This is a genomic window from Natrinema hispanicum, from assembly GCF_900111485.1.
GTDB classification, from domain to species: Archaea; Halobacteriota; Halobacteria; order Halobacteriales; family Natrialbaceae; genus Natrinema; species Natrinema hispanicum_A.
In genome coordinates this window covers 1-53,940 of the sequence record NZ_FOIC01000005.1, presented here as the reverse complement: position 1 = coordinate 53,940, position 53,940 = coordinate 1, and the positions used below count along the sequence as shown (strand labels likewise).

Genomic DNA, 53,940 nt, shown 5'->3' with positions numbered 1-53,940 from the left:
CCTCGATGATATCGTCGACCAGATCGGAAGGGATCAGCAACGACTGGAAGACGCCGTCGGGATAGCCAGCCTGCCGAAACACGTCTTCGATTGCCTGTGCACAGCCGGGGACGTTCGAGGCGTGCTTGAGCAGTCCGACGTTGCCCGACGTGAGGTGCGGTGCCGCGAAGCGAAACACCTGCCAGAACGGGAAGTTCCACGGCATCACCGCCAGAATCGGGCCAAGCGGATCGTAGACAGTCTTGACATCCGACCCTGGCGGGCTCGCATGGGAATTGGCCTCGAGATAGGCGCTTCCGTGTTCCGCGTAGTGGTCACAGACCCACGCACACTTCTCGACCTCGGCGATCGCCTGCGAGATCGGTTTGCCCATCTCGCGAGTCATCGTCTCCGCGTACTCGCGTTTGTTCTCACGGAGAACGTCGCCGGCTGCCGCGAGCAGTTCTTCCCGCTTGCGGATCGGCTCATCTTGCCACGTCTCGAACGCCGCCGACGCCCGTTCGATAGCCGCCTCGACGTCGGATTCGGAATGTGCGTCGATCGTGTCCTCTCGCTCGCCAGTGGCAGGATTGATAACGTCCATCATGCGGAGTGTATCTGTCGACACCGATTAGTGTTTCCCGCGTTCTCGCCGGCAGCCTCGAGCCCGCTCGTTCGACACTTCCCGGCAGGTCGCGTTATCGGCTGATGCGATCCGAGAGACCCAGCGTCTACGGCGGCGTATCGAGGCACACGGCCGTCGATATCCGCCGCATCGAACGTGTTCGGCCCGACAGACAAGTGGGCGCGTCGTCACAGTGCACCCATGCCAGAGATCACGTCGATAGACGCACTCGAGTCGACGCCACACGCCGAGGTGTTCGACGTCGACGAGCCACGAACGGTTCGCCTCCAGCTCGAGGCGGACGACCGCATGCCGAAACACCGCCATCCGGAGTCGAACGTCGTCCTCTACGTCTTGGAGGGGACACTCGAACTGACGCTCGGGAACCAGAGTTACGACCTCGAGCAGGGCGCTGTCGTCCGGTTCGACGGGGACCAGCCAATCTCGCCGCACGCGCTCACGGCAAGTGCGGCGCTGCTCGTTTTCTCGCCGAAAACGGAGTCTTAACCGACGGTCGTCGCGACGCCTTTCGTCTGCCGATAATCGCTGTCGAGGATCGCCTCGAGTTGCGAGATAATGGCCTCGCGGTCGTCGCCATACCACTCGACTGGATCTTTGATCGGGACGACCAGAAAGCCGCGGCCGCGGATGTCGGTGGCGTGAAGGTCGTCCATCTCGAGGTCGAGTCGATGTCGCTGGGTCGTATACTCACGGAGGACGTGGTCGGTTGCGCGAGCACCGACGGGCAGGAGGATGTGTGCGTTGATCGCACGCAGTTCGGCGTCGAAAAAGCGCTCGAGGGTCGTATAGTCCTCGTCGGTCGGTACGTCCCCGTCGGGCAGGCTACACATGTGGATATAGCTCAGAAAGCAGTTCTCGAGGACGGGTTCGTCGCGTGGACCGCTGGCGAAGCCAACTGCCCGAAGGACGTCCTGAATCGCGTGTCCGCTCTCGGTTTCGGTAAACGGGATGCCAGTGGATTCGCCGCCGTGGACGCCGGGATAGTCACCGATCACGTGAAAATCGGCGTTAGCGTCACCGTAGCCGAAGACCGCCGGTCGATCGTCGGGATCGGAGCGGTCAAAGGGTGGCTCGAGTCCGAACGGGTTGCTCGTCCTGTCGGTCACGTTTTGCACACCGGATGAAGGCGGCGGGCAGACAAAACGACAGCGGTCGGATCAGGCCGTGTTGCGCGACGATCGACAGAGAGTGGTCGCCGAGCGTGACTGGCGATGCAGACGGCGGTGGGTTTATGTTTTGGTCGTTCGTTTTCTGTCGCAGATGTATCAGACGGGCCATTACGGTGGTGCACTCACGGCGTATGCGCCGCTGGGGACCATCGTTGCCCTGATGGGGTACGGCGAAATCGCCCTCGTCGGCGGTCTCGTCTGTGTGGCGCTGTCGACGCTGCCCGACTACGATCATCGGCTCCCGCTGATCGACCACCGTGGGCCGACCCACACGATCCTGTTCGCGTTGGCCGTCGGAGTCGGCCTCGCCACACTCGCTGCCGTCTTCATCGACGCATCCTCCACACTCGTCGACATCGGCATCGATACGTTCGCGTTTCTCGTCGGCGTGGTTTCGATCGGTTCCCATCTCCTCGCGGACGCGCTCACGCCGATGGGGATTCGACCGTTCTGGCCGGTCTCACGTCGCCGCTACTCCCTCGAGGTGACGACGGCAGACAACCCGGTCGCCAACTACGGATTGTTTGGGCTGGGGATCGCAGCCGCCCTCGCCGGCCTCTCGATCACCCTTGTCGTCGGGTGACGGCCATCCCAGCGACGAACGTCACGAGGAGTGCGGCTGCGGCGACGAGATAGGGCATCTCGAGTGCGGGGTTGACCGCCTGCCGGCCGAAAAAGAGGACCGAGACGACGAGCGGCGGCCCCACGAGGAGTGGAGTCACGCTCCGTCCGGTGAACCGACGGCGACCGACCATCGCGGCGACGATTGCTGCACCGAGCAGTGTGAGCGTCACGGCGTACTGAATCAGTTGCATGGTCGGCGAGTACGTCTTAATGCCGGCATCGACGACGGGACTGAGGATCACGTGGGCCGGTAGCGCGACGATTCCAAGCGCGAGCGCGCCGGTGACGTGGGTCGTCGTCAGTCGCGATATCCACACGAGGACTGTCGCGACGAGGAACAGCGTGAAGATGGTGACAGCCGTCCAGAAGTGCAGCGACAGGATGTCCATCGTGTACTGCGTGACGGTTTCGCGGCCGAGTGCAACCTGGACCGGCGTCAACACCATCCCGAGGACGACCAGCCCGGTGACGCGTCGGTCGACATCGGGGAGTCGCCAGGCTGCAAGCGCCGAGCCGATGATGGCGAAGCCGGCGAACATCGCGACGAAGCGGTGGAACCACTCGTAGAAACTCGGAAGGTTCGCCGGAAACAGGTTGTACGGGCCGGCATCACACTGGGGCCAGTTCGCCTGACAGGCCAGGCCGGAGCCCGTTGCTTTCGCCGCAACACCCAGCAGGATCGTCGCCGCGACCAGCGTGAGCGTCGCGGTCAACAGGTGCGGGTAACTGAACCGATCGATCAGCGACCGAACTCTCGAGTCGGGCGTATGATTGTCGTACGACACGGGCGTTCACGCAGGAGTTAGAACGGACCATACTTAGGTTGCCCGAGTCGTTCGGTCTCGGCGGGAACCTGCTCCGATCGACAGGCCGTGTCACGCAGTTAGCTGGCTGCTATCGGCTCCGGGCCGTTGATGCTGAACGTGTTGATGGAGATATATTTAATATATGTTTTCTATACCGCGTTAAATTCACCTATCCAGTCATTTTCAATTCCCATTTTCGAATATTCAACTACAAACGCTATGTGTAGCCTCTCTCGAATTCAACTCGAGATGCGACCTACCAAACTCACTCGGCGAGGGTTCGTCGGAGGAATCGGTTTACTTGCTGGCACCGCAGCAACCGGGACAGTTGTCGCACGACGACGGCGGAAGGGTCAAAACGATGATTCGTCGGGCTCCCTCGAGACGTTGTCGGACGCGGAACGAGCGGGGGTTCGCTACATGCGTGAGGAAGAAAAGCTCGCTCGCGACGTCTATCTCACGTTCTACGAGAAGTGGGGCCTGACGATATTCGATGGGATCGCGAATTCAGAACAGCGGCACACGGACGCGATCAAGAACCTGATCGACAAGTACGGCCTCGACGATCCATACCGCGATGCGATCGGGTCGTTCACGAACGACGAACTCCAGTCGCTCTACGATTCACTGGTGGCACGTGGTCTCGAATCGCCCACGGAGGCGCTGATGGTTGGCGGACTCATCGAAGAGACCGACATCATTGACATCCAGGAATTCATCGACCAGACCGACAACGACGACATCATCACCGTCTACTCCAACCTGATGGAGAGTTCGAAGAACCACCTGTCCGCGTTTGTCGACGTGCTTGCAAAGCGCGGCATCGACTACGAACCGCAGGTCCTCTCTCAGGAGACCTACGAACGAATCGTCGCGTAAGGCAGAGAGTGCGAGCGTTACGACTCGAGTGAGATCCACTCACCGCGGTTGTCACTTTTCTCGATCGCGTCGAGGATCCGCTGGGCGGCGAGGCCATCCGCGAAGTTGGGTTCGTACTCACTTTCGTCGGCGACGGCACACAAGAACTCGTAGTTCTCGTGAACGAACAGATGCTCCCAGCCGATCACGTGTCCTGGCGGCCACCAGTGATCGATGTAGGGGTCGTCTTCGTCGGTAACGAGAATCGTCTCGTAGCCGCGATCACCGTCGCGGAGCACCTCAAGTTCGTTCAGCCGCTCGAGGGAAAATCGCAGACTGCCATCGGAGCCATGAATTTCGATCGTGTGATCGTTTTTGTGTCCCGTCGCGAAGCGGGAGGCCTCGATGGTCCCCATTGCACCGTTTTCGAGCTCGAGTTGCGCCGAGTAGGCGTCGTCGACGGTCACGGGTCTGATCTCGTCGGTTCCGGCCCCCTCTACCGGTCGTTCGTCGACGAACGTCGTCAGGTGGCCGCTGACGCGGTCGATCTCGCCGACGAGAAACCGCAGGAGATCGATGGTATGGGCCCCGAGGTCGCCCAGTGCGCCCGACCCGGCCATCTCCGCGTCGTTGCGCCACGACCACGGGGCCTCGGGATCGACCATCCAGTCCTGCAGATAGCGGCCCCGGACGTGGTGGATCTCGCCGAGGTCGCCTGCCTCGAGTAACCGCTTTGCATACTGGATCGCGGGGACGAACCGGTAATTGAACGCACAGCCGGCGGGAACGTCGTCACCAGCCTCGCGCGCTGCCGCGGCCATCGCCTCGGCGTCTTCGAGCGTCGGCGCGAGCGGTTTCTCGCAGAAAACGGGTGTGCCGACCTCGAGAGCGGCGACCGACGGCTCGCGATGGACGTGGTTCGGCCCGAGATTGTAGAAGACGTCGACGTCGTCGACGACGTCGCGCCAGTCGGTCGCGGTCGCGTCGAAGCCAAGCCGGTCGGCGGCGTCGGCCAGCGCCGATTCGTGGCGGCCGATCAGGACGCTGCGGTCGATCGCGGGCGCGTCCGGGAAGAACATCGGCAGCCGCGCCATCGCGTTCGCGTGTGCTTTGCCCATGAACCCATAGCCGAGCACGCCGACCTCGAGAGGCATGGGCGGGCGTTCACCGGCCCGGTAGTTAGCGCTTTGTGGTGCGGCAGCCGGGGTGGTTACGCCGCGTCGGTTTCGAAGCCACCGTGATGGACGATTTCCTCGAGTGGCTTGCGGTCGCTCGGCTGTTCGCGCGCTTGGAGCTCGTCAGGGAGCGTTTCGGGCGGTGCGCGCTCGCCGATCGCGACCATCGCTTCGACATCGAATCCGTCGGGAACGTCGAGTTCGGCGGCCGCACGCTCGTAGTCAAAGCCAGCCATCCCGTGGATGGCCAGGTCGCGGCGTGCGCCCTCGAGCGCGAGGTTCTGCCAGGCCGAACCGGTGTCAAAGGAGTGGACGGGTGCCGGTTCGCCGTTGTGGTCGAACGTCGTTTTCGAGACGATGACCGCGAGCACGGCGGCGTCGCTTGCCCACGACCGATTCCCTTCGGAGAGGAGGTCGACGAAGGTGTCCCACTCGTCGTCCTCGCGACTTGCATAGATGAACCGCCAGTGCTGGTTGTTGAACGCGGAGGGTGCCCAGCGGGCGGCCTCGAACAGCGGGAGATACTCGGCTTCGTCGAGCGGTTCGCCGGTCATCGCGCGTGGCGACCACCGGTTGACGAACAGCGGGTCGATCTCGTGGTCGGGGTCGCGGTGTTCGGCAACGTCGTCGCGCAGGTCGTGTCGAGTCGCAGTGGATTCTGCCATCGATCGCTGGTAGGGACCTGCGATATGTATACGTTATCGGACAAACGGGATACCAGGTAACACTCGTGTCGTGGTCATGTCTGGTGAATATACACTGCTGTCTGTAATGATTTGCGTGTGATAGACACCCGTGACAGTGGCGATCACTAGGTACTGCGAACCCGGTTGCGCTGCCGTAATCCGGCGCGAAAAAACGTTGAGAGAGGAGATCGTACGTCGATCGACCGATCAGTCGTCGGCCGGCGTCGGCGTCTCGCGCTCGATGTCGATGTTCCCCGCGTCAAGGTCCGCCTCGACGTTCCGGGCTGCCTGCACCATGTTCTCCATCTTGCCGTAGGCGACCTCACGAGGCAGCAGCTTCAGGCCACAGTCCGGCGAGACGACCAGCTGTTCCGGCGGGACGATCTCGAGGCCTTTCTTGATGTTCTCCTCGATCTGCTCGACCGATTCGACCTCGGCGACGTGGACGTCGGTGACGCCGAGTGCGAGATCAGCGGTGAACTCGGGATCTTTGAACACGTCGAGTTGCTCGTAGTCGCCGTTTGCGAGTTCGAGGTCGAACTCGTCGACAGGGAACTCGAGGATCTCGGGGTAGATACGAGAGTAGTCGCCGTAACAGACGTGGAGGCCGATGCGGACCTCCTCGGGAATGTCGGCAACGATGCGCTCTAAGGCTTCGCCGACGATGGCGTGGTCGTCAGGCGTGGTCGCGAGCGCGGGCTCGTCGATCTGGATGTAGCGGGCACCGGCGTCGACGAGTTTCTCGATTTCCTCGTTGACGAGGTCGGCGAGGGCGTAGGCGAGTTCCGCGTCGTCCTCGTAGGCCTCGTTGAACGCCCAGCTCGCGAGCGTGTATGGTCCAGTGATCGGGACCTTCACGGGGCGGTCGGTGGCGCTGGCGGTGAATCTGTACTCGTCGACGAGCCAGCTTTCGTCGTACTCGACTTCGCTGACGACGCTTGGCTTATCGAAGTAGTTGTGTCCCCACACCTTGACGGGGCCGTTGAACTCGTAGCCGTCGATTCGGTGGGCGAAGAACTCGACCATCTCGTTGCGCCGCATCTCGCCGTCGACGACGGTATCGAGGCCGGCACGCTCGTGTTCGTTCGTGATGACGCGGGCGGCGTCGTCTTTCGCTTCCTGCCAGTTGTCCTCGTCGAAGTCGGCCTCGTCGTCCTCGTAGAGCTCTTTCGCGCGGTTGAGCCACTTGGGTTTGGGGTAGGAGCCGACGACGCTCGTCAGCAGAAAGTGGTCGTTCTCGTGGTCCTCGGGTCGGAATTGATCTTTGTTCTCGCTCATGCTGCGGTCACCTCCGCGAGGTCCGCGGCTTCCGCAAGGACCTCGAGTTTCTCGACGTACTTTGCATACGGCAGGTAGAACGTCTCGGTGTTCGTCGTCAGATAGACCGTCTCGAAGTCGGTCGTTGGCAGCTGTCCCTCGACCCACTCGACGCGGTCACGGATCGCTTCGGGGTCTTCGACGAGGGTGTTCTGGCCGTCAGCGAGGCCGAGCGCGACGTCGTCGGTCGTGCCGTACTCCTGAATGTTGTAGAGGTTGTCGTCCTGATTCGAGACGAAGTCGAAGCCGACGGCGTCGATGTCGGCGTCGAGCAAGTGGGCGTAGACCTTCTCCTCGAGTGCACCCCAGTAGGGCTGGACGACGACATCGGCGTCGACGGCGCTTGCGACCTGATCGATCGCCTCGCTCGCGCGTTCGTCTTCGCCGTCGTCGGGTACGTTCTCGACCAGCGAAGGCTCGAGCAGGAACAGCGTCTCGACATCGGGGAAGGCGTCGGCCTCGTCGGCGAGGAAGTCGGCGATCGCAGCGAGGAAGTCGGAATCGTCGCCGTAGTGTTCGTCAGTCGCAAGGTCGGCGAGTGAGTACGGGCCGGGGAGGACGGCCTGAAGGGCGTCACCGTCGGTCAGATCGGCGGCCGCCTCGAGTTCCGAGGCGACGTCACCGGTGGCCGCGAGGTCGTCGGTGACGACGGGCTCGCGATAGAAGTTGTTGTTGTCGTAGTAACGGACGATCCCGCGCGTCTCGACGGCGTCAGCGACCGCAAGCGGATGGGCGAGCATGTCGTCCCAGCGCAGTTGGCCTTCGACGATGCGGTCGAGGCCGGCGTCTTGCTGGACGCCGATCACTTCGTCGCGGGCCTCTTCGTAGACCGCGGTGATGTCCTCGCCCTCGTCGCCGCTGATGAGGTCGTGTTTCTGGTGGCCTTTGAGATGCGAGAGGTCGTCTTTCGCCCAGTCCGGGAGCGGATACAGCCCCGGCGTGGTCGAAACGTACTCAGTCATCGTACACTCGGCTAGGGTATACCGACGCTTAATATTTTCCATCCGATGTAATGCATTACAGTAATTTTTGCAGCTTTCGCCGCTTTGCGGTCGGTCAATCGGAGAATTCGATCCCTCATCGAGAAACCCCGAACGCGGCTGCATGACACACAAGTGCGGGCCGTTACTCGAGGGCCAGCAACGCGTACGTTTCATCGTCGACGTGCGCGACGACGTAGAGGGTGCCGTCGTCTAGAATCGGGCCAGGGCCGACCCTCCCCGCGAACTCCTGTTCGAACCGGACAGCAGGCCCGCTGCCCAAGCTGTTGCCAGGCGTTGGATCGAACGCCCACAGACGGTCGCCACCGACGAAAACCGTGTCGCGACCGGCTGCCGGGGCCGTGTGTTGCCAGTCGCCGATCGCGGACTTCCAGCGTCGATCGCCGGATTCCGAATCGATGGCATGAAGCCCGCCACCGTTCGCGACGAGGACGAGCCCATCCACCACACCGATCCCGCGTTCGACCCCGCCGGTATCGGCGGTCCAGTTGATCCCCGGGCTCGAGAGCCCGTCATCCATCAGGGCGTACGTCGTTCCGTCCCGGCACGTGACATAGACCGAATCCGAATCGGCGCTGGGCGGAGCCGTCGGTGCTGCAGGCAGTTGCCACCGCCGTCCACCGATCCCCTCCCCATCGAGCAAGTAGACTTCCCCGGCCTCGGTAGCGATGACGTACCAATATCCCTTGAAGACGGCAACGTGATCGAGTACCTGACCGAAGACATCGCGTCGCCACTGGAGAGACCCGTCGGCCGGGTCGAGCGCGACAACCTGCTCTCCGACCCCGAAGACCAGTCGGCGGCCGGCGTAGGTCCCCGGCGTCGTCACCGAACCAGGGGCCTCGAACTCGCGGTCCCACACTGGTTTCCCAGTGTCAGCCTCGAGTGCATGGAGCGTCCCGGCGGTAGCTACATAGGCGATCCCATCCCAGAGCAGCGGCGGCGTCCGAACGTCCTCGAACGACCACAGTTCCGTCCCGTCGGTCGCGTCGAAGACGCGAAGGGTGCGGTGGTCAACGTAGTAGACGTGTCCATCAGCGACGACGGGTTCCTGAGAGGAAAGTTGCGTCACCTCGACTCGCCAGCGTTCGGTGACGCCGTCGACGGGAGCCTTTCCATCCGCGATCTCGCGGGTGTTGGCGGCGTTACAGCCGAACGTCGACCAGTCGCCGTTCGCGCCAGCGACGTGGCCGTCAGGATCGGGTTCCTCAGCGACGCCGGCGGGCGGCGGGTCGTCGGGCTCCGAGAACCGAGAAGGCATCGAACAACCCGCAAGCGCGACGCTCGTCGCACCGACGGTCGTCAACAGTGTCCGTCTCGTGGAGGGCATCATCCCAGTAGCGGTCAGCCATCCAATAAGTGTTTTCGGATGAAATAGCGGCTCACGGAAGCAACTCGAGCACAGTCAGCGTCTCGAAGGGAAACGACTCGTCGGCGACGGCGACAGCGCTAAAGCCTTCTTCGCCGGCTCGCTCGACGACCGCATCGACACCCGTCAGGCTACTCACGAGTAGGTAGACGACGCCATCGGGCGCGAGCACACGGCCGACTGTCTCGAGGAACGGGTCGATGACGGCCCGGCCGTCCTCACCGCCCGACAGTGCGTGTTCCATCCAGTCGTCCCACTCGTTTTCGGGATCGGTCGGCAGATACGGCGGATTGAACGCGACTGCGTCGAACACGCCATCCCGAAACGGGGCGACCAGATCCGCCCGCACCGTTTCGACGTTCGCAGCCCGGGCCTGGCGAACCGCATGCGGGTTCAGATCCGACGCGATTACGCGTGCCGCCGTTTCGTCGGCGATCCGGCCCGCGACGTAGCCCGAGCCGGTGCCGACCTCGAGCACGAGTTCGTCTCCTGTAAGGCGATCGGTGGCGGTATCAGCCAGTAGCTGCGAGTCTTCGGCAGGCTGGTAGACGTCCGGTTCCTGGTCGCGTCGGTCCTCGAGTCCCATGCTATTGTTCCTCCGGTGTTGTCGTTGTCATGCGGTGGTCACTGGATTCGTCGCCTGATATCGCCCCACGTTCATCGGTGACACGAAAGCCGCCGGCCTCGGGCCGCCCGGTAAGTTCACGCTGTGGGTACGGGATTTTGATATCTTCGTCTTCGAACGTCTCCTTGATAGCACTGATCGCAGCGGTCCGGGCGTTCCAGTAGCGTCTGGCGCTTGGGGTATCGATCCAGAACCGAACCCCGAGTACGACCGCAGAGTCGCCAAAGGACTTGCCGACGACCCGTGGAGCCGGTGCCGTCATCGCTTCATCGACCTCGTCGATCGCCGCTTTTGCGAGGGCAGCGGCCCGGTCGACATCGGTCCCGTAGTCGACGCCGACCTCGACCTCGAGTCGCAGCCGGCCGCGCTTCGAGCGGTTGGTCACCGTCCCCGAAGCGATGACGTCGTTGGGGATCATGATGTACTCGCCGTCGAACGACCGGACCTGGGTGTTGACGATCGAGATGTCGGTGACGACGCCCTCGTCACCCTCGACTTCGATCCAGTCGCCGATCTCGAACGGCCGAGCGAACATCAGGACGAAGCCCGCGAGTACGGTCCCGAGCGTCTGCCGAGCCGCCATCCCGAGGACGATCCCGAGGAACCCAGCCCCGACGAGCAGGCTGCCGAGATCCTCGATCCAGATACCGAGCACAACGACCAGCGAGACCGCCCAGATGAGTACCTGCGAGAGCCGGTGGGTCACCTTCCGCTGGTGGGCCGTCACGGCCGCAGAGGAGTTGAAGATCCCCTCAACCACCCGGCTGACAAAGCGGGTGGCGATGACCGTCACGACCAGCAGGAGAAACGAGACGATGGCGCGCGCGACATCGTCACTGTCGAGCCCGAGATTCGTCGAGAGCCGTTGAACCTCCTCCGTGCGCCCCCAGACACCCGTCACGACGGCGAGACTTACCAGACAGGCTGCGATGAGCACCGACATCGATACGACGTCGGCGTACAGCGGCCGCGTCCGCTCACAGATCCACGTGTGAAGCCGCCGATAGGAGAAGAGCACGGCGATCACGAGCGCGACCGCCACGATGGAGACCGCGAGTTTGAGCTCGGTCGTCGAAGCCGCCTCCGACAGCCAATCGAGCCCGGTCAGTAGTCCGGCCATGCGTTCATCTCTCCGATCTGTCGTCCGCGCAGCTTTGAGTATCCGTTGGTTGGGCCCGTCCGGCTCGAGCCGTCACTCAATCAGTCGTCGTCTGGCTCGCCGACCTCCCACGCGAGCTGAGCCAGCGCGGCGAACTCGGCTGGGGCCATCGCGCCGGCCCGCTTTTGCAGGACATCGTCGTCGGCTGTATCGACGACTGTCTCCGGTTCTGCGAGCCCGGAGATGTGTGCCGTGTTCCGGATCGCGTTCCGGATCGTCTTCCGGCGCTGGGTGAACAGCGCTTTGACGAACCGCAGGAAGAAGTCCTCGTCGTCGACCTCGTAGTCGGGCTCGCGCGGGACTGCACGAATTACCGCACTCTGGACCGCCGGCGGCGGCGAAAACGCCTCTTTCGGGATCGACTCGACGAGTTCGATATCCGCATAATGCTGGCTCGAGACCGAGAGCCGACCGTATTCGCTCGTCCCTGACTCGGCGACCATCCGCTCGGCGAACTCCTGTTGGAACATCAAGACGAGCGGCTTCCCTTCGGGGAACAACCGGAAGGCGATCTCGCTCGAGACGCCGTAGGGCAGGTTCGACACCGAGGCCGTAAAGTCGGGCAGGTCGACTGCGAGGGCGTCGCCCTCGATCACAGTCAGGTCGCCGGCCGCGATTTCGTCGGCGAACTCCTCGCGCAGGAACGCAGCGAGGTCGGGGTCCCGTTCGACGACAGTGACCTCGTCACCGACCGCGAGCAGCCGGTCGGTCAGCGCGCCCGTCCCGCCGCCGATCTCGAGGACGTGGCTCGTGTCGGCGTCGATCTCCTCGAGATAGGTCGGCAGTCTGTCGAGGACGCGATCGTCGACGAGAAAGTGCTGGTCGCGATCCGGATCGCCGCGGATACCCGCCCGGGCGATCAGTCCGTCTGGATCTCTCATTGCCAGCGCTTCGGCTGGCGTCGGTGTAAACGCACCGTCTCGGGCGCGGATGGCGGGTTGCGTTAGGCCGAGCCCATAATCAGAAGCGTGTTACTGGTTCTGTTCCTGCTCGCGCCGACCCACGAAGGTCTGGTACTTGAGGTCGTCGTCGCGCAGTTCCTCGAGAATGCGATCGACGAGGATCTGATCGGGATCGTGGAGCCCGGAGACGCGCTCGGACAGCTCCTCGAAGCTCTCGAAGGGCTTTCGCTTGCGCTCATCGAGGATGCTATTACGGAGTTTCTTCCCGATCCCCGGCAGCAAGTTCAGCTGGTGGAGCCGCAACGTGATCGGCTGGGCATCGTTGTAGAAGTCGACGAAGCGCTCCTCGTGTTCCTCGACGAGATCGGCGACGACGTACTCGAGTTCCGACTGGGCTCCCGAGGAGAGGTCGTTGTACTCGACGCGGTGGGCCTCGGTGACGACCTCGCGTTCGGCGGGCGGCTCAACGACAACCTCGCTGCCGATCGTGAGCCGTTCCTCTTCGTCGAACGCGACCTGATAGAGCTGGAAGTCCTCGATGCCGACAGCGTACCCTGCCGGTGACTTCGCGTACTGCGGTCGACCGTCGTCAGACAGCCCGTGTGCGAGGTAATCCAACACGACCGCGCGCCGAACGTCCGTCTCGTCGCCATCGGCTTCGCTCATTGTCGTTTGCTACGGCGAGGGCGTACTTAAAGAGTCGGCTCGCTTTCAAGAGGCGGCACGGGGAACGGCCGTGGTGTTGATGCGATTGCACTCGCGTCTCCTCGGCCGGTGGCGATCGGCTCCCGCCTTCATGCGCGACACGATCGGATCTCTCCTGCTGTCTGTCTCACTCGATGACGGCAAACCACAGCACGATCCCGACGATCAGCGCCGAGATGTCCAGTGCGACGCTGACGAACTCGAGGCTCGCGAGCAGGCCGAGATTCCGCTCGAGCGAGTCGTTGCCCGTGGCGACGACGGCGTCGGGTTCCGTCTCAGGCGGGGCCACGATCGATCACCCCGCTATCGCCGTGTCTCTCTCGTCCGAGGGCCCCACCGTTGCCAGCCGTTAGACGAGGTGTCCAGCGCGAGTGGGATCGAGGCGGTCGCTGGTGCGATCGCTGAACGGTCACGTTCGGCGATGATTATCGAGCCGGTATCACGCTTGTGGTACTGGCTGCTGGCAGTCAGTGGCCACATGCCAGCTTGGTCGGCGACGAGCCGGGCCGATCGCGCACGCTCGAGGACAACCACGAGCTGTGCTCACGGACGACGTGATACACAGCGGTTGGGGGTCCGGATCGCCGCGGCAATTTCGAGAGAATTAGTATCCGAACGCCGCGCTCAGACGTACTGTGCGACGACATTGAGAATGTCGTCGAGCTCGTCCCCCGACAGCGAGTAGCGCTGCTGTGCGTACACCGACCGGAGTTCGTCCCGGTCCTGTGGCAGGAGGTTGGCGATCTTGTAGGCCGTCGGTTCGTCGACCTTCTCGAGGTCCTGAAGGTCCTCGACGAGCGCCTGGGCCTCATCGGGCTCGAGGACGGCGAACCGATTGGCGTGTTCGATCGCTCGCGCGAGTTCATAGCGCAGCTCGCGATCCTCGTCCATCGCGCGTTCGGCTTCGATGTCGGCGAGCAGCTCCTTCGTCTCCGAGACCGTCAGGAACTCCTCGTCGACGATCTCTTTGAAGATCGTCATCCCTGTTCAGATCCGGCTCTTTTCCTGGTTCTGTGCGCGCATGTGGGCCGCGGTGACGAGCAGCGTCTTGTCCTTGCCGCCGTCGTTGATCTGGACTTTGAATGCGCTGCCCTGTTTCCCGACGACTTCGCCGGTCAGACCGTCGAAGCGTGGGTGGAAGCGACCGTCCGGAACGCTTGGGTCGATCTTCAGGTGGACTTTCTCACCCTCCTCGTACTCCTGAATCGCACGCTGTGGCGGCGACGTGCCACGGTCTCGAGGATCGTTTGCGAGCTTTCGCCGGGTTCCCTGACGAGGGCCATTAGATTTCGGCATAGTCGTACGACCGCTTTGTCCGGTGATGGTTATAAAACACACGTATTCGGGTTGCTCGAGTGCTGGCGGTTTCGTCGTCTGGCCGGACTGTGGAAGCCGGGGCAACGGATTAAGTGACGAGACGACGACCAAGTCCCTATGAGCGTGTCCAGTGAAACTCGAGTCGATGGTACGGCATTCGGAATGGCGATGGGGACGCTCTGGGCTGGTGCCGTCGTCTTCCTTGGGCTGACGGCACGGCTAGGGTGGGGTGAGAAGTGGCGTGACCTGCTTGCAGACGTGTATATCGGGTACAATTCGACGAGCCGAGGGCTAGCAGTCGGTGCTGGCTGGGCGTTCGCCGACGGGTTCGTCGGCGCGTATCTCCTCGCCTGGCTCTACAATCGCTTCCGTCGGGGCGGAACGGAAGACGAATACGAAAGACGATGACGCACCGAATTCGGCTCAGTCGCGTTCCTGGCGTCGTTCGCGGTCACGAACTACACAAATCTCCGACTCGCCGATGAGACCGGATCGAACCCCCTCGTTCCCGCGGTCGGTCTGCTCGGGACGACCGTCGCGATCCCGATCGTCCTCTATCATCTCTATCGCACTGACATCGAGATCCTGCTCTGGATCGTCGGCATCTTCGTCTCGCTGTTCGTACTCGAGTTTCTCTACGTAACGCGGCGTCCGGACGGCCTCGAGGTCGGCGATAACGCCTGATCGGCCACAGCCAGTGACAGCGGTGGTGTCGCGACGGTCGCAATCCGTTCACGATAGGCGAAAGCTGAGACACGGAGCAGCCCCGCGAGCGCTGGGGAACCCAGGACACCTATCGTACTGGCAGCGAATGCTCGTCGTATGCAAGATGAAGACGGCGCTGGTGTGCATACGCTGCCGATCACGGTCGAATACGGTGGGAGAGAACTGACGATCACACCCGTGATCGTCGAGACAGATCGCGGCCTCGTGTTGTGCGACGTGGGTCCACAGGGCACCATCGGCGGCCTCGAGACCCACCTGCGAAGCCTGGGCTACGGCCTCGAGGATATCTGGCTGGTGGTTCTCACCCACCACGACGGGGACCACGCTGGTGGGCTGGCAGAATTAAACGAACGCGTCGACGCCGTCGTTGCGGCCCACCGCGACGAAGCGCCGTACATCTCGGGCGAGTGCGATCCGATCAAGGGCGACGGTGACCGCTACCCGTCGGTGCCCGTCGACATCGAACTGGCCGGCGGCGTTCGGATTCCGACAAGTGCTGGGCCGATGGAGGTCGTCGCCACGCCGGGTCATGCGCCGGGACACGTTTCGCTGTACTTCCCCGATGGGAACCTGCTCGTCGCCGGTGATGTACTCGTCGCGGACGGGACTGAACCCCTTGCCGGCCCGAAACCGCAGTTTACGCCCGACATGGACCGCGCGATCGAGTCCGTCGGGAAGTTGGCCGGCCTCGAGATCGACCACACGCTGTGCTATCATGGGGGCTACGTCCCACAGGGACGTGACAGGATTCGCGAGATTTACGAGCAGTGACGCAAGTAAGCGCACGAACGAAACTGCGGTGTCGATCGATCCCAGTGTAGGGCCACAGCCACGGCCGAGGACGGAACTGAAGCGGAATTCTCATCGGTGTCGACGACCAAAACGGGGTAATGCGACTCGAACTCCGCGTCTGTCAGCACTGTCTCGATGGCGATCACGGCAACGAGCGTCGCACGGCGCTTCTCAACGACATGGTCAACTGTGCCGAACAGATCAAGGAGTACAAGGACGTCCTCGACCTCGATGCGGTCCACATCCGCAAGGTCAGGGACGACGAACCGGGGAAACCGGCGGCGCTGCCGGTCGTCTCGGCGACGATCCAGAACGACCAGATCGTCTTAAACGACACGCAACTCGTCGCGGAAGGCCAGGACGGAAACATGCTCGTCTACACCAACCCCGACGACGTCTTGACCGTCCTCGCGGGGAACTTAGACGAAATCAGCAAGGCCGTTACCGACGACGTGACCGTCGACCTCTCGGCGATTGGCGCGGAAATCGTTTCGCAGGCCAATCTCGGTGCGAACCGCGGCGATCAAGACCAGTAGTACGGACTCTGCCCAGTCAGTGCCGGCGCACTCACGACCCGTCGCGGGTGTGCCGGGACACAGTGGTAGCAGACCGTATAAGCGCTCGTCGTTCGTCGTCCCGACTTACGTTCTGACGACGGTCCATCCAGTAGCGACAGCGACCGCTACTGGCGGAGTGATATTGTCTGCCGCTGGCCGCGAGTGGCCAGCGGCGAAACGGCTAAAAACGAACGGCGGTCGCCGTTTAGATACGGCCGACGTTCTCGACGCCGACGCTTTCGACGCCGTCGACCTCGGTGAAGTTCTCTTCGACGGTCTCCGTGCCGCCCGCGCTGTCGGGGACGATCACGGTCGGGTAGAGGGCAACGAGGCCGAACGCGACTTCCTCACGTTCGACGCCGTTGATCTTCGCACCCTCGGGGAGGGTACTCTCGAGGCGCTCCTGGAGCGCGTCGAGGTCGATTTCGGGGCTGTCCGGCATGACCTTGATTTTGGCAGCGACTTTTCCCATGGTAGTTACGGGCCGGTGAAACCGCAGTCGGGACACTCATAGAGGTTGCTCTGCTTGCGACATTTGGCACAGCGGTAAATCTGCTGGCCGCAGTCTGGACACTTGAACGCAGCAGCGTTCGTGCCCGCGATGTTGAGCCCGCAAGAGACACAGGCACGTGCCTCTCGGTCGTCGGTCGTACTCATACTCTTCCCTTCCCGCCCGCCGTTTTTAACCGTTGTCTTTCGATGGCTGCTCGAGCGATCCAGACGGAGGCGCTCGGAAACAGTGAGTGGCGGTCGGATTTTCAGAGGGAGAAAAGACGGTGGCGGTTACTTTATACCCCAGTCGAAACATCGATGTGAGATCCGGTTGCTCGACGCCCGACCGGATCTCTGCCTCTGACATCTTACTCGGGTATCGACGTACAGTCCGGCAGTATCAACATTCAAAGTCGTGCCCGTCCTACGGCGAGTGAATGCGCCTCGACGACTACATCGAGGAGTTAGAGCCCGACGAGGAGGCAGAGCGCCGCCGCCTCGCCAAGGAGAAGTCCTACGCGATCACGGACCATCTCGAGGACTTCGAACGCCGGTTCGACGACGCCACAAGCGGCGAGACGCTCGTCGGCTCGACCGCACCCTCGATCTTCGTCGGACGGTCGAACTACCCAGACATCCCCGTCGGGCTCCTCTCGCCAGTCGGCGACGAAGGTGCCGCCACGGAATACGTCACCGACGGCGACTGGTACCAGCAGGGATACGCGATCAACGACGTACTCCAGCGCCGAACTGGCTTGTTGAACTCGAGCAAGCGCGCGAACGTCGACTCGCCGTCCATTGCGAGCCGGCTGACACCCTCCGTCCATGATACGTGGGACGGCTTCGTCGGCGTCCAGCGTGAGATCGCCATCGCGGACCGGCCGGTCGACTTAGAGATCGGGTTAGACGATACGCCCGACCTCGGCCTCGATGCCGGCACGGACGTGGCGACGCCGCGTGGGCCGCGTGCCACCGCTCGCAACGCCGAGTTGCGAGAAAATCCATACGTGCCCCGCCCGGTCAAGAAGACCCTCGAGGACGACGACTGGCAAGCCGAGGGTGCGATGACCTATCTCTATAGACGTGGCTTCGACGTCTACGACATCAACTCGATCCTCTCGGCGGGCGCACTCGGCCAGACCAAGCAGCGCCGACTCGTGCCGACGCGGTGGTCGATCACGGCCGTCGACGACACCGTCGGGAAGTACCTGCGCGGGCGCATCCGGAACGCACCCAGCATCGACGAGGTGCAGGTCTGGGCCAACGAGTACATGGGCAACCGCTACTGGGTCGTCCTCGCACCCGGCAGCTGGGAGTTCGAACTCGTCGAAATGAAAGCGCCGGGCAGTATCTGGAATCCGAACCCGAACGACGACGTCTGGCTCCAGAGCGCCAGCGAAGGCTACGAGGGTCGTTCGAGCTACGTCGAGGAGACCGCGGGTGCCTACTATGCCGCCCGGCTTGGCGTCCTCGAGTATCTCGAGTCGATCGGCCGACAGGCGAAGTGTCTCGTCTTGCGCGAGGTGTCAGACGACTACTGGGCCCCCGTCGGCGTCTGGCAGGTCCGCGAGAGCGTTCGCAACGCCTTCGATGGGGAATACGGTGAAGCGGAGACGTTCCACAAGGGGGTCGCGGAGGTCGCGACGCAACTCCCGGTCTCCTACGCGCGCCTGCAGCGCAAATCCGAACTTGCGGCCGGGTTGCAGTCGAATCTAAACGCGTTCTCGAACCTGGAGTGATTCGGACGGGCGGGTCGTCCACCGTCCGAGCTACTGATCGGTCTCCGCGAGCGGCTGCTCTCGATCGGGATCGGTGTCGGAGCCGGAATCGGAAGCCGACGGTGATGCACGGTGGCTCCGATCGACGACGGTCACGCTGGCTTTGAACGCTGCGAGCACGACCGGGCCGACGAACAGGCCGACGATCCCGAAGAGCACACCACCGCCGACGACACCCATCAGTGCGATTGCCGGATGCAGCCCGGACTGCTGGTCGACCAAAAACGCCCGGAGATAGATGTCGACGACGGCGAGGACGGCGACCCCATACCCCAGCAGGATCACACTCCCGAGGAGACTGCTCGAGAACGCGTGGGCGACGGTCACTGGGCCCCAGACGAGCCAGATCCCAACCGTCGGGAGCACCGACACGAGTGACAGCGCGACCGCCAACACAGCCGCATACGGGACGCCGAGGACGACCAGCCCCAGCGCTCCGAGTATCCCCTGCAACACTGCGACCAGCAAATGACTGCGGAGGGTTGCCCGGACAACGACGTGAACCTCAGTGAACAGTTCGTCGACGAGTCGGCGCTCGAGCGGGACGACCCGCCGGACCCAGTCGAGGGCCGCAGGGCCGTCGACGAGCAGGGAGTAGAGGACAAAGACGAACACGAGCGTTCCGGCGACGACGTCGGCGACGGTGGCCACGAGACCGACGGTCTGAGAGACGGAGAGATCAGCCGCCGCTCCGATCGTCTCCGCGAGTTCGCTCGAGAGAATCGATTCGATGAGGGCGATCGACGCTGTGTCCAATCCAAGTGTCGTTTGTGCGAACGTCCGCCCGGCGGTGACGATCTGGGCGGCAGCGCCGGACTCGAGCGCCGACGTGACGGTCTCGAGGATGACCAGCGAAATGACCACCAGTGGGATGACGACGCCAGCGACGGCGAGGGCAGTGAGTGCGACGCCGGCGGTTCGTGCGCCGATGCGTGGCACCAGTCGCTCGTAGGCCGGCCGGAGAACGACCGCGAGCAGACAGGCAGCCAACACGTACTCGACGAGCGGCAGAACGATCAGTGTGGCAAGCACGCCGAGGACGCAGATCAGGAGGGCAAACACCGCGGATCGAGCGTCCATACGTCTGTCACTCGCGAAGGGCGCATAAATGTTAGCAATCCATACTGTTCCCATCAGCGACGCGATGACCGATGCACGCGGCGGTCGCTGGCTGGCTGTCAGTCCCGGAACGCGAGCGGGGCCGCGGACGGTCGATCACTAACAGCTACAGTGGGACCGGCAGCCACTCGAGTAATTGCATCACGAGCAGCGGATCGAACACCGGCTCGTGTAGCACGAGCCAGTCGAGCAAGACGAGGCCGCCGCCGTGGGCGACGACTGACGGGAGAATGGAGTCGGACGCGTAGTCGACGGCACCGAACAGGACGTCGGTCGGGCCCGACAGCAGGAACTCGATCGGTGGCTTCGACGTATGGTGGAGCATGTAGACGACGGGGCTGATGAACACTGCGGCGATGCCGATCTTCTTGACGCCGACACAGAGGAGCCCGCGGTAATAGGTTTCAGCAGCAAGCGCGAGCAGAAGCAGCTTTAGCGCGTGGAGGCCGAACGCCGCGGGCACGGTCGACGTCGTCCAGATCGGATAGTACGCGCGGATCGTTGGTAGTGTCGAGCCGACGACATAAAATGGGAGGACAAACAGCGCAAGCAGGACGGTGTTTCGTACCGCGACGCGGTCGACGTGCCAGCCGATACGGTTCCCGTGTGTCAGGCCGAGCGCGAGTGGCCCGCCGATCAGGAGCACGCCGTCGACGACGAGCCGGCGGTTCAACTCACTGGGGACCAGGGACATCCACAGCAGCGAGAGCACGGCACCGACGACGAGTGTCTTCTGGACCCAGGACAGTCGGAGCCGGTCCCGGAACCAGCGGACGCCGTGTCGATCCGGCTCGGACGACACAGGTTACTCGTCAGCAGTCGGAATCGGGCCAGTCCCGATCACATCACGGACGTGCGCCTCGAACTCCTGATGGCGCTGGAAGTACGTCTCGTCGACGTCTGCAAGCACGTCGGACAGTTCGCGAGGGCCGTCAGGGGTCCGGATCACGGTCTCGCCCTCGAGTCGGTCGACTTCGCTTTTCTCTTTGGGCCAGGTCAGTCGCGAACTCACGCGAGCAAGCGGCGAACCCTCGACGGGCGTGTGCGTCCCAAGCGAGACAGCCGGCTCCGCGTCCTCGTCATCGTCACTCATGGGCGTCGGTTTGCGAGCGCGGTGATTCAAACTTTCGCTTCCATGGGTCGTGCGGGCGGTCCAGAACCGCCGGAACCTCTCCGGCAACCGAGGTGTGTCTGACGTATCGTTTTGTGGCGGGGCACCGAACGGCCGCGTATGACAAGCCTGACGGAGGTCTACGACGGGACCGCACCGGGGGTGACGGGCCGCCGGCTGTACGCTGGCACGGCGCTCGTGATACTCGGTGCGATCCTGGCCGTCGTAGCTGTGCTCGTGGCGACGACCGACCTCTTCGGCGGGTATGCAGTCGAACTCTCTGGCGATATCGCCGCCCAGTTCGCGACCGTCCGTGTCGGCGGCGCGCTCGCCGGACTGAGCATCCCGGTGGCGCTCGTCGGCGTCTTCGTCGTCTTGCCGGCCAGCCGTCGCGTCCAGGCCGCTGCCGCGATCAGCGCGAGCCTCTGTCTACTCGGCATCGCACTCTTCTGGTATGCCTACCCCACACACTGGCGCGGCTACGGACAGCAGCTCACGCTCGAGGTGTCGGTCGTCTACCTGCTCGGTCTGTTGACGTCCGTGTGGAGTCTGTTCAGCGCCGTCGCGACGTTCAAACAGCGTAACGATCCTGGCGGCACCCTCCAGATGAACGTCACCCGCCACAACAAGACGGTCATCGAGGCCGATGACAACGACGACACCCCGAGTGGCCTCGGCGGGATCGGATTCTTCGGCGGCACGCCCGACGGAGACGTCGAGACACAGACCAACGCAGACAACACGTCCGACTCGACGCTGTCGTACGACGAGCGCTCGAGTGCGACGACGTCACAGCAGTCGGCTAGCACTCCCACTTCTCAACGCCGCCCCAACGCCGGCACAGCCACCAGCGACGGTGGCTCCGCCGTCTCCGATATTTCGTCGCCGCTGGATGCCGGTGACGGCCGTGACGCCGAAATCGTCGAGTCGACACCCGACCAGCCGGCCGAACCCACAGACCGCTACTGTGGGAACTGTGCGGACTTCGAATACGTCCGGTCCTCCGATGGGATGGTACCCTACTGTGCTCGCCACGAGACGGCCATGGACGACATGGACGCCTGCGAGGAGTGGACGCCGAACCGGCAGTAGTCGACTACTGGACGCGTTTTCTAACCGAGGCTCGTCTCAGGTCTTTCACTCGAGTTGACCGTCCGATCGAAGGCCCGCCTTCGAGTCACGAAAACTGAGAGAGACGAAATCGGCTCTGCAAGCGAGTTACAGCCCGACGAGCTGTCGTCCAAGTTCAAATACCAACTGTGGGAGCTCGAACACGACCATGGCTGCCAGCGCCAGCTCGCCGACGGTGACGACCGCGGTCACGAAGTCCGCGCGCTTGCTGCTGACTGTGACACCAGTCGGGAGCCCGTACTCTTGCGTTGAGATTGGGTAAAACAGCGCGATCCCACGCTTGCTCCCCGCCACGTCGAGCACGTAGTGAGTCAACACACCGATCCAGACGTACTCGAGGTTACCGAAGACGTACGGAAAGGCGACGAATCCAAGCAAGACCGGCAGATTGTGCAGCGTTTTTCGGTGTTTGCCAAATGCAGTGTCGACGTCCGGAAAGAGTGCCCCCAGCGTAATCGGGACGCCGATCATGATGATCGTCTTGAACGTCTCTACGTCCCCCACCGGCACGAACAGATACCCAAGCCCGATGCTCAACAGCACGGCGTTTAGCACGTGACCCTTCTTGTTCATCTACCGCTATCTGGGGAGTCACGTGGGGAATAGTTTTCTCTCGAGAGAGTCGCCAACGCGAACCGGTTTGGGCGTTATGCTGTCTCGAGTTCGGCAAGCAGATCCACGAGTGCCTGATCGACGGTCTTCGCGCGAACGGCGGCGCGGTCGCCGTCGAAGACGTACCGGGAGACGGTCGTATACGACGCTTCGCTGCCCCACGGGGCTGCGTAGGAGATGCCGATGTAGACGGTGCCGACCGGGTTGTCGTCGGTCCCACCGCTCGGACCGGCGATTCCAGTCGTTGCGATTCCCCACGTCACATCCGCAACGTCGCGGACTCCCTGTGCCATCTCACGGGCGATTGGCTCGGAGACGGCACCGTGTTCGTCCAGTGCTTCGCGGCTCACGCCGAGATGGCGGCGCTTGGCGTCGTAAGCGTAGGTCGTCAGCCCGGCATCGAAGTAGTCGCTGGCACCCGGGACAGCGGTGATCGCAGCACCGATCAACCCGCCGGTACAGGACTCGGCGACTGCCAGCGTCTCCTCGCGGTCGCGAAGCGCGTCGCCGACTGCCATCGGCAGTTCGCGGTCGATCTCGTCGTTCATGCGCGAGTCGACGGGCGGCACGGTTGTGAAAGCGCGGGTCGCGACCACGGTCGCCTCGCTCGTGATACCGACGACACACCGTGCGACCCCGAAACGGAAAGAACACGGGGAGTGACTGCCGAGTATCCGATATGGACTACGAGACGCCGCTTTTCTTCCACGTGATGGAGTATGCGGACGCGGCGGACCGCGACGTCATCGATATGGTCAGCGGAAACCCCGACTGGGAGCCACCCGAAGCCCTTCGGGAGGGGCTCCGCGAGTATGCCGACCTCGAGCCAGACCGGTTCCAGTACGCACCCAGCGCGGGACTACGCGAGTTGCGCGTGGAGATCGCCGCGCGCCGTGGCGTCGACGCCGAACAGGTCGTCGTCACCAACGGCGCGGGCGAGGCGAACTATCTCGCGATGGCGCGAGCGCTCGAACGTGACCAGGGAGACGAGATCCTGCTGACCGATCCCGTCTATCCGTACTATCCGGGGAAGACGACGATGCTCGGCGGAACCCAGCGATTCGTCGCGACTGACGACGAGGGACAACTGGATCCCGCAGCCGTCCGCGCGGCCGCGAGCGACGAGACGGCCGCGATCGTCGTGAACACGCCGAATAACCCGACGGGCGCGGTCTATCGCGCCGAAACGATGCGCGAACTCGTCGCCGTCGCCGAGGAGTACGACGCGATCCTGATCAGCGACGAGGTGTACGACCACTACGACCTTTCGGGGACGTTCGCAAGCGCGCTCGAGACCGACTCGGCTCACCGGATCGTCACTAACGCGTTCTCGAAGTCGATGGCGATCACCGGCGTCCGGGTGGGCTATGCGATCTTCCCGCCGGAACTCGTCGCAGACGCCAGGAGCCGCCACATGCTGGTCAACGTCGCGACCACCCGCCCCGGCCAGTACGCAGTTCTACAGGCGCTTCGTGAGACGGGACCCGACTACTACGAGCGCAACCGGGAGCGGCTCCGCGAGCGGGTCGCAACGTTTACTGACGCACTCGAGGCGGCCGGGGCAGAATATACCACGCCAAGCGGCTCGTTCTACGTGATGGCACGCTTCGAGGGCTATCCGGGCACGCTCGCAAACGTCGAGCGGCTGATCGACGAGGCCGGCGTCGCCGGAATGCCCGGCGAGGCCTTCGGCGATTCGCGCAGCGAGTGGCTGCGATTCGCGCTTGTGACGCCGCGCGTCGAGGAAGCAGCCGAGCGACTGGCAGCATATTTCGACTGAGAGCGACGCGGCAGGACGCTCGAGACCGACGAATACTCGTGTCGGGACTGGGAAAGACGGGTATGAGCGGTATCGACGTCGAACCGGTCGAAGAAGACGAGGAAACGACGATGGACAGTGACGATGGCGGAAACACCATCGAGGTCACGCCGACGGACTCCGTCGACGCCGACGAGGAGCGCGACACCATCGACGTCGAGCCGTCCGACGAGCCGATCGACGGCCCCGACTACGTCCTCTACGGCGGGAAAGGCGGTGTTGGGAAGACAACGATGGCAGCCGCGACCGCCCTCGACAGTGCCCGCGCCGGGACGCCGACACTGGTGGTTTCGACCGACCCCGCACACTCGCTTTCTGACACGTTCGATACCGACATTCCAGCCGAACCTGGCCGCATTCGGGACGACATCCCGCTCTATGCGGCCGAGATCGATCCCGAGGCTGCAATGGAGCGTGGCGAGACTCCCTTCGGCAGTGCGGGGACAGAAACTGACGAGGAGTCGCCGTTCCCCGGCGACGAGGGTGCAGGCGGAGCCTCGCCCTTCCCCGGTGGTGAGGGAGCCGACGGCGGCCCGCTGGGCGGGCTCGGCGACATGCTCGGCGGCGAATCGCCGATGGACGCCCTCTTCGGCGGCGCGATGCCCGGCGCTGACGAGGCCGCCGCGATGCAGCTCTTACTCGAGTATATGGACGACGAGCGCTTCGAGCGCGTCGTCGTCGACACGGCTCCGACCGGCCACACCCTCCGCTTGCTGCAGTTACCCGAGATCATGGATACGATGATGGGCCGGCTGATGAAGTTCCGCCAGCGCATCGGCGGCATGTTAGAGGGCGTCAAGGGGATGTTCGGCGGACAACAGCAGCCGGAAGCCGAAAACGACCTCGAGGATCTGGAAGTGTTGCGCGAACGTATCGAGCGACTGCGGGCCGCCCTGCAAGATCCCGCGCGGACGGACTTCCGAATCGTCATGATTCCCGAGGAGATGAGCGTCTTCGAGTCCAAACGGCTCCGCCAGCAGCTTCAGGAGTTCGAGATTCCCGTCGGCACCGTCGTCGTCAACCGCGTGATGGAGCCACTATCCAACGTCACCGACGACGTCGAGGGTGAGTTCCTCCAGCCGAATCTCGACGACTGCGAGTTCTGTCAACGTCGCTGGGATGTCCAGCAGTCCGCACTCGCCGAAGCACAAGATCTCTTCCGCGGCACCGACGTCCGGCGTGTGCCGCTGTTCGCCGACGAAGTCCGTGGCGAGGACATGCTCGCGGTCGTCGCCGCCTGCCTCCGCTGATCGTCGTTGCGATCGCTTTCGTTCCGAGCGGCCCTACGCTTCTCCGGCTGCTGAGACGACAGTCACCGGTCGATCGCTCTCGCGGATCACCGACTGGGTGACGCTTCCGAACAGCGCCTTGCCGACTGGCGACCGGTCGCGAACGCCGATGACGATGGCGTCGCTGTCATATTCGTCGGCCGCAGCGCGGATCGTCTCCGCGGGATCGCCTGTCGCCGCGCGAACCGTCCACGCGATACCGGCCGGCTTGAGCGAACTGCCGGCAGCACACTCGATGCTGTGGATCTCTTAAAGTACAGGATAGTATGGCATTCACAACGTGAGCTATCCCCTCAACGTTCAATCACGATATTCTATGTGTGCGCCGTACGCGCTACCAAATGCTGAAAAGAATGAAGCTAATCCGACAGCAATAAACAGTTCTGACGGTGTCGGCCAGATTAGTGATGCAATATAGGTTATAACTAATGTGATTGCGAGAGAAATAACCCCCGAAATAGCTGATTTTTTGAGTGCCTGCGAACCCATACAGCAAACCACACGATGACGTTACAAAGAGCTTATTCGCAGTTCCTTCGAGCCTGATATTCAGCACGCTATTCCGAATATCTATCAGTCCTAACAGACCGTCCAGTGTTTAATAAGCATGAGCAGTGTGATGGCCATTTCGATGAAACAAGCGCCTGAAAAGCGGATTTCAACAGATCCGGTGCTGTCTACTCTTTGTCGCCGTTCTCGCCCCACTCGCCACCGACGCGGTCGACACCCATCATCGTCTCGCCGGGGTGTTCGGTGAAGACGACCTTCATGTTCTCGTCGGGGACATTGAACGTCTCGCCGACGTATTCCATGGTTGCGAGGGCGAAGGCTCGCTTTCGATCGAACGAGCGGCCGCGTCGGATCTCGGCGTCGAGAAAGAGCAATGGCCCGTCGACGGCGCGTCCAAGGTGGAGGTCCGCTGTCTCGCGGTCGCGGATCGACACGGCGACGTGACCCGCTGTCGTCGCCATCTCGGTCGTATACAGGTCCGTTACGTGGTCAGCAAACGCGGTCTTTTCTTCGTCCGACAGCGACAGCGTCGTCTCGAACTGTAAGAGTGGCATATCTCGAGTTGGCTGGTCAGTCTCTTGTGCGTTCCGCGGCCCGTCGGTCTCTTCATCGACGAGCGAGCGGGTGCGCGGCGCGAAGCGCCGCGGCAGGGCGAACGGCATAGCCGCGAGCGAGTGAAACGAGCGAATGGAGGAGGAGTGTCTTCGTGAGCAGTGCGAGACCGGGGGTCTCGCAGGCTGTTCGAGCGGTGTTGCCGCGCGAAGACGAAGCGAACGAAGGCTTGGAAGTTGTAGCCTGCGAGCGATAGCGAGCAGGATCGTCTTTCGGTGCTTTTGATCAACCGTTTACTGAGGGACGTCGCGCTGTGTGGCGACGCCACCAGCGCGGCAAACCGCAGAGTAAAACGTTGTTAGTCGTCCGCAGGCAACTGCTGGCCGCCGATATCGGGGCGGCTCACGTCGCGGTCGGTTTCCTCGCCCTCGATGTCGTAGGGGTACTCGCCGGTGACACAGCCAAGACAGAGGTCAATGCGGTCTTTGCCGAGCACCTCTGCGACGGCGTCGGTCGAGAGGTACGCGAGGCTGTCGGCGCTGATCTCGTCGCGGATGTCGGCGGTCGATTTGTCCGAGGCGATCAGTTCCTCGCGGGTCGCCATGTCAATGCCCATGTAACAGGGGGCGACGATCGCCGGCGCACCGATTCGGACGTGGACCTCCTCAGCGCCACAGTCCTTCAAGAGCTGGACGAGCTGGGTTGAGGTCGTTCCGCGGACGATCGAGTCGTCGATGACGGTGACCGTCTTCCCCTCGATCGTGGACTTGATCGGATTGAGTTTCAGCCGGACGGCGCGTTCGCGTTCGTCTTGGGTCGGCATGATGAACGTCCGGCCGACGTAGCGGTTTTTCATCAGCCCTTCGGCGAACTCGACGCCCTCGTCCTCGACGTCACGTGGCTCGCCGTCGGCAGTCGTCTCGCTTGCAGCGTCGGCATAGCCCGAGGCAAAGGCACGTCCCGAGTCGGGGACGGGCATTACGACGTCGGTCTCGACGCCGCTTTCCTCCCAGAGCTTGCGCCCGAGTTCGCGCCGGGCCTCGTAGACGAGGGTGTCGTCGATGACGCTGTCCGGGCGCGCGAAGTAGACGTGTTCGAAGAAACAGTGGGCGGTGTGTTCCTGCTCGACGAGTTGGTAGGTGTCGAAGCCTTGCCCGTCGTCCTGCAGGACGACCAGTTCGCCCGGCCGCACGTCGCGGACGAGTTCGCCGTCGAGCGTGTCGATCGCCGCCGATTCCGAGGCGAGGATATAACCGTCCTCGAGTTCGCCGATACACAGCGGCCGGTTCCCCTGCGGGTCGCGGACGCCAAGCACCGTGTCGTCGTGGCTGATCGTCAGCGAGTACGAGCCGTGGATCCGGCCCATCGTTCGCTTGACGGCGCGGACCAGATCCTCCTCCAAGAGGTTGCGCGCGAGGTCGTGAGCGATGACCTCGGTATCGCCGTCGCTGGTGAAGGCGTGGCCCGCCGCCGCGAGTTCCTCGCGGATCTCATCGGCGTTGACGAGGTTACCGTTATGCGAGAGGCCAAGCGAGCCGCTCTTGAACGAGACGGAGAATGGTTGTGCACAGGAGGAGTCGACGGAGCCGGCCGTCGGATACCGGACGTGGCCGATCCCGGCCGCCCCGTTGAGCGTCTCGAGGCCCCCCTCGTCGAAGGCGTCGCCGACGAGCCCCATTTCGACGTGGCTGTGCTGCTGAAAGCCGTCGTGTGTGACGATCCCTGCTGACTCTTGGCCCCGATGCTGGAGCGCATAGAGCGCATAGTACAACGGTCGTGCCGCGTCCCGACCGTCAAGTGAGACGCCGACGACGCCGCACTTCTCGGTCATTCCTGTTCGCCGGGGAGTCTCGCCCCGCCCATCAGTCATGGGAGTCTGTAGGGCATCGAGCCGATAAAAACCCCCGTGTTTGTGCTTCTATAGTCGGTACCAGTCTCGTATTATATCCACGTTCGTGTATACTGGGGGAGAGATCACACGATGGCAGGGCCTCATCATGGCCCGTTCCTGCTGTAATACTCGATTACGAGTCTCCCGGTAGACGAGTGTCGCGATCGACGACGCCGTCCCGTCTTCGACTCTCGTGGGGCTCGAGACACAGTGTTCAAGATGGTTGCCGCGAGTCAACGTGTATGCGACTCGAGGAGTACTGGGGAGTCGGTCCGAAGACGCGAGAAACGCTGGTGGACGCGTTGGGTCGCGAGCGGGCGATCCAGGCGATCGAGAGTGGGGACGTCCGGACGCTCGCCGACGCTGGGTTGGCTCGCGGGCGGGCGACGCGAATCCTCCGTCGGGCGACCGATAGTGCTGGCATGGACGTGTTGGCGACCAGCGACGCGCGATCGGCCTATAAGGAGTTGTTGGATCTCGCGGTCGACCACGCCGTCACACAGCGCGCGGCAGATCGCATTCGGGTGCTGACGCCACTCGAGAGCCGAGCCGCGATGGAAGCGCGGCTTGACGACGTCCTCGCCGCCCGGGACGCCTGGGCCGCCCTCGACGACGCTAACCGCGAGACAGTCCTCGCGGCCTACGAGCGCTACGACGAGCGCGAGGGCAGCGAACGCGCTGCCGTCGAGGCCGCGCTCGCACTACTCGAGGCCGGCGTCGATTCCGGACCGTTCGCCGCGGTTGCGGACCTCGAGCGCACGAGTCTCGAGGCGGCCGCTGACGCGCTGGCAGCATTGGACGGCGACCGCGTCCGCGACGGTGCTGACGAGGAACTCGACCAACTCCGTGACGCGCTGGGTGTCGTCGAGGATATGGACGCCAACGCAGCCGAACTGATCGAAGACCTGCGTTCGGAGGGCGTTCGCGATGTCGAAGGCTTTCGCCAGGCCTTCGAGGATCACCTTCTGAGCGAGACGGACGTGACGATCGACCGGGTTCGAGACGCAATGCCGACCGACGCGACGGACGCGACTGACTTCGTCGGCGGGACGTTGCGCACCCTTCGGAACGACCTCACCGCGGCGGTCGACAAACGCGAGGAAACCGTCGCGGGCGAGTTACAGGACACGCTCGCAGACGCCCGCGAAGCCGTCGATCGAGCAGTCGAAGCGGTCGACGAGATCGCGTTGCAGCTCTCGCTGGCCCGCTTTGCGCTCGCGTACGACTGTACCCGGCCGACGTTCGTCGAGGACGAGCAGGCGGCCGTCTCCGTCGTCAGCGCGCGTAATCTCACGCTTGCGGCACGTGACGAGGAGTCGGTTCAACTCGTCACTTACGCGCTCGGCGAGCACGACGTGGTGAGCGTGCCAGACGACGTGAACACAGTCCCCGGCGAGCAACGCGTCGCCGTCCTGACCGGGGCCAACAGCGGCGGGAAGACGACGCTGCTCGAGACGCTGTGTCAGGTCGTCCTCCTGGCGACGATGGGACTGCCAGTCCCTGCCGATCGGGCCGAAGTGACGCCCGTGGACTCGCTGGTCTTTCACCGCCGTCACGCAAGTTTCAACGCCGGCGTCCTCGAGTCCACGTTGCGTTCGATCGTCCCGCCGCTGTCGTCGGGTGGCCGCACGCTCATGTTGGTCGACGAATTCGAGGCGATCACCGAACCGGGCAGCGCGGCCGACCTGTTACACGGGCTGGTGACACTGACTGTCGACCGCGACGCACTGGGCGTGTTCGTCACCCACCTCGCGGACGACTTAGAGCCGCTACCGCCCGAAGCACGGGTCGACGGCATCTTCGCGGAGGGATTGGATCCCGACCTCGAGTTGCGCGTCGATTACCAGCCGCGTTTCGACACGGTGGGCCGGTCGACGCCGGAGTTCATCGTCTCGCGGCTGGTCGCCAACGCAGGCGACCGGCGCGAGCGGGCCGGCTTCGAGACGCTGGCGGCTGCTGTCGGGGATGAGGTCGTCCAGCGGACGCTCGCGGACGCCCAGTGGAGCGCCGAGGAGTGACAGGGGACGGGCCGCTCCGTCACTCGCCGTCTCCCCCGTCACCCTAGTTCTGTCGATCCCCGCGGTAGTCGTCATCCGCGGGCCACCGATCCGGCGTGGGTTCGTATCCGTCCCTGCGATCGCCATCGATCACTCCGCCGTACGTGTGAACCGCCTCGGGGTCAAGCCCCGAGGCACTCGGCCTGCTCCGCCTGTAGACGGTGCTGTCGTACGCCTCGCAGACGCGCGCCTCGAGGTAGGCCTGTGCGGCCCGCCGGGAGAGGCCGCCCATCTCGATGACGTCGGCGAGCGCGGTTTTGGTCGCGCGAAACCAGTCTCTGAGTGCGCGGTCGTCATCGGGGTCGACCGCGACGATCGCGCCGCGGCCACCGTCGCGACCGTCGCACCACTCGAGCCAGCAGACCCGGTAGGCATCGACCGCGTAGTCAGCCGCCGGATCGACGAGATACAGCGCCTCGTAGGCGCAGGGATCGAGATGGTCCGTCAGGATTCGGTCGCGGGTGATCGAGTCCGCGACGAGCGAGGGCTCGACCGCACCGGCAGCAAGGGGAGCGGTGGCGCTGATCTCATCTGTTAGCGACAGGTCGTCGCCGCCCCAGTGACTGTATCGCACGTCGTAGAGGTGGTCCAGTCGCCGATAGGCGACCAGCGCCCTATGACCCATCGTTCACCCGGGCTGACAGTGACGGCAGCCGGTCCTCGCGACTCGTAGTGTGTGCTGTCTGGCGGATCACGTCGGGCTTGGCTGCCCGTCCGTACTTGAACCTGCGGATGTGTGCAGTCGACTGGCGGTTACGGCGTCGCGCTCGCCCGTCGCTCGGCGCGGTCCGCGACTGCCTTGTTCATTGCGACGAACGCCCGTTCGACCTTGGTCTCGTCGAACACCAGCGAGGCGAGTGCGCCGCGAACCGTCTCCCGCTGGAGCAACCGCGTCCGCTGCCCATCGTCGATCGGCTGGAGGTGAAACTCGTGGTAGCGATCGAGTGCAAACGGGAGGACGAACCGATCGAGCCAGGCGAGCCGTTTGTATGGTTCGACGGTGGCGAGCACCTGGCCGTCGAGGAGTCCACGAGAGTCAGCGAGGTCGTCCCGCCCTCGTTGAACCGTCCCATCGATCACGACCCCCTCGACCCGACGGGTGAGCGGGTTCCACTCGGGATAAGTGTCGAAGGCGAGCAGGGCATCCCAGACGACCGCGGGCGGCGCGTCGATTTCGACGAACACCTCGACCTCGTTCATAGAGCCCGTAGCACATACACAGGAAAGGCTGTACCGGTCGCTGCCACGGTGGCGCGACCGCTCGAGTGTGGTAAACTGACAGCTTAGGCGCTGTCGTTGAACCGTCGGTTGGTCGAGAGCGGCGCGTCGCCGGGCTCGCCCCGGACGAAGTGGCCAGCCGGGTTGATCTCGCCGTCGCGTTCCATCGAGAGCAGTTCGACGAACCACGCCTCGTGTTCGATCTCCTCTTGGAGGATGCGCGAGGCCATGTCGTAGGTCCGCGGGTCGACGTCGCGGGTCATGTCACAGACCTCCGACCACGTCCGGATCGCACAGCGTTCGGCCTCGAGCAGGACCTCGAGAATCCCTTCGGCATCGAGGCTGCCGGTGTTGAAGCCACCCTCGTCGTCCATCGGCGTCGGTACCTCGGCGTCCGGACAGGATGCACGGTCGGCGAAGTCCCGGATGTCGTTGGGGAGCGCCCCGCCGAGTTCGTACACTCGCGGTGCGACGAGTTCGAAGTGAGCCCGATCTTCGAGGCGGGCGTCTTCGGTGATCTCCTTGTAATCTTCGTGCCCCGCCAGATGCATCCGCAGGTTCGTATAGTAGTAGTAGGTGGTGAACTCGGCACCGATCGCATCGATCAGTTTCTCACGGAGGTCTTCCGGCTCGAGTCCACGTTCGCGGATGACTTCCATCCCGACGCGCTCACTTGTGTCGCCGTGACTAACGCTACCTGCGGAATGTGGTTTGTCATCAGACATCGCATCCATTGACACCATAACGCAGCACTTAGAGGTTCGCGTACAGTCTCGAGACCGTATTCGTTTTCTCGTTACAATCACAAATATCTGACAGCGAATCGAGCGCATCTAGTCAGTCAGACGACGGTCTGAGCAGACATTCATACGGTCTGTTGGCAGTCAGTGCCGATGGGAACGCGACCGTCCTGCGGGTACACCGGGAACCAGTGACAGGAAGCCGTCTCAGCCGTCAGTCCGTCCGAGACGGCTGTCGCGTGCACAGAGTCGTCAAGCGTCGTGACGAGCCGGTATCGAGACGGATGAGTTTCGTGTCGAGCGTCGAATCGGCCATCTCACGGGATCAGCGGGACCGTAATTTCCTTGCCTGACGGGCACACAGAGTCGTCTATGGACCGACCGGATCGTGGGATCTCGCGTCGCGCGTTCGTTCGCAGCGCCGTCGCCATCGGCGGTGCAAGCGCGCTTTCCGCCTGCCTCCAGCGCGAAGCGACCGAAGACGTGCCACAGGCGACTCTCGCACTCGACGAACTCCCTGATCGGCAACACGCCTGGAACGAGTTTCTCGCGACCGACGACCACGGCAACGTGGTGCCGCCCGAACACCACCTCCTACTGGGCCTCGAGTACGTCGGTGACGGCCCTGCCGACGCGGCCGACGAGCGCGAGCAACTCGAGGCCGCGTTCCGAACCATCGAGACGGCGTACAAACGCGGCAACGAGGGACTGGCGTTTACCATCGCCTATAGCCCAGCGTACTTCGACCGGTTCGACGCAACCCCCACCGGTGTCGAGCTGCCAGCGCCGACGGCGCTGACACCGTTCGAGGATCCCACGCTCGATGCGTACGATGCGTTGCTCCATCTGGCCAGCGACTACGGCCACGTCACGCTCAGTGTCGAAGAAGCCATGAAAGGTGACCTCGAGCAACTCAACGGCATCGACGTCGAGGGGACCTTCGACGGCGTCTTCGATATCGCCGACCGCCGGACGGGGTTTATCGGTCGCGGACTGCCAGCCGACAATCAATCCGATGTCTATGGGATTCCCGACGGCAATCCGGTTCCGGAGGACGCACCGATGTTCATGGGGTTCAAATCGGGCTTTCGGAAGACGCAGGCGAGCGAAGACCGCGTGACGATTCAGGACGGGCCGTTCGCCGGCGGCACGACGATCCATCTCTCGAGGCTCCAGTTGCACCTCCACCAGTGGTACGACCAGGACAGTCGTGACCAACGTGTCGCCAAGATGTTCTCGCCAGACCATGCCGCCGACGACCTCGTCGAGGGGGCCGGGCACAATCTTGGCGACTCGAACCGCGTCACTGAGGTCGCTGAGAGTGCGGCTGACGACGCTCGGAACGAGGGTACGGTCGGCCACGCCCAGAAGACCGCTCGCGCCCGCGAGGACGGCGAACCGATCATCCTTCGGCGGGACTTCGACTCGACCGACGACGACCGGGCAGCCACGCACTTTCTCTCCTTGCAGCGGTCGATCGCCGACTTCGTGAAGACCCGCGAGGCGATGACTGGGACCGATCTCACCGAAGGCTCGGTCGGCGCACGAACAAACAACGGCATTCTCCAGTATCTAAGCGTCCACAACCGGGCCAACTACCTCGTGCCACCGCGAGAGCTGCGGTCTCTGCCTGCGCCGAACCCGGCATAACGAGTGACCCCGCTGTGTAAGGTCGGAATCCAAACTAGAGCCGCCGATAATAGTTAAGACAGACACTATCGTATGCGTTGATATGTTCTCGGATGGGCTGGAGATTCCGGAGTACGTCGCCGATGTAGTCACAATCGTTCAACTGCTTCTGGGAGTGTTGCTCCCGATCGCGATGATCGGATGGGTAGACATAATTCTCGACAGCTACTTCGGCCCGGAAGACCTCCGCTTCTATCCTGAAGTGGCGTTAGCCTTGATCGGTGGGATCGTCGTGATCTATCTTCTCGGCACACTCTACGAGTAGTCACTCGCTACCATCGCTTTGTCACCAACCGACTCCTCGCTCGGCCACGCTGGATATTGATTCCACCCTCGAGTGTGGCTGCTCGAGCGATTTACGCCGAGTCAGGCACATGCGTCCGACTGGCGTTTGCCGCCACGTCGTCGAACAGCGCCGCGGCGTCATCGGCCAGCGGGTAGGCGTCGTGGTAGGGATCGATCTCGCGGTCGGTTCCCATGACGGACTGGATCGCGTCGGCAACGCGCTCGTAGTTCTCGTCGACGATGTCCTGAACGAGGACCGGCATGCCGGCTCGCTCGCAGAGTTCGGTCGCGGCGGCTCGGCCCGCCCAGACCGTCTCGGCTTCGCTATCGACGAAAAACAGCGCAAAGGGAACGTCGCCGAACTGGGCCTCGAGAAAGGCCTGTGCGGCCGGCTCGTCCCAGGAGACGACGCCGACACCCTCGAGCTGGCGCATCGCGGTCGAGGCGGCCGAACAGAACGGGCAATCACCGTCGTAGAGCAGGATACCGGTAAACTGCGACGACATAGTGGCCCGTACATCGTGCGGGGTGAAAACGTTCAGTGGACACACGCTTGGGCGGTGCGTGTGGCTGTGCCACTATCCGAGCTTCGACCGTCCTGGCGGCCTGTCGTTGTCGGCGCGGTGCTGGAGCAACTCGCCGTACTGTTCGACTTTGATGACGCAATCGGAGCGAGGGCGTGCGACACAGGTAAGGACAAAGCCCGCCGCCTCGTCTTCGGGATAGTACCGCTTGGCCCGACTGTGGTCGACCTCGCCGGAGATGAGTGTCGCCCCGCAGGTGATACACCAGCCCTGCTGGCAGTCCGCAGAAAGCCAGATGCCCGCCGACCGGGCCGCCTCGAGAATCGATTCGTCCTCACGGACCTCGATCGTTCGGGATTCGCCGGCAGCGTCCAGCTCGGCGTCTGCCGGCACACGAAGTTCGACGTCCCACGTCGTGGGGGCAGTCACGAATACAAGTACGACCGGCCAGAAAAAAGGCCTCTGGTCGGCAGCCTGCAAGCAATCGCCTTGTCGCAGTGACCGACTGAGTTTCGCGTCGCTCGATCGGAGACGAATCGGCCGGAACGCGCTGGGGCAGCCTCTTTCCGCCGCGTCGGTGTCAGTTCGCCATGGCGAACATCGCCATCACCGGCGCGGCGGGGAACGTTGGGCGGGCGATCGTCGATGCGTTCCCGGCCGACGAGCACGACTTGACCCTGTTCTCTCACAGCGAGACCGCAGCCCTCGAGACGACACTCCTCGAGATCACCGACCGCGAACAGTTCGTCGACGCGCTCGAGGGACAAGACGTGGTGATTCATCTCGCGGCCATCTCCTCGCCGCGGGCCACGTGGGACGAGCTTCGCGGGCCGAACATCGACGGGCTCTCCAACGCCTTCGAGGCTGCAATCGAAAACGACCTCGAGCGGGTGGTCTTTGCGAGTTCGAACCACGCGGTCAACATGGGAACCACCGTCTCGCCGAGCCGTCCGGAGTCGACGGTCGGCACGCCCGAGATCGTCCGGCCAGACGATCCGGTCGATCCGGACACCTACTACGGCGTCACGAAAGTCTTCGGCGAGGCGATGGGATCGTACTACGCGAACCGCCACGGACTCGAGGTCGTCAATCTCCGGATCGGCTGGCTACTCACCCGCGACGAACTCCGTCAGGAGTGTCGCGAGCGAGACGGAGCCGGCGAGCGCTACGCCCGCGCGATGTGGCTCAGCCCCGGCGACTGCCGACGGCTGCTCAACGCGGCCGCGACGGGGACACTCGAGACGTCACCGCTGATCGCGCACGGGATCTCCAATAACTCCAAACGCTTCCTTTCGCTCGCCGAGACGATGCAGGCGCTCGCATACCGACCCACCGACGACGCCGAAGCGGTTCTGCGCGACGCGCCGGACGGGCGAAACGGGCTCGAGACGAGCTAATGCTGGGCAGTCACGTCGACGTGTATTCGTTCCGAAACGGATCCACGGAATCGTAACACGGAATACCGACACGTTCGTAGGCACACACATGTCAGTCAAGGTGTCCGAGTCGACCGGCTATGGGCCGAACACACAGATGTCCCTGTTCGGCTACATCATGGCCGGCGTACTCGTAATCGTCCTTCTTCCACTTCTCCCCGTGCTGGCTGTCGTGTGGGTTCTCTGGAAGGTGTTCGTCTCGGACGAGGAACTCGAGCATAGTTTCGAGACGTGGCGGCGTGAAGCAGACCGTGCCAGCACCGATCTGCTCGAGGCCGATGACGATGCCGAGGGCGAGGAGGATGAAACCGACGAGGACGCGGCCGAAGACGCCTAAATCGAGTCGATCCAACGGCGGATCGTAACATCGTCGTCACATCGTTTTCGCTTCACACCCACCGCTACTAGTCGTCCGCACTGGCCGCTGTGCGCAGGCCAGACGGCGGCCCGCCGGGAAGCGCGTCACGGTCATGTGGGGCCGAAAACTCGAGGTCGGGACCGCGGGCGACGATCCGGTGGGGATTCACGTCGGGGTGGGTCGTGTAGTAGTGTTCTTTGATGTGGGCCATGTGCACCGTCTCGGCGACGCCGGGCGTCTGGTACAGATCGCGCAGGTACGGCCAGAGGTTGTCGTACTCTCGGATTGGCTGGACGTTACACATGAAGTGCGTGTGATAGACGTTGTCGAAGCGAACGAGGGTGGTGAACATCGCAATGTCGGCTTCGGTCAGCCGATCGCCCGCAAGATAGCGCTGATCTGCGAGCACCTCGTCCCAGTGATCGAGCGCCGCGAAGAGGTCGTCGATCGCCTCGTCGTAGGGGTCCTGTTTCGTGGCGAAGCCGGCCCGATAGACGCCGTTGTTGATCGGCTCGTATATTTCGTCGATGACCCGATCGACTTCGTCCCGATAACCCTCGGGATACAGGTCGACGTCTCGTTGCGCATACTCGTCGAACTCGGTATCGAACAGCCGCATGATCTCTTCGGACTCGTTGTTGACGATGGTATCTTCCTTCGTGTCCCAGAGGACTGGCACCGTCACACGGCAAGTCGCGTCCGGGTCTGCGCGGATGTAGAGTTCTCGGAGATACTCCGCGTCGTGAACGTGATCGCGGGTACAGCCGTCCTTCTCGGGCGTGAACTGCCAGCCGCCCTCGCCACGATACGGGTCGACGACCGAGACCGAAATCGCATCCTCGAGCCCCAACAGCGACCGCATCAAAAGCGTCCGGTGGGCCCAGGGACAGGCATACGAGACGTAGAGGTGGTACCGATCCGCCTCGGGCTGAAACCGGGCGTCGGGATCGGCTCGGATTTCGTCTCGAAACGGCGTCTCCTGGCGCTGGAACGCACCGTCCTCGGTGGTGACCTCGAAGGCGTCGGTGTGCCACTCACCGTCGACGAGCATATTCATAGACTCGTCTCGGGTCGCGAGCGGCAAGTACCCTCGCTAACACCCACGTCACCGGGTTCGCCGCTTGTTACTGCCGTCCGTCGATCGAGACCTCAGAGTGCCATGCTCACAACCCAGTACCCCGCTCCGAGTGCGACGAGGGCAACACCCTCGAGACGGGTTAGCCGACGCCCGGTCGCGAGCACGACCGTCGCGAACGCAGTCAGCACACAGAGCCACGCGATGCCGAGGAAAACGGCGGGATCGACCGCCGTCGGTCGGACGACAGCAACGATCCCCAGAACGCCGAGGGCGTTGAAGACGTTCGAGCCGACGACGTTGCCCGCTGCAATGCTGACGTCGCCGCGGCGGACGGCGACGACGGAGGTGACGAGTTCCGGCAGTGAGGTCCCAGTCGCGACGATCGTCGCGCCGACCGCCCACTCGGAGATGCCCACGGCCAGGGCCAATCCGACTGCCGCGTCGATCAACACGCGCCCGCCGCCGATCACCAAGAGCAGACCCACGAGTACGCGACCACCCTCGAGACCCGACCGGATTTCGCGTGGCGTCTCTTCATCAGCGTCGAGCGGCGGAACCGTCGCTCCGTCGTCGACTGCGTCGAGTTGACCGCTGTCCGCTTGGCTCGCCGTCCGAATCGCAACGCCGAGCGCACCGAGGTAGCCGCCGAGCAACGCGAGCAAGATGGCTCCCTCGAGTCTCGAGACGGCTCCGTTCAGGAGGGCGACGGCGGCGACCGCTGTCGCGGCAGCCATCGCGAGTGCGTCCCGACGGACCAGCGTCTCAGTGACCCGAAACGGCGAAAGGACGCCGATGAGACCGAGGATCACGCCGAGATTGAAGAGGTTCGAGCCGACGACGTTGCCGACCGAGACGTCGCCCCGGCCCGCGAACGCGGCCTCGACCGAAACGGCGATCTCCGGCGCGGAGGTGCCGAAGGCGACGACCGTGAGGCCGACGACGAGCGCGGAGACGCCGGCCGCACCGGCGAGTCTCGAGGCCCCAGTCACGAGCAGGCGTGCGCCGCCCCAGAGAGTGACGACGCCGACGACGAGCATCCCAACGTCGACGACGACACTCATCGGTCTTGGTTGCTCTTCTCAGGACACGGTGAAAAACGTCGGGCACGGTGAGTCGCCGACCGTCGCGATCGGCGCGAGGCACAAGCGTTTAAGCGGTCCCCGTGAGCACTCGAGGGTATGGCAGACGACGGGGAGCGACACCGCCAGAGTCGGCTGTTCACGGACGAGGACGGCGGGTTCGACGCCGACCGCGCACGCGAGGAATCACTGCCGGTCGAAGATGGCAAGGTGATCGACACCGACGAGTTGGCCGACCACCAGCGCTATATCGAGGGTCGGGGGATCTACGACGAGCGCAATCGCGTGAACGATCTGACCGGCAAGGAATGGAAGTACGCCACGAAGTCGGTGATCGCCGAAGGCTACCCACCCGACCTCCAACACGACCTGCGCAGCGAACACGGCGGGCAGAAACCCCCGCGGCTCTGTGCCGAGTTGATCGGCCGGTTCAGCAAGGCCGGCGACACTGTCCTCGACCCCTTCGCCGGCGTCGGCGGCACCTTGCTGGGTGCAAGTCTCTGTGAACACGAGGGCACCGGCCGCCGGAATGCGATCGGCTTCGAGCGCACCGATCGATGGATCGAGATCTATCACGAGGTCCTCGAGCGCGAAAACGACGAGCGGCGTGCGCGTGGCGACCCGCCACTCGCCACACAGGACATGCGCCACGGCGACTGTGCCGATCTGATCGACGACGTCGACGACGACGCGATCGATCTCCTGTTGACCGACGTGCCCTACTGGCACATGGACGAACTCGAGCAGACGCGCAACGAGCGCCGGACCCGCGAAAGCAAGCTGGGTTCGTTCGATCGGTCTGACGAGGGAGACGACGAGAACGGCGACGCTGCCTCCGAGGCGGACGTAACCTGGGAGACGAAAGCCGACTGGCTCGCGGACATGGCCGAGAAGTTCGACCGCTTTTCCGACGCCGTCGCCCCGGACGGCCATGTCGTTGTCTTCATCGGCGACATGTACCGCGAGCAGTCCTACGAGTTCCTCTCGGCGGAGCTCGCACAGGCGATCGAGTCGACCGCGCCGCTGTCGCTTGCGGCGAATCTGATCTGGTACGACCCGAGCAAAGACCTCCACGTCTACGGCTATCCGTTCTCGTTCGTCCCCTCGATGGTCCACCAGAACGTGCTCGTCTTCCGTCCCGAAAACGGCGCTCCGTCGTCCGTCTGACCCCCGTCTGACGCGGTTTTATTATCCCTCCGGGTGACGAAACCAATAGGCGCGCTGGCGGCCTCCCCACCACACTCCCCCCATCCCTCGCCTGCGCGCCTGCTCCCGTTTCTCTTACCCCCATAACCGTTTGGTTCGAGTGTCAGAGGCACGTCAGGGATACCGCGGCTCGAGTCGCGGAACCATCTCTCACAGCCAGCGTCGGACGGACTGCGATCAGTCAGTGCCGATACACGCTGCCCTACCCATCGGGTGTGCTGGGACCTCGGGATAACAGCCCGTCTCATACTACTGACAGAAGTCAATACGAAGCCGGTCGCGAATTTGCGACCGGCTTCACGTCGTTATGTCCGGCAGTATCAGGCACTGGCGGGTAACAGGGCGGCTCGAACCGCATCCGCGCGGTCGGTCTCGGTGATGATCGCGACCTCGTCGCCGGCTTCGAGTTCCGTTCCCGGAAGCGGAATCGTCAGCGGTTCGTGTGCGCGGCCATGGGCATAGATCCGCGCGGATTCGGGCAACTCGAGTTCGCTCATTCGCTTGCCAACCGCAGGCGACCCCTCCTTGATCTCGAGGACGGTCAGTTGGAGGTTTGCGGCGAGGTCGGCGACGACGTTGAAGTCGCCGCCAAGCAGGGCGGTTTTGGCACCTGCAGCACCGAGTCGTTCGGGGTAGATGATCTCGTCGACCTCTGCGGCGTACTTCTCGTAGATGTCCTCGCGGTAGTCCGCGTCGATCCGCAAGACGGTCCGACAGCCGTGGTGGGTGCCGACCATACAGGCCGCGAAGTTGACGTTGAGATCGGGCGTAAAAGCCCCGATCGCGTCGGCCGTCTCGATGCCTGCCTCGACGAGGACGTCTTCGTCAGACCCATCGCCGTGTACCGTCTCGAACTCGTCGTCGGACACACGCTTGAGCCGATCGATATCGGTATCGACGACGACGACATCGTGGCCCTCCTCGGCGAGGATCGTTGCCGTCCGTGAGCCGACTCGACCGTACCCAACGATGACAAACCTCATGCTACCACAGTACGCGTTCCGGGGTGAAATACGTTCGTCCGCCGGTCGACAGGAGCCGTCCACCCACATCGACAGCTCGAGAGACGGATCGGCACGCTGTCAGCCAATATGTATGAATGTACGTTCATGATAGACGGAGCTGGACAAAAACGCTTAACTAACCGGTGTTGCTACGCTCGAGCATCCAAAATGGGGGCTATCGACTTACTGGCATCGTATTTCGGGTTCGAGGAACACGATACTGACTTCACGACCGAGCTGGTCGCGGGGATTACGACGTTTCTGGCGATGTCGTATATCATCGTGGTCAACCCGACGGTGTTGCTGCCGGCGATTATGGGCTTTAACGAACAGGGCGATATCAACCAGCAGACGACGATCAATGGGGCCGTCTACGAGTCAAACGAGGTGTTCCAGATGCTCGCGATCGCGACGATCATCGCCTCGGTCGTCGCGATCCTCGTCATGGCGCTGTACGCCAACCGACCGTTCGGGCTGGCTCCCGGCATGGGGCTCAACGCCTTCTTTACGTTCACCGTCGTCATCGGGATGGGGATTCCGTGGCAGACGGCCCTCGCTGCGGTGTTTGTCGAGGGAATTATCTTCATCGCCATCACGGCCGTCGGGGCCCGTAAATACGTCATCAATCTCTTCCCCGAACCGGTGAAGTTCTCGGTCGGTGCAGGGATCGGTGTCTTCCTGCTGTTTATCGGGCTTCAGGAGATGCAGATCGTCGCGGCGGACCCCGCGACGATGGTCACGCTCGGCAATATCGCACAGACGCCGGCTGCAATCCTTGGTCTCGCCGGGCTCTTCTTGACGTTCATCCTCTGGGCACGCGGCATGAAAGGCGCGATCATCGCCGGGATTCTCACGACGGCCGTCGTCGGGTGGGCGCTGTTGCTCACCGGCGTTGCGAGCGCATCGGCGCTCGCACCCGATGCGTTGCTCAACGAGCAGACCGGCGAGGTCACCTTCGAAGCGGTGACGTCACCACACTACGACATCACGCCGCTGGTCGGCGCGTTCGTCGAGGGACTGCGCGACATCGATCCACTGACGTTCGTGCTCGTCGTGTTCACGTTCTTCTTCGTCGACTTCTTCGATACCGCCGGGACGCTCATCGGCGTCGCCCAGTTCGGTGACTTCCTCGACGAGGACGGTGAACTCCCCGAGGCCGAGAAGCCGCTGATGGCCGACGCGGTCGGGACGACCGTTGGGGCGATGGTCGGCACGTCGACGGTGACGACCTTCGTCGAATCCTCGACTGGCGTCGAGGAAGGCGGCCGTACCGGGTTCACTGCGCTCGTCGTCGCAATCTTGTTTGCGCTGTCGCTGGTTGCAGTGCCAGTCGTCGCCGCGATCCCCGCCTACGCCTCGTTCATCGCGCTCGTCGCCGTCGGGGTCATCATGCTCCAGGGCGTCCTCGATATCGACTGGCAAGATCCCGCATGGTCGGTCTCGGCCGGCCTCACGATCACGATCATGCCGCTGACCTACTCGATCGCGACCGGCCTGGCTGCCGGGATCATCGCCTATCCCCTGATCAAAACGGCTGTGGGCGAACGCAGAGACGTCCGCCTCGGACAGTGGGCAATCGCCGTCGCGCTGGTCGGCTACTTCTACGTTGCCACCAGCGGGATGCTCGGCTAAGCTCACGGCGACCACTAAATCGACCCGTTCAGCACGCGTTCGTGTGCAGTCGTTGCTGGCCGATACCGGGTCATCGCAATCACTGTGCTCTTGGGGCTCGAGGCCCCTACCTTCGGTCACGATGGCAGATATCACGCTGTATGACCTCCCTGGCTGTCCGTTCTGTGCGATGGTCCGGACGAAACTCGACGACCTCGACCTCGACTACGACGTAATCGAGGTCCCCCGCTTGCGCAGCGACCGGACTGAAGTCAAGCAAGTCAGCGGCCAGACGGGTGTGCCAGTCATCACCGACGAGGCAACCGGCGTCGAAGGCATGCCAGAGAGCAGTGAGATCGTCGAGTATCTCGAGGAAACGTACGGCGACGAGTCGGCCTGAGACCGGCGGCTATCGGTTACTGCGACAGCGCTACCGATTCGTGCTGAGACACGAACCGCCGTGCCGACCAGCAGAATACGTCTCGAGTGGTGTTCGGAAGACGTGACTGCTCAGACTGCTTCTTCGTACTCTGAGCGCTCCCGGATGACGTCTCGAAGTTCGTCGGCGTTTCGGAGGGCAGCGAGTTCCTCGCGTTCGACCAGTGCCGTGCCGTCGACGGACTCCTGTTTCGCGCGGTCGACGACATAGACCGACCGCGTGCGGGTGATCTCGCCGATCGAACTCATGATGCGGGCCCGTTTCTCCGCGGCCTTCGTAAACTCCGAGTGACCCGTTAAGACGATGTCGCTGTCGTCTTCGTCCTCACTGACGGCGGTAAACGGCGAGCGGACCGTCGGATGCACGCTGTAGCCGGCCCGCGTGAAGACGGCGACCACCTGTTCGTCGTCCGGATCGGCCTCCGGATCGTCCGGCGTCGCGTCGCTTTCGTGGACCTCGTCGGCACCCTCGAGGACGTCCACCGGGCTCGTCAGGGGTGCGTCGAACAACTCCTCGAGTGCCATCGCAACCTCGACGGAGGCGTTCATCCCGTCTTCGTACTTCGAGACGGTCCGGCGTGAGACGCCGAGTTCGCTGGCCAGTTGGCCGAGACTCCAGTCTTTGTCCTGACGTTCGTCGGCCAGCAGGTCGCCGTCGATGTTGACATAGAGGCCACCGGGGGCAGCGTAAATCAACGGTGGGACGTTCTCGATAAACAGGTTATACGCCGTATCGGGACTGAACACGGGGACGCCGTGGCGGAAGTAAACGACGTCCGGTTTCAGGTCCTCATCGCGGCTGCGAAGCCCGATGACCAGCGGCGTTGCCTCGAGGTAGGTTCCAAGCCGACGCATCTCGTGGCCGGTCGCCTCGTTGAACGCGTCGATGTTCGCGAGGATCTTGACGAGGATCAGATCGTCACCACGTCGGGCAGCAATATCGAAACTCTTCGGTCGAATCGCACACCGATCGCTCACCGCGAATCCCGCGTCCTCTAACATCGCGGTCACGTTGCCGACCAGTGCGGAGCGGGACATACGGGGTTGTAAGCGATTCCTGCTATAAGACGTTTTCCCCGTGATGTCTGCGTCCCGTGTCGCGATTCGCGACTGTACTAGGAGTATATTTATATACCGGTTTCTGCCGCCAGCGATGCTGGGGCCAATCCCGAAAGGCGTTACTCAGCGGACGTGCAAACATCGGCGATGACCGTCGTCGGGATCGACGATACAGACTCACGCGAGTTGGGAATGTGTACGACGTACGTCGCCGCAGAGATCGCCGACCGGCTCCGTCAGGATGGCGGACAGACGATCTCGCGGCTCCTGCTCATCCGGCTCAACCCCGCCGTCGAGTACAAAACCCGGGGCAACGCCGCGCTGGCGATCCATACCGATTGTGATCCCGATCACGCGTACGCGCTCGCGCGAGAGCGACTCGAGTCGCTGGCCGAAACCACGGACGAGCGGACGAACCCCGGACTGGTCGTTGCGGCGCACGATCCAGACGACGACACAGCCCCCGACGATGTTACGCGGTTTGCACGCGCAGCGATCCGCGACCACCTCGAGATCGCCGACGCCGAGGCCTTGATCGACCGCTACGGGTACCGATCGTGGCACGCCGGCGACGGCCGCGGCCGGATCGGCGCGCTGGCTGCGATCGGGGCGTGGGACGCGCTCACAGAGTGGACCTACGAGTACATCTCCTACCGGGAATCCGACCGGTGGGGAACGCCCCGTGAGGTGGACCACGAGAGCGTCTTCGCCGCCGCCGACTGGGGCTATCCCGACGTGTGGGATACGGTCGACCGTGGCGAAGACGAGACCGTCTGCGTGCCCCACACGCCCGGCCCGATCTTGCATGGCATTCGTGGCGACGATGCAGACGCAGTGCGTGCGGTCGCAAACCGGATCGAGAGCGAACCCGTCGACGCGACCCAACTGTTCGTCACGAATCAGGGGACGGATGTTCACTTGCAGGACGGCTCGCTGTCGACAGTCGAGGACGGCCACGCCTACCGCCTCGAGGGACGTGTCACGAGCGACCCCGACACGCGACGCGGCGGGCATGTCTTCGTCGACCTCGTTTCACCGGGGGCCGGCGACAGTGCGACCGACCGACTCACGTGTGCCGCTTTCGAGCCGACGAAACGCTTTCGCGATCGCGTCCGCGCACTGCGTGTCGGCGACCGACTCACTGCCTGTGGCGAGGTTTCCGACGGCACGCTCAAACTCGAGAAGTTTGCCATCCGCGAGCTCGTGCGGACCGAACGGGTAACCCCGACCTGTCCAGACTGCGGCCGGACGATGAAAAGCGCCGGCCGGAATCAGGGGTATCGCTGTCGAGACTGTGGGACAACGGCGGCTGAGAAAGCAACACGGGACCTCGAGCGCGATCTCGAGGTCGGGTGGTACGAGGTGCCGCCGTGTGCGCGCCGCCACGTCGCGAAGCCGCTCGTCCGGGGCGGATTCGACGCGCCGACACATCCCGAGCGGTAGCCGACAGTCCATCGTTCGAAGGGGAACTGGTGATACGATCCCCTGTCCTGAGTGACCGGGAATCTGCAGGAGCGGTCGCGGGCCCACCGGAACCCACTGACAGGAGGCCGTATGGCAGTGGTTCGTATGACGTGGCTTGCACCCGGCGATACGAGCCCGTCACCGGGCGATCGTGACCGAAACGGGAGCGCGACGGGTGACCGCCTCCGCGACGCTTCCCAGCAGGACTCTCGACATCCCGGACCGACCGGTACTGCCCATCACGACGTGATCGATGTCGTGCTCGTCGATATACCGGAGGACCGTGCGAGCGGTATGGCCCTCGATGAGCGCCGTTTCGATCCGCCGACCATGTGTATCGGCGGTCGTCGCCGCGTCCTCGAGAAACGCTTGGCCCTTCTCCTTGGCGTATTCGTAGGGCGTCATCCCCGGATCCGACGGGACCCGAGTAACCTGAATGACGTGCAAGACGTGGATCTCGGCGCCGGGAAACAGGTCGAACGCTTCCTCGAGTGCGTCGGTCGATTGCGAGGAGCCATCGATCGGAACCAGGACGCGAGTCATAGTCCACGTAGACGCCGGGCGAGCAAGGATCTACCGCGACTGGCAATAGCCGTGATAGGTCAGTAGCGATCGTGGTATCGGTCCAGGACGCCCTCGAAAAGCGCCAGCAACGGATACCCGACCTGACTGACAACGAGTGTTGACGTCCCGCTCGAGCGAGGGGACAGAACACAGTTGTCGCCCCCTGGTGGAGCCAGCTGTCGCACTGCTCGAAGACAAGATTGCCATCGTGACCGGCGGCGCAGTCGCCGACTGGTTCATACGGACTCCTGTCAGTGGGTTCCGGTGGGACCACAACCCGCACTGCGGGCCTACCGGGACAGCGGGACAGCAGACCGTATCAGTTGGTGACAGCGCGACGGTCGTCATCGCCGACATCGACGCGGAGGGGAACACCATGTCGACCTGTCCAGCCGTTGGAAAGACGGACGGCGCTCAGCCGCGTTTCTTGTCGAGTTTCGACCGCAGTTGTCGCGCGATGACCTCGTCGTCGAGCAGTGAATCGGGACCGGTAAAGTGAACGACCGGGCCGTTCTCGACGCGAAGCCACTCGTCGCTGCCGGTGCCAGCGAGCGTCACGGTCCGGCGCGATGCGGGGAGTCCGTTGGCGCGTCGTCGCCCGGTCTGTTCGCGAACGCTCGCGACCTCGAGTGCGGTCTCGTCGACCGGCGAGACGACGAGATCGTACTGTGACAGTGACGGGTCCAGCGTTCGCATCGCGTCGCGATAGCGGCAAGCGGCGTCACAGGCCTGCTGGGCATCGCTGTGGCTGTCGAATCGCGCGTCCGTAACCGGTTCAGGTCGAATCCCCGATTCGCGACAGGAGACGACGAAGTCGCCCTCGGCGCTTTGAAGCGCGGCGACAGTGTCTCGTGCCGCCCTGATCGTTTCGACCGGCATCGCGTACTCGTCCGTTCCGGGGGTCGTCTCGGGGGTCACTGGTGAGACACCATCATAGGCGAACAGTCGACGTGCATCGGTCTTTCGACGACGCCGTTCCAGTCCCCGAATCGGTTCCGATACGCCGGGTTCGCATTCCCTGTCTGCTTTCCCGCCATATTTTTAGGTGGGCCTAAATCAATATAGGCATTCTGGTTTCGACCCGCCACGGCCACTCACAACGGTGTGGCCCACGCTGGGCAGTCCAACGGTCCAGCCGGCAGCGTCGCGAACAGGCACTCGCCTTGCGCATCTGTAGAACAGAACCGCCGTCAAGTCGGTGGGCAGTAATTGACCTCCTCCACGCCCTGAAGGACGTGGAATCCGACCATCGGATTTCCGCCGAATGTGGCGTTCAAGGTTCCAACCCGCACTCAAGGGGAACCGGCAGCATACCGGAGGAACTCTCGTTTCCTCCCCTGTATAGGGCTGTGGCCCGGTCAAACAGGCCCCATCGAATACCATGTCATCGTCGTGCGAACCACCGCTGATCCGTTTCCCCTTGTGGTTCGGGGTCGGCATCTCACGGTATTCGTAGCACTCCATGCTACGGTAAACCACATGAAAACGGTTATGATGGAAATCCGGCCTGGCCACCGATTGCGAGTAGCATGCTGAGCCTACCGCTGGACCTCCGCCTGAAGACGGAGGTATGCGCTCAAATTCATATCACTCAGGAACGGTTCTGGCAGTCAGCGCACGCTGACGCCGTGGCGGGTGAGGAACTCGGTGGCCCGTTTGATCTCGACCGGACTGCCAACGATCCGGCAGTGGTCCTCGCCCTCAGCGAAAACGGAGACCGTACAGACGTCATCGAGCTGCGTCTCGAGCCCCACGAGTGTCTCTCGGGGGAGGACGATCTGTGTACTGTCGCGCAGCTGCGACGCGTCTGGCATATGTGGTCGGTTGCTGGCCCGTCGTTTATGTGTGTCGAAACTCCATTAGTATTGGTAATTCTTTCGACGTATCGGATCGAGGCCATCGATCCGTCTCAGCGTGCGGGTCTCGAAAGGGTTTTTCGGCACGACCGGTTGTGTACGGACAAATGGGGCTCGAGGATGAAATCGAGGCAATCGAGGAAGAAATCGCCAACACGCCCTACAACAAGTCGACGGAGGCCCACATCGGCCGGCTGAAGTCCAAACTCGCGGAGAAAAAGGAGAAACTCGAGAAACAGCAGTCGGGTTCGGGCGGCGGTGGCGGCTATTCCGTCGAGAAACACGGCGACGCGACCGTCGCGCTGGTTGGCTTCCCGAGCGTCGGCAAGTCGTCGATGCTGAACTCGCTGACCAACGCCGAGAGCGAAACCGGCTCCTACGAGTTCACGACGCTGGATGTCAACCCGGGGATGTTGAACCACCGCGGCGCGAACATCCAGTTGCTCGACGTACCGGGGCTGATCGAGGGCGCGGCGACAGGGAAAGGCGACGGGCAGCAGGTGCTGGCGGTCGTCCGCAACGCCGACCTGATCGTGTTCGTCCTCTCGGTGTTCGAGATCGACCAGTACGACCGCCTGCAGAAGGAACTCTACGACATCAACATCCGCGTCGACCAGGAACCCCCGCGAGTCACCGTCCGCCCGAAGATCAAAGACGGTATCAAGATCACCTCGAGCACCGATCAGGACCTCGACGAGAAGACGATTCAGGACGTGCTCCGTGACCAGGGCTACGTCAACGCCGACCTCAACCTGCAGGAAAACGTCACCATCGACCGGCTGGTCGACGGGCTGATGGACAACCGCGAGTATATCCCCTCGATCACCTGCGTCAACAAGGTCGACCTGATCCAGCCGGACTACAAAGAGACCGTCGACGAACAGTTACGCGAGCGCGATCTCGACCCCGAAGAAGTCACGTTCATCAGCGCCGAGAAAGAGAAGGGTCTCGAGGCGCTCAAAGACCGTATCTGGGAGAACCTCGGCCTCATCCGGGTCTACATGGACAAACCCGGTCGCGGCGTCGACTGGGAGGAACCGCTCGTGATCGAAGAAGGAGCCACCGTCGGTGAGGCCATCGAGAAACTCGGCGGCGAGATGGAAGAGCGGTTCCGCTTTGCCCGCGTCAGCGGCCCCAGCGCGACCCACGACGAACAGCAGGTCGGGATGGATCACGTCCTCGAGGACGAAGACGTGCTGAAGCTGATTTTGCGCCGGTAGCCGACATCGATTCGTCGTCGGTTCCAACGTCGTCTGTTTCGCTGTTCGAGCCAGCGATACTACTCTGTTACAGATCAGCTCTCCTTCATTTTATTCCTGAAATAAGTCTAAATTGGTGATAGAACGTCGTATTCGAACACCCAATCATGTATGATTGTTGGTGGGATTCTGTCCGAACCGCAACGGTGATGACCCATCGACCGCTCGATTAGGTAGCTATGGCAGAGTTCGGCGCGCTCTCGCTCGTTCCCCCGCTGCTTGCGATCGGTCTCGCGATCGTGACCCGGCGGCCGATGCTGTCGCTCTTTCTCGGCATCTGGTCGGGAGCAGTCATCTACACTGGGGGCCTCGGCATTGGACAGACCTTCGATTGGATCGTCGCCGCGATCATCGTCGACGACGGCTTTCACGTCCAGATCCTCATCTTTACGCTGTTACTGGGATCGGGCGTTGCACTCATCTGGCGACTCGGCGGCGCGCTCGCCGTCCGCGAGTGGGCGACAGCCCGACTCCAGAGTCAGCGGACCGTCGGAGTGACAACGTGGATTCTCGGGATCGCTATGTTCTTCGACGACTACGCCAACACGGCGATCGTCGGGAGTACGATGCGTGAGATCTCCGACGAGTTGCGGATCTCCCGCGAGAAACTCGCCTACATCGTCGACTCGACGGCCGCCCCCGTCGCGACGCTCGGCATCTCGAGTTGGGTCGCGTTCCAGCTTTCGTTAATCAGCGGCGCATACGAGGACATGGGCGTCGCGGAGGAAGCACCGACTGCGTTCGAGACGTTCGTCCGATCGATTCCCTACAACACCTATGCGCTGCTGGCGATCGTCATGGTCGGAATCGTCGTCTACACCGGCCGGGACTATGGCGAGATGCTCAACGCCGAGCATCGAGCGTGGACGACCGGGAACGTCAACCGCGAGGACGCACAGCCGCTGCAGAAGGTCGAGGAGGAACTGGGCGCCCCGATCGATCAGCGGCCGATGCTCCGGATCTTCTTCGCGCCCGTCGCCGTCCTGATCGTGGTGACGCTTGCGAGTGCGTTCTGGACGGGCTATCAGTCGTGGCTCTCGAGCCAGGCCGAAGCGGGAGCGCCGACGGCGATCGGCGCGGCCGCAAACGAGACGGGACTGACGCAGGTGCTGATCGACATCGTCGGTGCGGGCGACTTCGCGACGGCGCTGACCTGGGGATCGTTCGCCATGGTCGTCTCGGCGATCGTCCTCGGGCTCGTCTACGGGTTGTTCGATATCGGTGAGGCCGTCGACACCGTCCTCGACGGCTTCGGGATCATGCTGACGGCAGTGACGATTCTCGTCCTCGCCTGGACGATCAGCAGCGTCGCGGACACGCTCGGCACGGGCGACTACGTCGCCGGGCTCGCGCAGGGCTATCTGTCGGCAGAGCTGCTCCCCGTCCTTATCCTGTTCGTCGCCGCCTTCGTCGCGTTCACGATGGGATCGTCGTGGGCAACAATGGGGCTTGTCACGCCCATCGCCGTGCCGGTCGCAACCGAGTTCGGGACGGGATTCGAACTCGTCCCGGTCGCTGTCGGTGCCCTCTTCTCCGGGGCGATCTTCGGCGATCACGCCTCGCCGATCTCGGACACGACGGTGCTCTCAGCGACGTTTAGTGGAGCCGACCTGATCGATCACGTGCGGACCCAAATACCCTATGCTGCGACTGTCTTCCTCGTCGTCGTGGGCTGTTACTTGCTCAACGGCTATCTGGGCGTGCCCGCGCTCGTCTTCCTGCCACTTGGCGTCGTCGCCCTCGTCGGGCTCGTTGTCGGCCTCTCGAAGTTCGACGCCGCTCGAAAGGACCTCGAGCCAGTTGCCACGCAGACGACAGCAGACGTCGATCACCGTGGTCGTGAGACGACCACGGAATCGCCCGACGGGGCCGAGTAGACGACCGCAGCCGCCAATTTTTTGGAGTACGCAGGCTTCTACTGGGGTATGGACGGAACGCTCGACCACACGATGATTCGCGTCGCGGACCTCGAGGAATCGCTCGACTGGTACCAAACGCACCTCGAGTACGAGGAGAAAGACCGTTACGAGGGCGACGGGTTCACCATCGTCTATCTCGGGCCCGAAGAGATGCACGAGGAGGGGGCGATGCTCGAGCTCACCCACAACGAAGGCGAGGAACCCGAAGTGGGCGACGCCTGGGGCCATATCGCGGTCCGCGTTCCCGAAGGCGAACTGGAGGACTACTACCAGCAGCTCATGGACGAAGGCGTCGACGACTACCGCGACCCCGAGTCCTGTGGCGGTCGGTACGCGTTCGTCAAAGACCCGGACGGCCACGAGATCGAACTCGTCCAGCGCGACCCCGACGAGGGGGCACGCTGGTCGCTCGATCACACGATGATCCGCGTCGAAGACGCTGACGAGGCGCTTGGCTTCTGGACCCGGAAGTTCGGCTACGACGAGGTCGGCCGCTGGGAGGCCGATACGTTCGCAAACTACTTCGTCGAACCCACGGACGCGGCTCCCGAAGCGATGTCCGTCGAACTCACCTACAACTACGACGGTCGCAGCTACGAATTCGGCGACGCCTGGGGCCACCTCTGTGTCCGCGTCGACGACCTCGCGGAGGACTGGGACCAGCTCATGACGCGCGAGGCCGACGACTACCGCGACCCCGAGAGCAACGACAACATGTACGCCTTCACGAAGGACCCGGACGGCCACGAGATCGAACTCATAGAGCGCGACCTCGAGGCAGACTCGCTGTTCCCCTTCTAATACTGCCGGACAGCAGTCAATACGAAGCCGGTCGTGAATTCGCGGCCGTCTCCACCGGTGACGGCCGCAGCAGCGCGACCGATCTGCACGTCGTTCTATCCGGCAGTATAACTGCCTCGAGCACTAGAGATCGGGAATCGGTACGACGACGACCGGCCGATCCGCAGCCGCGAGAACCTCTCGTGCAGTCGCCCCAACATCGCGCGTCGTGTCGGGATCGCCACTGTGTGCGCCGATGACGATTTCGTCGACGTCGTAGTCTGCTGTGGCTTCACAGAGCACGTCGGGAGGCGTTCCCGATCGCCGGTCGGTCTCGACGTCGCCGACGGCCGCAAGCCGAACGGTGGCGACGTTCAGCGCTTCGTCAGCATCGCGGCGTGCCGTCGGATCGTCCGCTGGCGCGACAGCGACCACCGAGACGGTATCGTCGGCCGTCACGCGTTCCGCGAGGTAATCACAGATCGCCGCCGTCGTGTGAACGGAGTCAGTTCCCACGAGATAGTGCATAGCGTCCCTCGAACGGCGATCTCGAAGAACCCTGTGGTGCGTGTGAGCAGGGTACCCTCGAGTACACCGCGTTTTCCAACCCTGAAAACGCACTCGTATCACTAATACGATGGCACCGGATGAAGCGATTGGGGGACGAGAAAGCCCTTCACTGAACGCCTTGATGGTCCCCCGAACCTCCCCGCATCCGACCATCCCAGGGTCGCGACGCCTTCCGCACGGTCCCGCGTACCCCCCTCACGCGGGCCGTGTCGCGTCGATCGACCCTCGATGTGCCGTTGGGGATCAATAGCCTCCCCTTGCTTCGGCCCACCACAGCTGCCAGCGGCGTGCGGATCGTTTTCAAATCGTCCAGACTGTAGATCAACAGTAGTTGAAAATGCGGAGGTTCTATTCAGGAGTACTTCCCAAATTTTGGTCGGCTTTAGATATTTTCCAGCTGATGTGGAGAACCGCTACAAAAATTAGGTTTCTTCATTTGCAATGTTAACTGCTCTGTTGAATAGATGCTGAGTCACGGTTACAGAGGCTCACACAGCGATTCTATATTGATGAGGGCGAACATCAGGACAATTTCACGGAACTGCCGATACCAGCCCAGCGCTCGCACGGCGTGAGTGATCGGGGTTTGGTTTGAATACTCGTTTCGGAAGCGTTCGCTCGAGTCGCCGGATTCGAAGAGCGTACCGGTGTAGCCACGATTTAGAAGTGACGCAGACCACTCTCGCCGAGCGAGCGCTTCGTTGTTGAGTACGAGGTTTCGGCCATCCAGCGCTGAGAGTATCCTTTTGCCCGGATGAGCGCGTTGTTCATGACTGCATTCGGTGATGAGCCGCGGTAGTGAACAAGGTACTCAACGTCAAGTGCGGAGATTTCGTACTCAGTGTGCCAGTCTTGGAACGCGTTGTCGGCAACCACGGACTGCAGGTCGTCCGCGTTTCGGCGGACGACCTGCGGTCCGGTCTTCGTATCGTGCTTCCACCGTGCTGTGATATGGACATCGAGAACAGCGAGCGACTCTATATCAGTTAATGTCGTCACTTTCAGCGTCTGCACGGTATTTCCTGACCG

61 protein-coding genes and 1 pseudogene (1 of these 62 only partly in view) are annotated in these 53,940 nt (G+C 63.2%); 22 read left to right on the top strand and 40 right to left on the bottom strand.

Annotated elements, in window-relative coordinates:
* Positions 1 to 583, bottom strand: partial view of an NAD-dependent succinate-semialdehyde dehydrogenase gene (locus BSG09_RS06640; protein WP_092931737.1) — the start only. The gene continues 779 nt to the left of window position 1, outside the view; the window shows 583 of its 1,362 coding nt (coding positions 1-583); its start codon is at positions 581 to 583; its stop codon lies beyond the left edge, outside the window.
* Between the two features lie 222 nt (positions 584 to 805).
* On the opposite strand from BSG09_RS06640, the gene BSG09_RS06635 reads away from it, so the two are divergent.
* Positions 806 to 1,111, top strand: coding sequence for a cupin domain-containing protein (locus tag BSG09_RS06635; RefSeq protein WP_092931409.1), 306 nt, complete (start codon positions 806 to 808; stop codon positions 1,109 to 1,111).
* Here BSG09_RS06635 and BSG09_RS06630 read toward each other — a convergent pair.
* A complete protein-coding gene (locus BSG09_RS06630; protein ID WP_092931407.1) occupies positions 1,108 to 1,740 on the bottom strand; it encodes a uracil-DNA glycosylase family protein in 633 nt (210 codons plus the stop codon). The two genes, BSG09_RS06635 and BSG09_RS06630, sit on opposite strands and share 4 nt — an antisense overlap.
* Before the next feature lie 145 nt (positions 1,741 to 1,885).
* On the opposite strand from BSG09_RS06630, the gene BSG09_RS06625 reads away from it, so the two are divergent.
* Positions 1,886 to 2,377 carry a metal-dependent hydrolase gene (locus BSG09_RS06625; protein WP_092931405.1) on the top strand — a complete coding sequence of 164 codons (492 nt, stop codon included), beginning with the start codon at positions 1,886 to 1,888 and terminating at the stop codon, positions 2,375 to 2,377.
* Here the strand turns inward: BSG09_RS06625 and BSG09_RS06620 are convergent.
* Entirely contained in the window at positions 2,358 to 3,203 is an 846-nt protein-coding gene (locus BSG09_RS06620; protein ID WP_092931403.1) for a COX15/CtaA family protein, read from the bottom strand. The two genes, BSG09_RS06625 and BSG09_RS06620, sit on opposite strands and share 20 nt — an antisense overlap.
* Before the next feature lie 441 nt (positions 3,204 to 3,644).
* Here BSG09_RS06620 and BSG09_RS21715 point away from each other — a divergent pair, with 441 nt between their 5' ends.
* A complete protein-coding gene (locus BSG09_RS21715) occupies positions 3,645 to 4,103 on the top strand; it encodes a DUF2202 domain-containing protein (protein ID WP_217650119.1) in 459 nt (152 codons plus the stop codon).
* A gap of 17 nt (positions 4,104 to 4,120) precedes the next feature.
* On the opposite strand, the gene BSG09_RS06610 is transcribed toward BSG09_RS21715, so the two are convergent.
* The 12 genes from BSG09_RS06610 to BSG09_RS06555 form a co-directional block, all read right to left on the bottom strand.
* Positions 4,121 to 5,236 (bottom strand): Gfo/Idh/MocA family protein, encoded by a 1,116-nt coding sequence (locus BSG09_RS06610; RefSeq protein WP_092931399.1) that lies wholly within the window; start codon positions 5,234 to 5,236, stop codon positions 4,121 to 4,123.
* Positions 5,237 to 5,292: 56 nt separating this feature from the next.
* Positions 5,293 to 5,922, bottom strand: a complete 630-nt coding sequence (locus BSG09_RS06605; protein WP_092931397.1) for a nitroreductase family protein — start codon at positions 5,920 to 5,922, stop codon at positions 5,293 to 5,295.
* A gap of 228 nt (positions 5,923 to 6,150) precedes the next feature.
* Entirely contained in the window at positions 6,151 to 7,221 is a 1,071-nt protein-coding gene (locus tag BSG09_RS06600; protein ID WP_092931395.1) for a methionine synthase, read from the bottom strand.
* Positions 7,218 to 8,222 (bottom strand): 5-methyltetrahydropteroyltriglutamate--homocysteine methyltransferase, encoded by a 1,005-nt coding sequence (locus BSG09_RS06595; RefSeq protein ID WP_092931393.1) that lies wholly within the window; start codon positions 8,220 to 8,222, stop codon positions 7,218 to 7,220. Before BSG09_RS06595 ends, BSG09_RS06600 begins: the two co-directional genes overlap by 4 nt.
* A gap of 163 nt (positions 8,223 to 8,385) precedes the next feature.
* A complete protein-coding gene (locus tag BSG09_RS06590; protein ID WP_092931735.1) occupies positions 8,386 to 9,591 on the bottom strand; it encodes a PQQ-binding-like beta-propeller repeat protein in 1,206 nt (401 codons plus the stop codon).
* A gap of 52 nt (positions 9,592 to 9,643) precedes the next feature.
* On the bottom strand, positions 9,644 to 10,216 hold the full coding sequence (locus BSG09_RS06585; RefSeq protein WP_092931391.1) for a HemK2/MTQ2 family protein methyltransferase: 573 nt from the start codon (positions 10,214 to 10,216) through the stop codon (positions 9,644 to 9,646).
* A 1-nt stretch (position 10,217) separates the two neighbouring features.
* Positions 10,218 to 11,375, bottom strand: coding sequence for a mechanosensitive ion channel family protein (locus tag BSG09_RS06580; RefSeq protein WP_092931389.1), 1,158 nt, complete (start codon positions 11,373 to 11,375; stop codon positions 10,218 to 10,220).
* Positions 11,376 to 11,455: 80 nt separating this feature from the next.
* A complete protein-coding gene (locus BSG09_RS06575; RefSeq protein ID WP_092931387.1) occupies positions 11,456 to 12,295 on the bottom strand; it encodes a 16S ribosomal RNA methyltransferase A in 840 nt (279 codons plus the stop codon).
* A 90-nt stretch (positions 12,296 to 12,385) separates the two neighbouring features.
* Positions 12,386 to 12,982 (bottom strand): DUF655 domain-containing protein, encoded by a 597-nt coding sequence (locus tag BSG09_RS06570; RefSeq protein WP_092931384.1) that lies wholly within the window; start codon positions 12,980 to 12,982, stop codon positions 12,386 to 12,388.
* 166 nt (positions 12,983 to 13,148) lie between these two features.
* Positions 13,149 to 13,310 (bottom strand): hypothetical protein, encoded by a 162-nt coding sequence (locus tag BSG09_RS20705; protein ID WP_175542155.1) that lies wholly within the window; start codon positions 13,308 to 13,310, stop codon positions 13,149 to 13,151.
* 335 nt (positions 13,311 to 13,645) lie between these two features.
* Positions 13,646 to 14,002 carry an RNA polymerase Rpb4 family protein gene (locus tag BSG09_RS06560; RefSeq protein ID WP_008012118.1) on the bottom strand — a complete coding sequence of 119 codons (357 nt, stop codon included), beginning with the start codon at positions 14,000 to 14,002 and terminating at the stop codon, positions 13,646 to 13,648.
* Between the two features lie 6 nt (positions 14,003 to 14,008).
* Positions 14,009 to 14,317, bottom strand: a complete 309-nt coding sequence (locus BSG09_RS06555; protein ID WP_092931380.1) for a 50S ribosomal protein L21e — start codon at positions 14,315 to 14,317, stop codon at positions 14,009 to 14,011.
* Positions 14,318 to 14,455: 138 nt separating this feature from the next.
* On the opposite strand from BSG09_RS06555, the gene BSG09_RS06550 reads away from it, so the two are divergent.
* Complete coding sequence (locus BSG09_RS06550) at positions 14,456 to 14,746, top strand: bacteriophage holin (RefSeq protein ID WP_092931377.1); 291 nt, start codon at positions 14,456 to 14,458, stop codon at positions 14,744 to 14,746.
* A 15-nt stretch (positions 14,747 to 14,761) separates the two neighbouring features.
* Here BSG09_RS06550 and BSG09_RS20700 read toward each other — a convergent pair whose 3' ends face one another.
* Positions 14,762 to 14,899 carry a hypothetical protein gene (locus BSG09_RS20700; RefSeq protein WP_175542154.1) on the bottom strand — a complete coding sequence of 46 codons (138 nt, stop codon included), beginning with the start codon at positions 14,897 to 14,899 and terminating at the stop codon, positions 14,762 to 14,764.
* A gap of 261 nt (positions 14,900 to 15,160) precedes the next feature.
* Here BSG09_RS20700 and BSG09_RS06540 point away from each other — a divergent pair, with 261 nt between their 5' ends.
* Together BSG09_RS06540 and BSG09_RS06535 are read left to right on the top strand one after the other, a co-directional pair.
* On the top strand, positions 15,161 to 15,835 hold the full coding sequence (locus BSG09_RS06540; RefSeq protein ID WP_092931375.1) for an MBL fold metallo-hydrolase: 675 nt from the start codon (positions 15,161 to 15,163) through the stop codon (positions 15,833 to 15,835).
* 119 nt (positions 15,836 to 15,954) lie between these two features.
* A complete protein-coding gene (locus BSG09_RS06535; RefSeq protein ID WP_092931373.1) occupies positions 15,955 to 16,392 on the top strand; it encodes a hypothetical protein in 438 nt (145 codons plus the stop codon).
* 226 nt (positions 16,393 to 16,618) lie between these two features.
* On the opposite strand, the gene BSG09_RS06530 is transcribed toward BSG09_RS06535, so the two are convergent.
* Both BSG09_RS06530 and BSG09_RS06525 read right to left on the bottom strand, forming a co-directional pair.
* A complete protein-coding gene (locus tag BSG09_RS06530) occupies positions 16,619 to 16,885 on the bottom strand; it encodes an elongation factor 1-beta (protein WP_092931371.1) in 267 nt (88 codons plus the stop codon).
* A 5-nt stretch (positions 16,886 to 16,890) separates the two neighbouring features.
* Positions 16,891 to 17,070 carry an HVO_2753 family zinc finger protein gene (locus BSG09_RS06525; RefSeq protein ID WP_092931369.1) on the bottom strand — a complete coding sequence of 60 codons (180 nt, stop codon included), beginning with the start codon at positions 17,068 to 17,070 and terminating at the stop codon, positions 16,891 to 16,893.
* Between the two features lie 272 nt (positions 17,071 to 17,342).
* Here BSG09_RS06525 and nreA point away from each other — a divergent pair, with 272 nt between their 5' ends.
* Positions 17,343 to 18,644: a DNA repair protein NreA gene (nreA, locus tag BSG09_RS06520; RefSeq protein WP_092931367.1), complete on the top strand. Its 1,302-nt coding sequence runs from the start codon at positions 17,343 to 17,345 to the stop codon at positions 18,642 to 18,644.
* A 30-nt stretch (positions 18,645 to 18,674) separates the two neighbouring features.
* Here nreA and BSG09_RS06515 read toward each other — a convergent pair whose 3' ends face one another.
* From BSG09_RS06515 to BSG09_RS06505, 3 genes are all read right to left on the bottom strand, one after another.
* The gene (locus BSG09_RS06515) at positions 18,675 to 19,763 is read right to left on the bottom strand and encodes an AI-2E family transporter (RefSeq protein WP_092931365.1); all 1,089 of its coding nucleotides are present in this window, start codon (positions 19,761 to 19,763) and stop codon (positions 18,675 to 18,677) included.
* 145 nt (positions 19,764 to 19,908) lie between these two features.
* A complete protein-coding gene (locus tag BSG09_RS06510; RefSeq protein ID WP_092931362.1) occupies positions 19,909 to 20,604 on the bottom strand; it encodes a CPBP family glutamic-type intramembrane protease in 696 nt (231 codons plus the stop codon).
* Between the two features lie 3 nt (positions 20,605 to 20,607).
* Positions 20,608 to 20,895, bottom strand: a complete 288-nt coding sequence (locus BSG09_RS06505) for a DUF5789 family protein (protein WP_092931360.1) — start codon at positions 20,893 to 20,895, stop codon at positions 20,608 to 20,610.
* Between the two features lie 138 nt (positions 20,896 to 21,033).
* On the opposite strand from BSG09_RS06505, the gene BSG09_RS06500 reads away from it, so the two are divergent.
* Positions 21,034 to 22,005, top strand: coding sequence for a DMT family transporter (locus BSG09_RS06500; RefSeq protein WP_092931358.1), 972 nt, complete (start codon positions 21,034 to 21,036; stop codon positions 22,003 to 22,005).
* Between the two features lie 126 nt (positions 22,006 to 22,131).
* Here the strand turns inward: BSG09_RS06500 and BSG09_RS06495 are convergent, their stop codons facing one another.
* Entirely contained in the window at positions 22,132 to 22,617 is a 486-nt protein-coding gene (locus BSG09_RS06495) for a metal-dependent hydrolase (RefSeq protein WP_092931356.1), read from the bottom strand.
* Between the two features lie 74 nt (positions 22,618 to 22,691).
* Positions 22,692 to 23,204, bottom strand: coding sequence for a CinA family protein (locus BSG09_RS06490; protein ID WP_092931354.1), 513 nt, complete (start codon positions 23,202 to 23,204; stop codon positions 22,692 to 22,694).
* A gap of 131 nt (positions 23,205 to 23,335) precedes the next feature.
* On the opposite strand from BSG09_RS06490, the gene BSG09_RS06485 reads away from it, so the two are divergent.
* Together BSG09_RS06485 and BSG09_RS06480 are read left to right on the top strand one after the other, a co-directional pair.
* Positions 23,336 to 24,436 carry a pyridoxal phosphate-dependent aminotransferase gene (locus tag BSG09_RS06485; RefSeq protein WP_092931352.1) on the top strand — a complete coding sequence of 367 codons (1,101 nt, stop codon included), beginning with the start codon at positions 23,336 to 23,338 and terminating at the stop codon, positions 24,434 to 24,436.
* 62 nt (positions 24,437 to 24,498) lie between these two features.
* Positions 24,499 to 25,725: an ArsA family ATPase gene (locus BSG09_RS06480; RefSeq protein ID WP_092931350.1), complete on the top strand. Its 1,227-nt coding sequence runs from the start codon at positions 24,499 to 24,501 to the stop codon at positions 25,723 to 25,725.
* Between the two features lie 33 nt (positions 25,726 to 25,758).
* Here BSG09_RS06480 and BSG09_RS06475 read toward each other — a convergent pair whose 3' ends face one another.
* The 3 genes from BSG09_RS06475 to purF all read right to left on the bottom strand — a co-directional run bounded on the left by BSG09_RS06475 (position 25,759) and on the right by purF (position 28,657).
* Positions 25,759 to 26,001 (bottom strand): universal stress protein, encoded by a 243-nt coding sequence (locus tag BSG09_RS06475; protein ID WP_343124069.1) that lies wholly within the window; start codon positions 25,999 to 26,001, stop codon positions 25,759 to 25,761.
* A gap of 440 nt (positions 26,002 to 26,441) precedes the next feature.
* The gene (locus BSG09_RS06470) at positions 26,442 to 26,828 is read right to left on the bottom strand and encodes a tautomerase family protein (protein ID WP_092931733.1); all 387 of its coding nucleotides are present in this window, start codon (positions 26,826 to 26,828) and stop codon (positions 26,442 to 26,444) included.
* 356 nt (positions 26,829 to 27,184) lie between these two features.
* Positions 27,185 to 28,657 (bottom strand): amidophosphoribosyltransferase, encoded by a 1,473-nt coding sequence (gene purF, locus BSG09_RS06465; RefSeq protein ID WP_092931348.1) that lies wholly within the window; start codon positions 28,655 to 28,657, stop codon positions 27,185 to 27,187.
* A gap of 302 nt (positions 28,658 to 28,959) precedes the next feature.
* On the opposite strand from purF, the gene BSG09_RS06460 reads away from it, so the two are divergent.
* Positions 28,960 to 30,735: a MutS-related protein gene (locus BSG09_RS06460; protein WP_092931347.1), complete on the top strand. Its 1,776-nt coding sequence runs from the start codon at positions 28,960 to 28,962 to the stop codon at positions 30,733 to 30,735.
* 43 nt (positions 30,736 to 30,778) lie between these two features.
* Here BSG09_RS06460 and BSG09_RS06455 read toward each other — a convergent pair whose 3' ends face one another.
* The 3 genes from BSG09_RS06455 to dps form a co-directional block, all read right to left on the bottom strand.
* Positions 30,779 to 31,399: a DUF6735 family protein gene (locus BSG09_RS06455; RefSeq protein ID WP_092931345.1), complete on the bottom strand. Its 621-nt coding sequence runs from the start codon at positions 31,397 to 31,399 to the stop codon at positions 30,779 to 30,781.
* A 128-nt stretch (positions 31,400 to 31,527) separates the two neighbouring features.
* Entirely contained in the window at positions 31,528 to 31,974 is a 447-nt protein-coding gene (locus BSG09_RS06450) for an SRPBCC domain-containing protein (RefSeq protein WP_092931343.1), read from the bottom strand.
* 83 nt (positions 31,975 to 32,057) lie between these two features.
* The gene (dps, locus tag BSG09_RS06445) at positions 32,058 to 32,717 is read right to left on the bottom strand and encodes a DNA protection during starvation protein (RefSeq protein WP_092931731.1); all 660 of its coding nucleotides are present in this window, start codon (positions 32,715 to 32,717) and stop codon (positions 32,058 to 32,060) included.
* A gap of 387 nt (positions 32,718 to 33,104) precedes the next feature.
* On the opposite strand from dps, the gene BSG09_RS06440 reads away from it, so the two are divergent.
* Both BSG09_RS06440 and BSG09_RS06435 read left to right on the top strand, forming a co-directional pair.
* On the top strand, positions 33,105 to 34,382 hold the full coding sequence (locus BSG09_RS06440) for a DUF7405 family protein (RefSeq protein WP_092931341.1): 1,278 nt from the start codon (positions 33,105 to 33,107) through the stop codon (positions 34,380 to 34,382).
* An 82-nt stretch (positions 34,383 to 34,464) separates the two neighbouring features.
* Entirely contained in the window at positions 34,465 to 34,686 is a 222-nt protein-coding gene (locus BSG09_RS06435) for a hypothetical protein (protein WP_092931339.1), read from the top strand.
* 91 nt (positions 34,687 to 34,777) lie between these two features.
* Here BSG09_RS06435 and BSG09_RS06430 read toward each other — a convergent pair whose 3' ends face one another.
* Positions 34,778 to 35,212 (bottom strand): thiol-disulfide oxidoreductase DCC family protein, encoded by a 435-nt coding sequence (locus BSG09_RS06430; protein WP_092931337.1) that lies wholly within the window; start codon positions 35,210 to 35,212, stop codon positions 34,778 to 34,780.
* Positions 35,213 to 35,284: 72 nt separating this feature from the next.
* Entirely contained in the window at positions 35,285 to 35,659 is a 375-nt protein-coding gene (locus tag BSG09_RS06425; protein ID WP_092931335.1) for a 2Fe-2S iron-sulfur cluster-binding protein, read from the bottom strand.
* A 161-nt stretch (positions 35,660 to 35,820) separates the two neighbouring features.
* Here BSG09_RS06425 and BSG09_RS06420 point away from each other — a divergent pair, with 161 nt between their 5' ends.
* Together BSG09_RS06420 and BSG09_RS06415 are read left to right on the top strand one after the other, a co-directional pair.
* A complete protein-coding gene (locus BSG09_RS06420) occupies positions 35,821 to 36,627 on the top strand; it encodes an NAD-dependent epimerase/dehydratase family protein (protein ID WP_092931333.1) in 807 nt (268 codons plus the stop codon).
* An 88-nt stretch (positions 36,628 to 36,715) separates the two neighbouring features.
* Positions 36,716 to 37,003, top strand: a complete 288-nt coding sequence (locus tag BSG09_RS06415; protein ID WP_092931331.1) for a DUF7535 family protein — start codon at positions 36,716 to 36,718, stop codon at positions 37,001 to 37,003.
* Positions 37,004 to 37,070: 67 nt separating this feature from the next.
* Here BSG09_RS06415 and BSG09_RS06410 read toward each other — a convergent pair whose 3' ends face one another.
* Both BSG09_RS06410 and BSG09_RS06405 read right to left on the bottom strand, forming a co-directional pair.
* Positions 37,071 to 38,081, bottom strand: a complete 1,011-nt coding sequence (locus BSG09_RS06410) for a glutathione S-transferase family protein (RefSeq protein WP_092931329.1) — start codon at positions 38,079 to 38,081, stop codon at positions 37,071 to 37,073.
* A gap of 92 nt (positions 38,082 to 38,173) precedes the next feature.
* Positions 38,174 to 39,163: a calcium/sodium antiporter gene (locus tag BSG09_RS06405; RefSeq protein ID WP_092931327.1), complete on the bottom strand. Its 990-nt coding sequence runs from the start codon at positions 39,161 to 39,163 to the stop codon at positions 38,174 to 38,176.
* A gap of 117 nt (positions 39,164 to 39,280) precedes the next feature.
* On the opposite strand from BSG09_RS06405, the gene BSG09_RS06400 reads away from it, so the two are divergent.
* Positions 39,281 to 40,348, top strand: coding sequence for a DNA methyltransferase (locus tag BSG09_RS06400; protein ID WP_092931326.1), 1,068 nt, complete (start codon positions 39,281 to 39,283; stop codon positions 40,346 to 40,348).
* A gap of 359 nt (positions 40,349 to 40,707) precedes the next feature.
* On the opposite strand, the gene BSG09_RS06395 is transcribed toward BSG09_RS06400, so the two are convergent.
* Complete coding sequence (locus BSG09_RS06395; protein ID WP_092931324.1) at positions 40,708 to 41,370, bottom strand: potassium channel family protein; 663 nt, start codon at positions 41,368 to 41,370, stop codon at positions 40,708 to 40,710.
* A gap of 189 nt (positions 41,371 to 41,559) precedes the next feature.
* Between BSG09_RS06395 and BSG09_RS06390 the strand changes: the two genes are divergently transcribed.
* Positions 41,560 to 43,023: an NCS2 family permease gene (locus BSG09_RS06390; RefSeq protein WP_092931322.1), complete on the top strand. Its 1,464-nt coding sequence runs from the start codon at positions 41,560 to 41,562 to the stop codon at positions 43,021 to 43,023.
* 121 nt (positions 43,024 to 43,144) lie between these two features.
* Positions 43,145 to 43,402 carry a glutathione S-transferase N-terminal domain-containing protein gene (locus tag BSG09_RS06385; RefSeq protein WP_092931320.1) on the top strand — a complete coding sequence of 86 codons (258 nt, stop codon included), beginning with the start codon at positions 43,145 to 43,147 and terminating at the stop codon, positions 43,400 to 43,402.
* Positions 43,403 to 43,512: 110 nt separating this feature from the next.
* On the opposite strand, the gene BSG09_RS06380 is transcribed toward BSG09_RS06385, so the two are convergent.
* Complete coding sequence (locus BSG09_RS06380) at positions 43,513 to 44,478, bottom strand: transcriptional regulator (RefSeq protein ID WP_092931318.1); 966 nt, start codon at positions 44,476 to 44,478, stop codon at positions 43,513 to 43,515.
* 168 nt (positions 44,479 to 44,646) lie between these two features.
* Here BSG09_RS06380 and BSG09_RS06375 point away from each other — a divergent pair, with 168 nt between their 5' ends.
* The gene (locus tag BSG09_RS06375) at positions 44,647 to 45,942 is read left to right on the top strand and encodes a tRNA(Ile)(2)-agmatinylcytidine synthase (RefSeq protein ID WP_092931316.1); all 1,296 of its coding nucleotides are present in this window, start codon (positions 44,647 to 44,649) and stop codon (positions 45,940 to 45,942) included.
* A gap of 159 nt (positions 45,943 to 46,101) precedes the next feature.
* On the opposite strand, the gene BSG09_RS06370 is transcribed toward BSG09_RS06375, so the two are convergent.
* The 3 genes from BSG09_RS06370 to BSG09_RS06360 all read right to left on the bottom strand — a co-directional run bounded on the left by BSG09_RS06370 (position 46,102) and on the right by BSG09_RS06360 (position 48,341).
* Positions 46,102 to 46,506, bottom strand: a complete 405-nt coding sequence (locus BSG09_RS06370) for a universal stress protein (RefSeq protein WP_092931314.1) — start codon at positions 46,504 to 46,506, stop codon at positions 46,102 to 46,104.
* 435 nt (positions 46,507 to 46,941) lie between these two features.
* Entirely contained in the window at positions 46,942 to 47,445 is a 504-nt protein-coding gene (locus tag BSG09_RS06365; RefSeq protein ID WP_092931312.1) for a DUF7552 domain-containing protein, read from the bottom strand.
* A 692-nt stretch (positions 47,446 to 48,137) separates the two neighbouring features.
* Positions 48,138 to 48,341, bottom strand: coding sequence for a VNG_1110C family protein (locus BSG09_RS06360; protein WP_092931310.1), 204 nt, complete (start codon positions 48,339 to 48,341; stop codon positions 48,138 to 48,140).
* Positions 48,342 to 48,490: 149 nt separating this feature from the next.
* Between BSG09_RS06360 and BSG09_RS06355 the strand changes: the two genes are divergently transcribed.
* The 3 genes from BSG09_RS06355 (at position 48,491) to BSG09_RS06345 (ending at position 52,362) form a co-directional block, all read left to right on the top strand.
* The gene (locus BSG09_RS06355) at positions 48,491 to 49,603 is read left to right on the top strand and encodes an OBG GTPase family GTP-binding protein (RefSeq protein WP_092931308.1); all 1,113 of its coding nucleotides are present in this window, start codon (positions 48,491 to 48,493) and stop codon (positions 49,601 to 49,603) included.
* A 218-nt stretch (positions 49,604 to 49,821) separates the two neighbouring features.
* On the top strand, positions 49,822 to 51,519 hold the full coding sequence (locus tag BSG09_RS06350; RefSeq protein WP_092931306.1) for a Na+/H+ antiporter NhaC family protein: 1,698 nt from the start codon (positions 49,822 to 49,824) through the stop codon (positions 51,517 to 51,519).
* Between the two features lie 48 nt (positions 51,520 to 51,567).
* Complete coding sequence (locus BSG09_RS06345; RefSeq protein ID WP_092931304.1) at positions 51,568 to 52,362, top strand: VOC family protein; 795 nt, start codon at positions 51,568 to 51,570, stop codon at positions 52,360 to 52,362.
* A 123-nt stretch (positions 52,363 to 52,485) separates the two neighbouring features.
* On the opposite strand, the gene BSG09_RS06335 is transcribed toward BSG09_RS06345, so the two are convergent.
* Positions 52,486 to 52,869 (bottom strand): universal stress protein, encoded by a 384-nt coding sequence (locus BSG09_RS06335; protein ID WP_092931302.1) that lies wholly within the window; start codon positions 52,867 to 52,869, stop codon positions 52,486 to 52,488.
* Between the two features lie 520 nt (positions 52,870 to 53,389).
* Positions 53,390 to 53,940: pseudogene (locus BSG09_RS21710) on the bottom strand (transposase); the annotation flags it as partial.

What these genes read in the sequence shown, in the direction of transcription:
- BSG09_RS06355 (WP_092931308.1), top strand. Translation starts at nt 48,491, where the DNA reads ATGGGGCTCGAGGATGAAATCGAGGCAATCGAGGAAGAAATCGCCAAC.
- BSG09_RS06335 (WP_092931302.1), bottom strand. Translation starts at nt 52,869, where the DNA reads ATGCACTATCTCGTGGGAACTGACTCCGTTCACACGACGGCGGCGATC.
- BSG09_RS06430 (WP_092931337.1), bottom strand. Translation starts at nt 35,212, where the DNA reads ATGTCGTCGCAGTTTACCGGTATCCTGCTCTACGACGGTGATTGCCCG.
- BSG09_RS06605 (WP_092931397.1), bottom strand. Translation starts at nt 5,922, where the DNA reads ATGGCAGAATCCACTGCGACTCGACACGACCTGCGCGACGACGTTGCC.
- BSG09_RS06555 (WP_092931380.1), bottom strand. Translation starts at nt 14,317, where the DNA reads ATGCCGAAATCTAATGGCCCTCGTCAGGGAACCCGGCGAAAGCTCGCA.
- BSG09_RS06515 (WP_092931365.1), bottom strand. Translation starts at nt 19,763, where the DNA reads ATGGACGCTCGATCCGCGGTGTTTGCCCTCCTGATCTGCGTCCTCGGC.
- BSG09_RS06420 (WP_092931333.1), top strand. Translation starts at nt 35,821, where the DNA reads ATGGCGAACATCGCCATCACCGGCGCGGCGGGGAACGTTGGGCGGGCG.
- BSG09_RS06610 (WP_092931399.1), bottom strand. Translation starts at nt 5,236, where the DNA reads ATGCCTCTCGAGGTCGGCGTGCTCGGCTATGGGTTCATGGGCAAAGCA.
- BSG09_RS06450 (WP_092931343.1), bottom strand. Translation starts at nt 31,974, where the DNA reads ATGAACGAGGTCGAGGTGTTCGTCGAAATCGACGCGCCGCCCGCGGTC.
- BSG09_RS06635 (WP_092931409.1), top strand. Translation starts at nt 806, where the DNA reads ATGCCAGAGATCACGTCGATAGACGCACTCGAGTCGACGCCACACGCC.
- BSG09_RS06505 (WP_092931360.1), bottom strand. Translation starts at nt 20,895, where the DNA reads ATGAGTGACGATGACGAGGACGCGGAGCCGGCTGTCTCGCTTGGGACG.
- BSG09_RS06440 (WP_092931341.1), top strand. Translation starts at nt 33,105, where the DNA reads ATGGACCGACCGGATCGTGGGATCTCGCGTCGCGCGTTCGTTCGCAGC.
- BSG09_RS06500 (WP_092931358.1), top strand. Translation starts at nt 21,034, where the DNA reads ATGACAAGCCTGACGGAGGTCTACGACGGGACCGCACCGGGGGTGACG.
- BSG09_RS06580 (WP_092931389.1), bottom strand. Translation starts at nt 11,375, where the DNA reads ATGGCCGGACTACTGACCGGGCTCGATTGGCTGTCGGAGGCGGCTTCG.
- BSG09_RS06595 (WP_092931393.1), bottom strand. Translation starts at nt 8,222, where the DNA reads ATGACTGAGTACGTTTCGACCACGCCGGGGCTGTATCCGCTCCCGGAC.
- BSG09_RS06410 (WP_092931329.1), bottom strand. Translation starts at nt 38,081, where the DNA reads ATGAATATGCTCGTCGACGGTGAGTGGCACACCGACGCCTTCGAGGTC.
- nreA (WP_092931367.1), top strand. Translation starts at nt 17,343, where the DNA reads ATGCGCCTCGACGACTACATCGAGGAGTTAGAGCCCGACGAGGAGGCA.
- BSG09_RS06380 (WP_092931318.1), bottom strand. Translation starts at nt 44,478, where the DNA reads ATGTCCCGCTCCGCACTGGTCGGCAACGTGACCGCGATGTTAGAGGAC.
- BSG09_RS21715 (WP_217650119.1), top strand. Translation starts at nt 3,645, where the DNA reads ATGCGTGAGGAAGAAAAGCTCGCTCGCGACGTCTATCTCACGTTCTAC.
- BSG09_RS06345 (WP_092931304.1), top strand. Translation starts at nt 51,568, where the DNA reads ATGGACGGAACGCTCGACCACACGATGATTCGCGTCGCGGACCTCGAG.
- BSG09_RS06375 (WP_092931316.1), top strand. Translation starts at nt 44,647, where the DNA reads ATGACCGTCGTCGGGATCGACGATACAGACTCACGCGAGTTGGGAATG.
- BSG09_RS06470 (WP_092931733.1), bottom strand. Translation starts at nt 26,828, where the DNA reads ATGCCACTCTTACAGTTCGAGACGACGCTGTCGCTGTCGGACGAAGAA.
- BSG09_RS06550 (WP_092931377.1), top strand. Translation starts at nt 14,456, where the DNA reads ATGAGCGTGTCCAGTGAAACTCGAGTCGATGGTACGGCATTCGGAATG.
- BSG09_RS06395 (WP_092931324.1), bottom strand. Translation starts at nt 41,370, where the DNA reads ATGAGGTTTGTCATCGTTGGGTACGGTCGAGTCGGCTCACGGACGGCA.
- BSG09_RS06485 (WP_092931352.1), top strand. Translation starts at nt 23,336, where the DNA reads ATGGACTACGAGACGCCGCTTTTCTTCCACGTGATGGAGTATGCGGAC.
- BSG09_RS06435 (WP_092931339.1), top strand. Translation starts at nt 34,465, where the DNA reads ATGTTCTCGGATGGGCTGGAGATTCCGGAGTACGTCGCCGATGTAGTC.
- BSG09_RS06350 (WP_092931306.1), top strand. Translation starts at nt 49,822, where the DNA reads ATGGCAGAGTTCGGCGCGCTCTCGCTCGTTCCCCCGCTGCTTGCGATC.
- BSG09_RS06370 (WP_092931314.1), bottom strand. Translation starts at nt 46,506, where the DNA reads ATGACTCGCGTCCTGGTTCCGATCGATGGCTCCTCGCAATCGACCGAC.
- purF (WP_092931348.1), bottom strand. Translation starts at nt 28,657, where the DNA reads ATGACCGAGAAGTGCGGCGTCGTCGGCGTCTCACTTGACGGTCGGGAC.
- BSG09_RS06405 (WP_092931327.1), bottom strand. Translation starts at nt 39,163, where the DNA reads ATGAGTGTCGTCGTCGACGTTGGGATGCTCGTCGTCGGCGTCGTCACT.
- BSG09_RS06625 (WP_092931405.1), top strand. Translation starts at nt 1,886, where the DNA reads ATGTATCAGACGGGCCATTACGGTGGTGCACTCACGGCGTATGCGCCG.
- BSG09_RS06390 (WP_092931322.1), top strand. Translation starts at nt 41,560, where the DNA reads ATGGGGGCTATCGACTTACTGGCATCGTATTTCGGGTTCGAGGAACAC.
- BSG09_RS06535 (WP_092931373.1), top strand. Translation starts at nt 15,955, where the DNA reads ATGCGACTCGAACTCCGCGTCTGTCAGCACTGTCTCGATGGCGATCAC.
- BSG09_RS06400 (WP_092931326.1), top strand. Translation starts at nt 39,281, where the DNA reads ATGGCAGACGACGGGGAGCGACACCGCCAGAGTCGGCTGTTCACGGAC.
- BSG09_RS06385 (WP_092931320.1), top strand. Translation starts at nt 43,145, where the DNA reads ATGGCAGATATCACGCTGTATGACCTCCCTGGCTGTCCGTTCTGTGCG.
- BSG09_RS06530 (WP_092931371.1), bottom strand. Translation starts at nt 16,885, where the DNA reads ATGGGAAAAGTCGCTGCCAAAATCAAGGTCATGCCGGACAGCCCCGAA.
- dps (WP_092931731.1), bottom strand. Translation starts at nt 32,717, where the DNA reads ATGTCTGATGACAAACCACATTCCGCAGGTAGCGTTAGTCACGGCGAC.
- BSG09_RS06560 (WP_008012118.1), bottom strand. Translation starts at nt 14,002, where the DNA reads ATGACGATCTTCAAAGAGATCGTCGACGAGGAGTTCCTGACGGTCTCG.
- BSG09_RS06495 (WP_092931356.1), bottom strand. Translation starts at nt 22,617, where the DNA reads ATGAACAAGAAGGGTCACGTGCTAAACGCCGTGCTGTTGAGCATCGGG.
- BSG09_RS06540 (WP_092931375.1), top strand. Translation starts at nt 15,161, where the DNA reads ATGCAAGATGAAGACGGCGCTGGTGTGCATACGCTGCCGATCACGGTC.
- BSG09_RS06415 (WP_092931331.1), top strand. Translation starts at nt 36,716, where the DNA reads ATGTCAGTCAAGGTGTCCGAGTCGACCGGCTATGGGCCGAACACACAG.
- BSG09_RS06570 (WP_092931384.1), bottom strand. Translation starts at nt 12,982, where the DNA reads ATGAGCGAAGCCGATGGCGACGAGACGGACGTTCGGCGCGCGGTCGTG.
- BSG09_RS06490 (WP_092931354.1), bottom strand. Translation starts at nt 23,204, where the DNA reads ATGAACGACGAGATCGACCGCGAACTGCCGATGGCAGTCGGCGACGCG.
- BSG09_RS06575 (WP_092931387.1), bottom strand. Translation starts at nt 12,295, where the DNA reads ATGAGAGATCCAGACGGACTGATCGCCCGGGCGGGTATCCGCGGCGAT.
- BSG09_RS06590 (WP_092931735.1), bottom strand. Translation starts at nt 9,591, where the DNA reads ATGCCCTCCACGAGACGGACACTGTTGACGACCGTCGGTGCGACGAGC.
- BSG09_RS06455 (WP_092931345.1), bottom strand. Translation starts at nt 31,399, where the DNA reads ATGGGTCATAGGGCGCTGGTCGCCTATCGGCGACTGGACCACCTCTAC.
- BSG09_RS20700 (WP_175542154.1), bottom strand. Translation starts at nt 14,899, where the DNA reads ATGATAGAGGACGATCGGGATCGCGACGGTCGTCCCGAGCAGACCGAC.
- BSG09_RS06585 (WP_092931391.1), bottom strand. Translation starts at nt 10,216, where the DNA reads ATGGGACTCGAGGACCGACGCGACCAGGAACCGGACGTCTACCAGCCT.
- BSG09_RS06480 (WP_092931350.1), top strand. Translation starts at nt 24,499, where the DNA reads ATGAGCGGTATCGACGTCGAACCGGTCGAAGAAGACGAGGAAACGACG.
- BSG09_RS06360 (WP_092931310.1), bottom strand. Translation starts at nt 48,341, where the DNA reads ATGCCAGACGCGTCGCAGCTGCGCGACAGTACACAGATCGTCCTCCCC.
- BSG09_RS06600 (WP_092931395.1), bottom strand. Translation starts at nt 7,221, where the DNA reads ATGAGCGAGAACAAAGATCAATTCCGACCCGAGGACCACGAGAACGAC.
- BSG09_RS06460 (WP_092931347.1), top strand. Translation starts at nt 28,960, where the DNA reads ATGCGACTCGAGGAGTACTGGGGAGTCGGTCCGAAGACGCGAGAAACG.
- BSG09_RS06525 (WP_092931369.1), bottom strand. Translation starts at nt 17,070, where the DNA reads ATGAGTACGACCGACGACCGAGAGGCACGTGCCTGTGTCTCTTGCGGG.